We start from the raw sequence: 57,671 nt of genomic DNA, 5'->3' as shown, positions 1-57,671 counted from the left end.
ATCATTAAATGCTGTACAGAACTGTGGCATATTGATTCCGGCAGATGCCAATGCTGGTCCCGGTCTAGCCCCTCCTGCAGGGAACTGAAGTTTACATACTTTTGCAACTTTCTTACTCACAAGACACACCTCCTATAATTGTTGTCTTATGCAGTGGTTTGACTGAAGGCGTTGCTCCTTCTCCCACGCATGAAAAACACCGCAATAATGCAGTTCTTATATAGAATAATACTTTTTAAACAGAAATGCAATACTTTTTTAATATTTTTTACATACCAAATGCAGCAGGGTAAAACCTGCTTCATCCATTTATCTTTTCCAACGTAAATATTTTCCCGTAGAGAAGAAACTTCCAATCAAGCCGACAAGCATTCCAAACAAAGTCAAAGCACCACATACCTGTGCCACAAATGGAACTGCTTCTTTTAAACTAAACATAGAGGTTACAAGCTGTCCACCCATCACTTCGTATAAATACGGATATCCAAAATACACAAACAAACATGGAAGAATGGAACCAAGAAGTCCAATTATCATACCTTCCAGCATAAAAGGAACTTTGATATACCAATTGGCTGCCCCAACATTTCGCATAATGGAAATCTCTGTATTTCTTGCATAAATGGTCATTTTTATCGTATTGGAAATCAGAAAGAGCGCCAGCAAAGTCAACAACAAAACACCAATGCTTCCACCTGTTCGAACCATATTTATGATTTGAACCATTTGTTTAACACTACTGCCCCCATATACCGCATCACTCACAAAGTCTAGTTTCTTAATCTCTTCTGTCACTTTTTCAACATTATCCGCATTATTTACATACACAAAGAAAGCATTGCTTAAAGGATTTTCTTTCCCTCTGTACATTTCAAGTTCTTCCCCGCGTTCTTTGATCATCAATTCCAATTCCGCATCTTTATCTGAAAATTTTACTCTGCGAACACCATTGATTTGTTTAATTTCCTGTTCTGCCTGCTCAATATCTTTTTGTTTTTCAATGTTTTCCTTCAATACAACATGTATGCTTACATCATTTTCAATGTTATTCGCAAAAAGCGATACATTACCTGCAATAATCAAAAATACCGCAAACAGCACCAAAGTTACCGTTACTGCACTAATGGCTGATAAAGACATTGCCAAGTGTCGAAATATACTTAAAAAAGCTGTTTTAATATGCTTAGGAAGAGCTCTGAAAAAACTAATCATGTTTTAAATAGCCTCCCTTCATAATATCTGCGACAACATATCCTTCTTCCAGACATATCGTACGTTTTTTATAACGATCAACAATCGTGCTGTCATGTGTAACCATAACAATCGTTGTATTTTCTACTTCATTGATTTTTTCCAGCAGTTCCATAATTTCCTTTGATTTCTGCGGGTCAAGATTTCCTGTTGGTTCATCCGCAATCAAAACTTTTGGATGATTCGCAATCGCACGTCCAATAGCTGCTCTTTGCTGCTGTCCACCACTTAATTCACTAGGAAATGATTTTGCTTTATCTTCCAGCGATACAAGTTCTAAAACTTCTCTTACACGACGTCGTATATCTACTTTTTTCATACCGATAACTTCCAAAGCAAATGCAATATTTTCAAATACTGTTAATCTTGGCAGCAAACGATAATCCTGAAAAACAACACCGATATTTCTTCGATAAATAGGGACTTTGGAATGTTTCAGTTTTCCAACATCTGTATTCTCCACCAGCACTCTTCCAGAAGTTGGAATTTCTTCCCCATCCAGCAATTTTATCATCGTAGATTTTCCACTTCCTGTAGGACCAATGATATATACAAACTCTCCATCTTCAATTGTTAAAGTTACATCCCTTAACGCATGCACGCCATTTTTATATTCTTTTGATATATTTTCTAAAACGATCATATTATTTCTCCTATTTGTTATCCCTAATACCCATAAATTTTTTCTGGATGCTCTCTGCAAGGAGCTCCTTTTACATCACAGATACCAGATAAACCTGTATTCCCCCAGCCATTTCCCCAGGAAAAATCAGCTGTAGCCTGAAATTGAGATACCGCCTGTGCAATGCTCATCTTTCCAAGATTAATAACTTCCAAATGGCAATGTGGTCCTGTTGTATTCCCTGTATTTCCACTTAACCCTAATAGCTGGCCTTTTTTTACACTCTGTCCTGCACGAACAGCAAAATTTTCCTGTGCCATATGGAAAAATGATAATGCATATGTAGTACCATTTGCCTGTGTCAGCATATGAATAGAATTTCCAGTACCCGAAGGATAGCCGGTCGTATTTCCGATATACCCGCTGTTTGTTGAAACTGGATTGTTGGCATATAAAATAATACCATTTCCAGGTGCATATATAGGAGTAAGCAGTGGAACTGCCACATCAAGTCCTAAATGAACAGAGCCATCTGGATAATAGAAACTATGTGCAGAAATAGAACCATTTACCGGTTTTGCCAATGTTGCATTGCCAGAAAAATCAAACCCGCTAGAAATAGAAATTATGTTATCCTGAATCGTCGATAAGTCTACTTTAACAGAACGCATTTTTTCATCCAGTGCTGCTTCCTGTTCCCTAAACTTTTTTATAAGTTCCTGTTTCTGTTTCTTTACCTGTTCTGCCTGTTTTTTCTGTTTTACATTATCTTCTTTTGTTTTTTCCTGTTCCTCTTTTAAACGTACCTGCTCTTTTTTCTGCAGATCCTGTTTTTCCTTTTCTTCTAAAATAATCTTAATTTCTTTTTGATCTGCTTCATCAATTCGTCTTAGTCCATCCATTTTACGAACCATATCTGTTAGATCTTGTGCCCCCATCACAATCTCCAAACTCATATTTGTACCAATATATGCCTGATCATCTTTCATACGGTCTTTGATGATCTTGTTTCTTTCATCAATTGATTTTTGCAGTTTTAAAATTTTTTCATCTAAGATTTTAATTTCACTATTGATTTTATTTATATTCGCTTCATTAATTTCAATTTTTTTATTAATGGATGCAATTAATTTTTCCTGTGTTTTTAGTGCACCATTTAACTTTTCAATATCATTTCCAATTTTATCAATTTGCCTATCTAAAGAACTGATTTCTTTTTTCAGCTCTTTTTCCTGTCCCGCATAATATTTTTTAAACGCTTCACAGGCTTGTGCACCTGACTGCGATGACTGTGCCGTTGAACAGCGATTGAGCCATTCTTCTTCATTTCCTTCAAAATCATATGCTTGAAGGATTGAAGCAGAAGGTGATACTGCAAACATAAAAACCAGAAACATCAATGCACCTAATTTCCATTTTTTCATCTTCGCCACCTCAAATATTTACTTGCTGCCAAAAAACTCCCAAACATTCCTACCAATGTTCCTGCTAAAAGCAATATTCCACCAATACCATAAGCAAAAGCAACTGGTTTTAATACAAACATATCTGATACAAAATAGCCATTTAACATTTGAAAAATCGAACTGTATGCAGCAATGCATATTGCTGCAGGAATCATAGAACCTATAAACCCGATCATCATTCCTTCAAATACAAAAGGCATACGAATATACCAGTTTTCTGCACCTACATTGCGCATAATGGAAATTTCATTCATACGTGTATAAATAGACATGCGAATCGTATGAGTTATTAGAAATAACGTTAATACACCTAAAGCCGCAATTACTGCCATAGCGCCATTTCTTACGATTTCAAATACAGAAATCAAATTTTCAATTGAAGCTCCTCCATAGTCCGCTTTCTCAATTCCATCCAAAGATTCAATTTTCTTTGCAATCATTTTTACATCTTCTGCCTTATATACTTCTACATCAAAAACATTTGGCATTGGATTTCTATCCTTATAACGTGAAAAAACCGCTCCATTATTTTCTATCAAAGCATTTAATTCATCTTCACTGCTGGAAAAAACAACTTGTTTTACCTGAGGAAAAGATGAAATTTCTTTTTCTAACTTTTCAATCTGCTCATCTTTTGTTAAAGAATCGATAGACACATGAATCTTTACTTCTTTTTCCACATTCTCTGTAAATGCATCGATATTCCCTCCAGCCAGCAGGAGTACTCCCATCAAAAGCATCGTAACCAAAATTGCAGAAATGCTGGAAATTGTCATAGCCATGTGACGATGTAAAGAAATACATGCTGTAACAAAATGTTTTGGAAGACTTTCGATAAACCTAATCATGTTTCAAATAACCGCCTTCCATCAAATCGGATACAATACAGCCTTCCTCCAAAGCAATCGTTCTTTTTTTATAAGTGTTTACTAAATCAGAATCATGTGTAACCATGACAATTGTTGTATTTTCTACTTCATTGATTTTTTCCAGCAGCTCAACAATTTCCTTTGATTTTTCCGGATCTAAATTTCCAGTAGGTTCATCCGCAATCAATACTTTTGGATGATTGGCAATTGCTCTTCCAATCGTTGCTCTTTGCTGCTGTCCTCCACTTAACTCACTAGGAAATGCTTTTGCTTTGTCTCGCAGATCCACAAGATCAAGCACTTCACGAACACGACGTCGAATTTCAATCTTACCCATTGCCAATATTTCCAAGGCAAAAGCGATATTTTCAAACACTGTCATTTTTGGAAGCAGGCGAAAATCCTGGAACACAACTCCTATATTTCTTCGATAAACAGGAACACGAGAATGTCGAAGCTTTCCTACATTAATATCATTCACAATTACCTGTCCTTCATTAGGCACTTCTTCTCCATCCAGCAGTTTGATCAGGGTAGATTTTCCACTTCCCGTAGGACCAATGACATAAACAAACTCTCCATCTTCTATTTGTAAATCTATATTACGAAGTGCATGGACTCCATTTTTATATGTTTTGCTTACATTTTTCAAGTGAATCATAAACGCACTCCTTCCTTGTTTTTACTTTTCCCATTATAGCATAAAAAAACCTGAACTCAAAAAAATTCAGGTTAGTAAATTCTTACAATTATATTATAAATGTTCTTTGTAGGTAAATCCTTCTCCATGCACTTCATTTACATCACTCATGATTACAAACGCTTCTGGATCCACCTGCAGAATAACTTTATTTAAAGCAGAAAGCTGCTTTTTTGCCACCACCATCATAATGACTGGTTTTTGTTCTCTTGTATAGCCGCCTTTTGCCTGCAAAATCGTTGCCCCGCGATTTACATTACTGTAAAGTTCCTGCAGCATTTCTTCATGCTTATCTGAAATGATCATAATGTTTTTTGCTTCCTGTATACCAAATGTCAAAACTTTATTGATAACCTGTCCACAAACAAACACCGATACAAGTCCAATCATCGCTGCCTCAATTCCATAGGTACTAGCCCCAAGAATAACCGTCATTCCATCAATGCACATAACCAATACTGGAAGTGGAATTTTTGTAAACTTATTAATAACCAGTGGAGGAATATCCATCCCTCCTGTACTTGCACCTACACGATATACAAGTCCTATTCCAACACCTGTACATACCCCTGCATAAATAGATCCAAGCAATGGATTCTGCGTAATCTGTACATCCCCAAGCACATTTGTAAGTAAAGTAATAAAAACTGGATAAATCAGTGTACTGATGATCGTTTTAAAGGCAAATTGTTTCCCTAAAAAACAAGCACCTACGACAAATAGCGCTACAGTTAAAAAGTTAATGACAAAAGTAGGCGGCAAATGGAAAATAGGCTGTACTGCCACCGAAATACCTGCAACTCCACCAGATAAAATATTTAATGGCAGAATAAACAAAGATACCCCAAGGGCTATCACAAAATTCCCTGCAACAACAAAGGCAAGAGATGAAACAAATTCTTTTGATTTTGACATACGTATCCTCCACACTTCCACAAAACATACGTATCGTATTATAACATTCCAAACGCAAAATGAAAAGATTCCATATATTTAAGAAATATATAAAAAAGAGGGTGAATTTCACCCCCAATTAGCGTTATTTTATCATTGATTTTAAATATGCATAGATAAAGTTATCTAAATCTCCATCCATGACACCTTGAATATCGCTTGTTTCCACATTGGTGCGATGATCTTTCACCATACTGTATGGATGAAATACATAACTTCGAATCTGAGAACCCCACTCGATCAGTTTCTGTTCTCCTTTAATTTCCGCAAGTTTTGCTTCCTGTTCTTCAATCATCTTCTGATACAAACGACTTTTCAATATACGCAAAGCCTCCTCGCGATTTTCATGCTGGCTTCTTCCGTTTTGACAAGTCGCAACAAGTCCTGTAGGTTTATGTACCATACGCACTGCAGAGTCTGTTTTGTTGATGTGCTGCCCTCCAGCTCCACTTGCTCGCTTTGTTTCCACAAGCAAATCTTCCGGTTTGATTTCAATTTCTATTTCGTTATTGAATTGTGGCATAACATCCAAAGACGCAAAAGAAGTATGTCTTCTTCCACCAGAATCAAAAGGTGATATGCGCACCAGACGATGTACGCCTTTTTCAGCTTTTAAATAACCGTATGCCATATCTCCCTCAACCATAAACGTAACCGATTTAATACCGGCTTCTTCTCCTGGAAGATAATCCAAAACGCTGACTTTAAAGCCTTTTTTCTCTGCCCATCTGGAATACATGCGATACAACATATCTGCCCAGTCACAAGATTCTGTTCCTCCTGCTCCTGGATGCAGTTCAAGAATCGCATTGGAATGATCATATTCATGAGATAAAAGAATTTGAATTTCAAAATCATCAAATGCCTTTGTCAATTCCTGATATTCTTCTTCCACCAGCATAAACAATTCTTCATCAAAATCATCTTTCAACATTTCTTCACTATCTTTTAAAGAATCCAGTGTTTTCTCTAAATGATCATAACTTTCCACAACTTCTTTTATGCTGTTTAGTTTTCGAATCGTATGCTGTGCAGCTTCTGGATCACTCCAGAAACTTTCTTCCATCGTTTTTGCGTTTAACTCTTCAATTTTATGTCTTTTTTCAGCTAAGTCAAAGAGACTCACCAAGAGAAGCTAGCTTCTCCTGATAAGTATTCACTCCTTGTCTAATTTCATAAAGTTCCATATTTTAAGCCTCAGTTTCTGTTCTTTGAATTTCTAATTTCATCGCAAAGAATACAACTTCACGTGCAATACGCTGCTGCATTTCTTCAAACATTTCATACCCTTCTTCAATATATGCCTGAAGTGGATTGTTTTGTGCATAAGCACGTAAATGAATTCCATTACGAAGTTTATCCATCATGTCAATATGTTCAATCCAGTTTCTATCCATGTTTCGAAGAACGATATTCTTTTCGAATCGTTTAAACTCTTCACGGAAATCTTTAATTTTATCATCATACAGCTGGAATAACTTTTCTGCACAGTAAGATGCTGTTTCATCACTGGATTTTCCACGAATTTCTTCCACTTTGATATTTTGTTCAGGTGTAACACCAAGCATTTCCAATCCCTGGATAACAGATTCATAGTCTACTTCATTATGTTTTGATGCATCAACATTAGCCATTACAACACTTTCCACAACACGATCCATCATATCACGAACGATACCATGTACATCTTCATTTTCCAACACATAGTTACGCTGTTCATACATAATTTCACGCTGTTTACGCAATACATCATCATAATCAAGCAGCTGTTTACGAACGTCATAGTTATATCCTTCTACACGTTTTTGTGCCTGTGTAATGGATTTTGTTACCATTTTAGATTCAATCTGTGCATCTCCCAAAGTTTCAAACAAGTTTTTAAATTTATCTCCACCAAAACGAATCATCAATTCATCCTGCAAAGAAACATAGAAACGAGAGAATCCAGGATCTCCCTGACGTCCACTACGTCCTCGTAACTGGTTGTCAATACGACGAGATTCATGACGTTCACTACCAAGCACTGCAAGCCCTCCAAGTGCCCTTGATTCTTCACTTAATTTAATGTCGGTACCACGCCCTGCCATATTGGTCGCAACTGTAACAGCTTTTACCTGTCCAGCTTTCGCAATGATTTCTGCTTCACGAGCATGGTTTTTCGCATTCAATACTTCATGAGGAATTTTTGCTTTCACAAGAAGATTATGCACAAGTTCACTAGCTTCTACCGAAATTGTACCAACCAATACCGGCTGCCCTTTATCATATAAACGTTTTACTTCTTCAATCAGCGCATTAAATTTTAAAGCTGGTTTTGCAAATATTGCATCTGGCAAATCCTGACGCTGCACAGGACGGTTTGTTGGAATTTCAATAACACGCATATTATAAATATCCAAGAATTCTTCTTCCTCTGTTTTTGCGGTACCTGTCATACCAGCCAGCTTGTCATATAAACGGAAGAAATTCTGATATGTAATTGTAGCCAATGTAGAAGTTTCTTCTTTGATAGGAACTCCTTCTTTTGCTTCAATCGCCTGATGCAAACCATCAGAATACGCACGTCCAGGCATTGTACGACCCGTGAAGGTATCAACGATAACGATTTCATCATCCTGCACAACATATTCTACTTCATTTTTCATAATATAATTTGCTTTTAAAGCCTGTGTAATATGATGTACAAGCTGTGTATGATCAACATCATACAAGTTATCCAATTTAAAGTAACGCTCTGCTTTTTCCACACCGGATTCTGTCAACATAATCTGTTTTGTCTTTTCATCAATTTCATATCCATCGCTTTTTAAACGTTTCGCAAAAGCATCTGCCTGCAAATACAGATTTGCTGTTTTCTTAGCTCCTCCACTAATAATTAATGGCGTTCTGGATTCATCGATCAAAATAGAGTCAACCTCATCGACAATTGCCACATGAAGTCCTCTCATAACACGATCTTTTACATCGGTTACCATGTTGTCACGTAAATAATCAAACCCTAATTCAGAGTTTGTCGTATACGTAATATCACATGCATAAGCTTCTCTTTTCTGGAAAGCAGACATTGCTCTTGCATTAAATCCAACACTTAAGCCAAGAAAGCGATAAATCTGCCCCATCCATTCAGCATCACGCTGAGCCAAATATTCATTGACTGTAACAACATGAACACCTTCTCCACTTAACGCATTCAAATATACACACATTGTAGATGTCAGGGTTTTTCCTTCCCCTGTTTTCATTTCCGCAATATCCCCTTCATGCATTGCCGCAGCACCCATGATCTGTACTTTATATGGATATTCTCCAATCGTACGTTTCGCTGCTTCTCTGGCAACCGCAAAAGCTTCTACTTTCAAATCATCTAAGCTTTCACCATTCTGATAGCGCTTTTTAAATTCATCTGTTTTTCCACGTAATTCATCATCACTTAAAGAAGCCATAGAATCAGCCAATGCCATAACTTCATCTGCTGTTTTCTCCAATCGATTTAAAATACGTTTTTCTCCACTGAACATACGTTCTAATAATCCAGCCATAAAGACCCTCCAATTTCTATATATGTATTACTATTCTTTTTACCCAGATAAGTGCATTATAACACATTCTTCCCCCATAAGCATATCCTAAATCATAAAAAAAGTCTGTCCCCCTTATTTGACAGACTTTCTTCTTTTCTCGGGAGTTTGACACATATAAAATTTCATAAATTTACTATGGCGCTTTAAACAGGCGCTTTTCTTTTACTTTTTTTGTCAAATTTTATGTTCTATTATGTGCTATATTGTGCTATATGTGTTATTATTATATTGGGTGATGAATATGTACGTTGCAATCAATGGCACTGGCAATTCCAAAAGCATTTATATTATGAGTTCTTATCGCAAAAACAATGGTAAAACTTCTAGTCGCATTTTTAGAAAGCTTGGTCGATTAAATGACCTGCTTCCTCAATTTGATAATAATGAAGAAAAATTATTGGAATGGGCTCGTTCTGAAGCTAAAAAGGACACTTTATCCCATCAACAGGATACTGCACCTGTTCTCATACCTTTCTCTAGCGACAAAAAAATCAAAAAAAATGAAGTTTTGTTATTTAATGTTGGCTACCTATTCCTTCAATCCATCTGTTCCAATCTTCATTTTGACAATATTTGTCGTAATATTAAGAATCATCATAAATTCGAATATGATATCCATCGCATCCTCTGCGATCTTGTCTACGCTCGTGTTCTATATCCTTCCAGTAAACGCTCTTCTTTCTCTTTCGCTCATTCTCTGCTGGAACAGCCAAAGTATAAATTACAGGATATCTATCGTTCCTTATCTATATTGGCCGAGGAATCTGATTACATACAGGCGGAAGTTTATCGAAATTCTAACTTTCTTCATAAAAGAAACACAAAAGTTCTTTATTATGACTGTACGAACTATTACTTTGAAATCGAACAAGAAGATGAACTTAAAAAATACGGAAAAAGCAAAGAACATCGTCCAAATCCTATCGTAGGCATGGGGTTATTCATGGATGGAGATGGTTTCCCTTTAGCTTTTGATATCTTTCCCGGAAATCAAAACGAACAGAAATCCTTGAAACCATTAGAACATAAAGTTATTCAGGATTTCGACTGTTCCGAATTCATCTACTGCTCAGACAGTGGACTGGCATCACAGAATAACAAACTGTTCAATGATATAGGAGGAAGATCCTATGTCATTACACAGTCATTAAAAAAATTAAAGAAAGAAGATAGAGATATCGCTTTAAATACGAAACAATATCGAAAAGTAGGAAGCAGCACATTCATTGATTTGAAAGATCTTGATGAAAATGACCCAGAGGTATATGAATCCATCTATTATAAAGAAGTACCTATAGAATCTAAAAAGATATCGGAAACTCTTATCGTTACCTATTCTCCAAAATATAAAGCTTATCAGGAAAAGATAAGACAAGGGCAGATAGACAGAGCAAAAAACATGATAAGTAAAAATGGAAAAATCAAAAAGAATAGAAAAAATCCGAATGATCCAAGCAGATTTACAAAGAGGACTTCCATCACAGCGAATGGAGAAGTAGCAGAAGAAGAAATCTACGAAATCGATCAGGAGGCTATAGATAAAGAAGCAATGTATGATGGTTTCTATGCGGTAAGCACAGATATGGAAGGTGATGTAGCGGAGATCATCGCTATCAACAAACGCAGATGGCAGATCGAAGAGTGCTTTAGAATAATGAAAACGGATTTTGATGCACGACCAATCTATCTGCAAAGAGAAGACAGGATCAAAGCGCATTTCCTGATTTGTTTCTTGTCCCTTCTGATATATCGAATATTAGAATATAAATTAGAGAAAAAATATACATCTGAACAAATAATAGATACATTGAGAAAGATGAACGTAACAAAATTAAAAGAAGGATTAGGATATATACCTTCTTACACACGAACAGATTTAACAGATTTACTGCATGAGTTGTTTGGTTTTGAAACAGACAGAGAAATAATAAAACGATCCACAATGAGAAATATTATCAAATACACAAAAGAACATCATATATAGCACAATTCGTTACAAAGACAAAAAGTGCAAAAAAGCTTAATTCTAAAGTCTTTAATGCACTTTTTTCGCTTTCTAACTGTCAAAGACGAGATTATAACACATTCTTCCCCCATAAGCATATCCTAAATCATAAAAAAAGTCTGTCCCCCTTATTTGACAGACTTTCTTCTTTTCTCTCCATTGGTTTTGCCTGTATATACAAATTTGTATACTCTCCCTTTTTGTTCTTAGAAAGTTTCCTGCAACAGAGTGAAATATAGGGTTTCCCTACGTATTTTATTATAAAATCTTTTTTAAGACATTACAAGAAGTTGTTTAAAAATACAAGACATTTCGTTTTAAAAACGAGTTAATTTATTTTCTCTACATTTCTTGCCTGTATACCTTTTTCAGATTCTACAACATCAAAATTCACTTCTTCACCTTCTGTTAAAGTTTTATAACCATCTTGCAAGATATGAGAATAATGTACAAAGACATCCTTTCCATTTTCATCACTAATAAATCCATATCCTTTTTCTGTGTTAAACCATTTTACTTTACCTTTCATACGATAACCACCTTCCTAAAGTACACATCAAAGTATAGAGAAGCTTCCCTTTCTAAGCAAACCTTTTTCATCGCAGGATTCGACAAACAAAGGGTGTGCACAAAGCACTAAGGCTTCTACTTTCAACTTATGCTCTTTCAGTAAATGATATGCACTTAAAAGTGTAGAACCACTCGTGCATACATCATCTACCAAAAGAAGCTTTCTGCCTGGCAGAGTTTCATTTTCTTTTCTTTTTATTACCTGGGAAATAAATTGGCGATTTTCAAATGACTGCATCGATTGTTTCGTATTGTTTACCTTATAAAAAGGCTCCCATATGGCAAGAGGACAATTCTTCAACATTTCCCTTACTGGAAGAAATCCTCTTTCCAGCATCTTCTCTTTGCTGGAGGGCATTAAAACAATTACATGATGTCGAAATTTGCTGGAAAGTTTTGTTAGAAACGGCTGGAAAAATACGTTTGCCAGCGCGATATCTCTTCCTTCTTTGTATTGAAACAGCATACTTTCTAAAAAATCATTGTACTCATACAAAATATGTAATGGCATATCTTCCAGTTTGGTCTTCACATTTAAAAACTTCAACTGTTCTTTACACCCTCCACACAATGCCTCACTTTCTTGAAAATACTGAAAGAAATTTTGTTTATAGTCAAGTTCCTTATGACACAGCAAACAATACTTCATCCTGTTTCGTTCATTTTCTGAATGGCAGAAACACACTGTTCGATGTCTTTTGTTTTCTTTGCGCATAAAAACCACCCCTCTCCTGTTGGCATTTCTATGTTTCTTCCCACTCTTCCTACCATTTGTATAAGACTTGCCTGTGAAAACACGGCATGATCTGCCTGCAAGATGACGATATAGATTCCTTTAATTGTAATTCCTCTTTCTAAAATGGTTGTACTTATCAAAAAGGAATATTTCTTCTCATGAAACTCATCAATTACCTTTTCTTTATCCTTTGTCTTTGAAGTAAATACTGCACATTTAAAAAGCAAGCGCAAGCCTAGATACAATTTATTTGCCAATGCAATCGTTGGCACAAACACCAATGTCTGTATTCCTCTTTTTCTTTGTTTTTGTAAGAAATGAATCAGAAAACAAAGCTGCAATGCAAATGACAAACATACAACCTGTGGCACAATCAAAGGATATCCATGCGGTCTTTGAAACAATTCCACTAATCCTAATGTTCCTTCTTCCACTTTCTTCAACATGTTTTCATCTGGTGTAGCCGTTAACATCAGCTTTTCTCCTACACACGCCTGCATCGCAATGGCCTCTAACAACTCGTTATCTCGATAAGGAAACGCATCCACCTCATCCATAATCAACAAATCAAAACAGTAAGGATAACGGTATAGCTGGTGCATCGTACATACGATCAAATCCCCATCGGTAACATCTGTAAATCCTTCACAAACCGCAACAACATGCAAACTGGAAAATGCCTGCTGCATACGTTCTTTAATTTCCAGTACCACCTGTCTTCTCGATATCGCAAAACCAACCTTCTTTCCCTGACGCAAATAATACTGAATCGCATCCATCGTTAATTCTGTTTTCCCAGCACCACATGCGGCATACACAAGCACATCTTTTTTCTGTTTCAAAAAGGACATAATCTTGGAAACTGCCTGTTTCTGTAAAGGAGTTAAAGGATATTTTAAAGAATACGAACAATCGATTTTCCTTTTTCTATACGTTTTCGCTTCTACACCCTTTCCCACATCCACTCTTCCAAACGCAATACACTTTCGACAATACCATGTCGTTCCATCCAAATAAAAATAAGCCAGATCTTCATTTCCGCAGCGAGAACATCGCACTTTACCACCTTCCACTATCTATATACGATAGAAAAAGGTAAAAATACAAAAAACATCCGCATTTTTTCAAATATTTTCTATACATTCCCCATAATCACTTTCTTGAAAAGAAATCTGCGTCAAAAAAACACCAGTCCTTCCTTTAAATCATGAACGCATTTGGATTTTTACCAGATAATCTGTATAATAAAAGAAAGGATGTGAAGATAACATGAATATAGATCTTATCGATCAAATAAACAATTGGGGTAAAAATTCCTTTTTGAAATACGGACTCATTGAAACGATTATCAATATTGGTCTCATACTGATTCTTGCCTTTATCGTAAGTAAACTTTTAAAAAAATTCATCCATCGCCATTACAAAGGAAATAAGCTTTTTATACTTCGTTTAAAAAACATTCTCGTATACAGTTTTGCGATTTATGGATGTTTAAATCAGTTTCTGCCTTTTTCTGATATTACAAAAATACTGGCGGCAAGTACCGGAATCGTTACCTTGGCTCTTGGGTTAGCTGCACAGGATGCGGTTGGAAATTTTGTCAATGGTATGATGATTGCCATGTTTAAACCCTTTAAAATTGGAGATTTAATACGTATTGATTCAGAAAATATCATTGGAACAGTTGTGGATATTTCTTTACGGCATACGATCATTCAAACGTATGAGAATACACGTGTCATCATCCCAAACTCTACCATGAACAAAGCTATTCTTGAAAATATCAGTACAACAAACAATCGCAAAGCAAATTTCCTGGAACTTGATATTAGTTATGAAAGCGACGTAGATAAAGCTATGGATATCATTAAAGAAGAAATCTTGCGGCATCCAAATTTTTTAGATGTTCGTACACAAGAAGAAAAAAACAACCATATCCCTCCTGTAATTACGCGTATTACCGGTTTTTTGGATAGTTCTGTACACCTAAAAACAACGATTTATTCAAAAAATAATGCGGAAGGTTTTGCCATGCTATGCGACTTGCGATACGCAATAAAAAAACGATTTGATAAAGAAGGCATTGAATTTCCTTACCCACATCGAACGATTACATACAAAGAAGAAGTTACAAAAAGCGATGCAGAATAATGCATCGTCTCCCTTATCTGTATACCTTTCTCCCACAAAAAAACCTGTAGAATTTCTTCCACAGGCTACTCTTATTTTTGTTTTTCCATCTGTAAGAAATGCCAGCTGTCTTTGCACATTTCTTCCAGATTTTTTTCTGCTTTCCACCCAAGTTCCTTTTCTGCTTTTTCTGTACTTGCATAACATGTCGCAATATCTCCAGGTCTTCTTGGATCGATTTGATAAGGCACTTCGATATCATTTACTCTCGCAAATGTATTTACAACATCCAATACACTGCTTCCTTTTCCAGTACCAAGATTATATGCTTCAACACCGATATGTTCTACTGTCTTCTGCACAGCATTTACATGTCCTTTAGCCAAATCTACCACATGGATATAATCACGTACCCCTGTTCCATCTGGTGTATCATAATCATTTCCATAAACATGCAGGATCGGCAATTCTTTGTTCGCAACTTTTACGATATACGGCATTAAGTTGTTTGGAATATCATTTGGACTTTCTCCCAGCAATCCACTTTCATGTGCTCCAATTGGGTTGAAATAACGCAACAATACAATATCCCATTCTTCATCTGCTGTATGCAAATCTGTTAAGATCTGTTCAATCATCAGTTTTGTAGAACCATAAGGGTTTGTTGTTGGTCCAAGTGGCATATCTTCTGTATAAGGAGCCACATTATTACCTCCATACACTGTCGCACTAGATGAAAATACCAGCTTTTTACAGTTATGTGCTGCCATCACCTTACATAAAGCAAGTGTACTCATCAGGTTATTTTCATAATATTTTAAAGGCAGTTTTACAGATTCTCCTACTGCTTTGTAACCTGCAAAATGAATGACCGCATCGATTTTATGATGGCTGAAAATTTCTTCTAAAGCATCTTCATCACAGCAGTCTTTTTTATAAAAAGCGACTTCTTTACCAGTAATTTTTCTAATCTTTTCAACAACATCTGCTTTTGAATTATATAAATTATCAATAATTACAACTTCATGTCCAGCATTTAACAGCTCTACTACCGTATGACTTCCGATAAAACCTGTTCCACCAGTAACCAAAATTTTCATTCTGTCTTCCTCCTAAAGTTTTTTCAACGCTTTCATTATATCACAGCAGACATACGAAAACTATTTCTTTTACAGGAAAGCACATGAAATATAAAAAATATTTGTTTATTTCTCAAAAATTTATAAAATTTTATGAGCATATCATTTGTGTAAGCGTTTTCTAAAGAGTACAATGGTCTTAGATATAAGCCATAATGTATACAATACAACAACTGGCAAGGAGGGAATCATGAAGTTTACTACAACAAAAGAACAAGAAGAGTTTCGAATGAAAGTCCGTCATTTTGCGGAAGAAGAAGTAAAACCAATCGCTTTTTTGCTGGATAAGGAAAATCAATTTCCACAAGAAGCCGTTAAGAAAATGGGAGAGCTTGGTTTTATGGGAATCCCCTATCCAAAAGAATATGGCGGAGCTGGGATGGATGTCATCAGCTATGCAATTGCGGTAGAAGAATTATCTCGTGTAGATGGTGGTACCGGCGTTATCTTATCTGCCCATGTATCTTTGGGAAGCTGGCCTATTTTTGCGTATGGTACAGAAGAACAGAAACAAAAATATCTCATACCTCTTGCGAAAGGGGAAAAAATCGGTGCGTTTGGATTAACGGAACCAAATGCTGGAAGCGATGCTGGTGGAACTGAAACAACCGCTGTTTTAGAAGGTGATCATTATGTATTAAACGGCGGCAAGATATTTATAACAAACGCTCCTTATGCGGATACCTATGTGGTTTTCGCATCAACAAATCCAGAGGAAGGAACTCGTGGTATCAGTGCCTTTATTGTGGAAAAAGGAATGGAAGGATTTACATATGGAGATCATTATGACAAACTGGGAATTCGATCTTCTTCCACAGCAGAACTAATTTTCAATAATGTACGTGTACCAAAAGAAAATCTGCTTGGAAAAGAAGGTCAGGGATTTAAGATTGCGATGGCTACTTTAGATGGTGGCCGTATCGGTATCGCATCTCAGGCCCTGGGAATTGCACAGGGTGCTTATGAACATGCTTTGGAATATGCAAAAGAGCGTGTACAGTTTGGAAAACCAATTGCCCAGCAGCAAGTCATCAGCTTTAAACTTGCAGATATGGCAACCAAACTTCGCTGTGCAAGATTTTTGATTTACAGTGCAGCGGAATTAAAGGAACACCATGAACCTTATGGAATGGAATCTGCCATGGCAAAACAATATGCAAGTGATATTGGATTGGAAGTTGTCAACGATGCATTGCAGATTTTTGGTGGAAGCGGCTATTTGAAAGGTATGGAAGTAGAACGTGCTTATCGTGATATGAAAATTTGTACGATTTATGAAGGCACAAATGAAATTCAGCGTGTTGTTATTGCCTCTCATATTATTGGAAAAGCACCTAAAAAAGCATCCGCAAAGAAAAAACCAAAAGCAATTACCGGTGAGCGCAAGAAAATGATTTTTAGAGATGGAACTGCAAAAGAACAGGTAGATAAACTTGTAGAAGCTTTAAAGAAAGATGGTTATGATTTCAGTGTTGGTATTCCAATGGATACACCAATTGCGAATGCAGAACGTGTTGTCAGTGCTGGAAAAGGAATTGGCGAAAAAGAAAATATGAAGTTAATTGAAGAGCTGGCAAAACAGGCAGGGGCTGCGATCGGTTCTTCTCGTCCAGTTGCGGAAACTTTAAAATATGTACCAATCAATCGCTATGTTGGTATGAGCGGACAAAAATTCACAGGAAACTTATATATCGCATGTGGAATTTCTGGTGCAGGTCAGCACTTAAAAGGCATCAAAGATGCAACGACAATTGTTGCCATCAACAACAACCCAAATGCGCCAATCTTTAAAAATGCAGATTATGGAATCGTTGGCGATGTCCTAGAAATCTTGCCATTATTAGCTGCTGCCTTAGACAATGGAAAACCGAAAAAACCGGCACCTCCTATGAAGAAAATGAAACGTCCATTTATTTTAAAAGATGCACCTGGTTATCCACGCTATGTATGCAGCGGATGCGGTTATGAATATGATAAAGACTTTGGTGATGAAGCAAGTGATGTTGCACCAGGTACCCCATTTGAAAAACTGCCGGAAGATTGGATTTGTCCGGATTGCGGTGAAGAAAAAGAACACTTCATCGAAATTGAATAAGGAGGAAACACTATGCACTGTGTAAGAAATGTATGTGATGATTTATATTGGATTGGTGGAAATGATCATCGCTTGGCTTTATTTGAAAATATCCACCCAATTCCAAGAGGAGTTTCCTATAATTCCTATCTTCTAATGGATGAAAAAACCGTTTTATTTGATACGGTAGATTGGGATGTATGCCGTCAGTTTTTAGAAAATATGGAGTATGTCCTAAATGGAAGAACACTTGATTATATGATTATTAACCACATGGAACCCGATCATGGTGCCAGCATTGAAGAAGTACTGTTACGCTATCCAGATGTAAAAATCATCAGTACCGAAAAATCCTTTTTACTGATGCATCAGTTTGGATTTGATGTTGATGGACGCATGATCGAAGTAAAAGAAGGCGATACAATGAATTTTGGTAAACATACCATTGCCTTTGTGGAAGCTCCAATGGTGCATTGGCCAGAAGCTATGGTTAGCTTTGACACAACAAATGGTGTTTTATTCTCCGCAGACGCCTTTGGTTCTTTTGGGGCATTAGATGGAAAACTGTTTAATGATGAAGTAAACTTTGATCGTGACTGGCTAGATGATGCTCGCCGCTATTATACAAACATTGTTGGAAAATACGGACCTCATGTACAGCACCTGTTAAAGAAAGCCGCAACCTTGGATATTAAGATGATCTGTCCTTTACATGGACCCGTTTGGAGAACAGATTTAGGCTATATTTTAGACAAATATCATAAATGGAGCACGTATGAGCCTGAAGAACAAGGGGTTATGATTGCCTATGCTTCCATGTATGGAAATACAGAATCGGCAGCACAGGTACTTGCGGCAAAACTGGTGGAAAAAGGAGTCCATAATGTCGTTGTACACGATGTATCCAATACCCATGTTTCCCAACTCATTGCGGATACATTTAAATACAGTCATATCGTTCTTGCATCGGTAACCTATAATTTAGGAATTTATCCAGTTATGCATGATTATTTACTGCATGCGAAAGCATTAAATGTACAAAAACGAATTGTCGGACTAATTGAAAATGGTTCCTGGGCACCAAAATCTGGTTCTTTAATGAAAGCCTTCCTTGATGATGAAATGAAACAGATGAGTGTTTTAAACAGTGAAGTCTCTATGGTATCCGCCTTACGTGATACAAATGAAAATGAAATGGATGGACTTGTAGAAGGAATTCTTGATTCATTAAAAAAGAATAATTAACAAATACGAAAACACCTATAGATCATTCTCATAGGTGTTTTATCATATGAAAACTGTATACAATACGGAGGTAATTATGAAGCCAAAACGTATATGGAAGATTTGGTTTTCTCCAACAGGAGGAACAAAAACAATTGTTTCTACAATTGCAGATACCTTATCCCAGCAATTTCAATCCCCTCTTGAAAGCTATGACTTTACATTATTAAAAAATCGTCACACCTTTCCAGAACTAAATGAAAATGATTTAGTTATCTTTGGCACCAGCGTAATTGCGGGCAGAATCCCTAATGTTTTATTGCCATATTTAAAAACCATAAAGGGAAATCATTCCCTTGCAGTTCCTGTAGTTTCATTTGGAAATCGAAATTATGATGATGCCTTAATTGAACTTCGAAATCTATTAGAAAATGCTTCTTTTCAATGCATTGGTGCAGGTGCTTTTATTAGCGAACATGCTTTTTCTACGACCCTTGCGAAACATCGTCCTGATGAAGAGGATATAAAGACATTAAAAGAATTTGCGTATCTTTTGTATCAAAAAATAGAAGGCACAGAGGAATTCCTGCACCCTGTCTATGTAAATGGTCAAACACCTTTACGACCTTATTATATGCCACAAGATCGAAACCACAATCCGATCAACATTCTTAAGGTAAAACCTGTAACAAGTGATACTTGTGTACAATGTGGAATTTGTGCCAATGTATGCCCTATGGAAACAATTAGCTTTAAAGATGCTAGAGTATGTCAGGGTATCTGCATTAAATGCAATGCATGTGTAAAAGCATGTCCTTATCATGCGAAATCATTTATTGATGAAGGATATCTTTATCATAAGGAAGAATTAGAAATTGAATACGCGAATCGAAAACAGCCAGAATATTTCCTATAGATGGCTTTACATACGATTCGTACTTCAAGGATCAAATAACCAAAATAAAAATGCATTTTATTTCTTAAAGAGATAAGATGCATTTTTTAGAATGAAAAAGACGATTAAACGACCATCTTCTTCCCGTATAGCTTATTTTTTTCTTGCGAAATATATTGCTGCTCCTGCAGCTGCAATCGTTGTGATGATGGTAACAATTCCAATTGTCATCCATGTTGTTTTTGACTTTTCAATTCTTTGATTTCATTATCATAAGCTTCTTTTGTTAATGCGACCGCACCTGAATACAGCTGAAGAATATTTTCAGATTTTTCATACTGGTAATAATGCATTTCTCCATCCATTCCCATCACATAAATCAAAGAATAGTTTTCAAACGCTTTATCTTTAAAAGTCCAGCCCATCAGTTTTGTTTTATCAATCGTAACTTCTTTATATTCCAAACCTTCTAATGTTTGTTTATCTTTTGGAACATCTACAAGAAAGAACTTTCTGCCCATAATTTCTTTATACGTCATCTTTGTGCTTACTTTTCCATCTTCAAACAAATAGAAAGATTTATTATTTTTATCATCACTTAAATATACAAGTGTCTTATTGATCTTATCATTTGTCCATGCAGGAATTTCTTTTCCTTCTAATTGAACTTTTGTCTGTTTGAAACCTTCTGGTGCTTTTACTCCGCGTACATTACGTACAACACCTAATTCACTTCCATTATATTTTGTATATACTAATGGTTTTTCATCTACATATACGCTAATTGTATACGTTTTTGTAGTTCCATATTCCGATGTAACAACAATATTGATTTTATTTTCCCCAGGTTCAACTTTCTTTTTCCCTGTACCAGAAACGCTTGCCTTAGAATCATTTGCAGAGGCATTTACTTCAATAGAAGTCGCATTTGCTGGCAAATTTACTTTATAAGATGTTGTACCTGCAGAAAACTTTGGAGATAACGTTCCTGCACTTACACTTAAACTTTTCAAATTATTGTCTTTTGATCTAGGATCTTCCTGTGGTTCTGGATTTGGTGCCGGTCTTACTGTTGTATTAGAAGAGCTGCCAGAATTCGAAGTGTTGTTTGATGGATTGGCAACCGTTACACTTGTTCCACCAATGGTAACATTACCTGCAAGTTTTGGATTTGCAGGATCGCTAACATCTGTCGCATCGATTACAGTAATCGTAATCGAAGCACTTCCTACTCCACCAGCAGTTGCTGTTGCGTTAATCTGACCACCTCGATCACACCAGTTTCCTCCACCTGTTATTGTCGCATTGCTTCCTGTAATACTTACTGCACCTTCGTATACACCACAGCTGGCACTTGCACTAAAACTTCCTCCTGGTCGAACACTTGCCGCTTTTACAAGCATTGGACTTATACATGCTCCTGCAATCAAAGCACTCATTAATACTTTTATCTTCTTCATAGTTTTCTCCCTTTTTACTGTGTTATTTTTCTAATATTCAAAATGTCATTTTTAATTAATGAATAATCAATGGAACGAATCTTTCCATCACCATCAACATCACCTGCCAAGAAAAATGCGGAAGACAATTTTCTAATATTTAATATATCGTTCTTAACCAAAGAATAATCAATAGAGCGAATTCTTCCATCCCCATCTACATCACCCTTCAAAACAATCATCATCGTATACGTTTGTGTTTTTGCCAGTGTTGGTGTTTCCCCTGCTTCCACACTAGATGATTCTTCTGGAAGGCTTATTGTTACATCTATCGTTGTTCCTGTTGTAATACTTCCACCATTTACAATAGCACCATTTTTATCAAAACATGTTACACTACCTACACTAGATAATTCTTTTATTAAAGTATCAAGATTTGTACCTACCTGCATTCCTGATAAGTATCCTCCAGAAAATCTTACTCCTGCTCTTGTTAATGCATCACTAACAGCTACAGGAACATTTTCAGATACTGGTTTATTATAAAACTTACTACTAAAACAGTTTAAGTCAACTCTTCCTTTGATACCATTTACACTTCCACTAGAAGTATATTGCCATCCCTGCTCTCCTGCATAATGTTTATTTTTAAAATTCAATTTAGGTCCATATTCTGCAACCCAGGATAAATTAGAATGAATAGCTGGACTATTCAATACCCCATTTGCATAGCTGCGATAAGAATACACATGCACTTTCCCTGCATAACCATTTTTATTCATATAATCTAAGTATGTACCAATGACTTTTTCATACTCAGCAACAGTAGTTGGATGTCTTCTTGTTACTCCGCCATCATTCCATGAATCAAACGCTTCAATATCATAAAAGATTGGATAAGAAAGATTTACATGATATTTCGAAAGCATTTCTACTGTTCCTTCTGCTTCTGCATAAGCGAAATTTTCATCATACGCATAACTATACAAGTAGATGCCATACGGAATTCCTAATCGATTGCATTCCTCAATGTTTCTTTTGAAATATTTATCTTCCATTCTATTTCCATACCCTACACGAAGAATCGCACCATCTATTCCTGACTGTTTAACTTTTTCCCAGTCAATCTTTCCATTATGTTCAGAAACATCAATAACTTTTTGGGTACCCTGATGATACATCAATTCCCCATAACCATTATAAAAATTCTTATTCCCATTTTCTAACTTCCATTCAGGATCCTTTGCCTTTGCTTCCACTGCATAAGTTTGCGGTTCTTTTTCCAATGCACTTCCCAAAACAGCATTATCATTCATTTCCTTTGGAACTTTTGTATCTACTGGAACATAAGTATCTTCCGTTACAATTTCAACATCATCAAAGTCATGATTTACATACTGCTGTTTTTCTACATTATCTGCGGATTCCTGTGCAAACATTGGTATTGAAATACAGCTGGCAATTAACAATATCACAACAATCGCAATGATAATTCTTCTTATTTTCATCTACTTCACTCCCTTATCCCCTTCTACATGCAGGTAAAATTATAGCACTACGAATGCACCTTGTAAATTCATTGAGGTAAAAGTAAATTGTTAATATTTCATATATATTCACTAAAGCACAAAATTGTAACTCACATGCTTCGTTCTTAATAAATTAATATTCTGTTATGGTTCCTGCCAACCTTCTAAGCTACATACATATTTATGTTTTTTTATTTGCGTTTTTACTCTACTTACTCTATTCCACACTAAAAATGAAACCTCTTCATGTGAATATACACAAAGAGGCTTCTGTATGTAATTCTAATGTAGAAGGATTCCTGTTAGTTTTTCAATCAAAGCATTGTCAAATCCTTCTGCCTTCATTTTCTCTGCTATTTCTATTTTTTCTTCAGCTTTTCCTTTTGCTTCTCCTTCTATTTTTTCTTTTAGTTTTAATCTTTCAATTGCTTCTTCAGGTGCAAGGTTTTCTTCTCCTTCTTTTCTTACTCCCATCATGTTGATGATATTGTTTGTATTTCTTCTTCCAATTTCCTCTTCCCACTGTTTCGTTGCTTCACACATATTTAGTACCTCCTCTTCTTTGTGCTCTTCCGCATACTTTATGATTTCTTCATTTTCTGTTATGACTCCTGCCAACTTTATGACATCTTTTTTTACATACACATCTGCACATTCTTTTTTCATCTCTTCTATCTGTTTTCTATAGATGTGCTGGATCATATAGACAAGCCTGCTTACATCTTCGTTTTGAAATGCATGTTCACTTGACCGTATTTCCAGCAGGTTCATTGAATAGTCGCTGAAGCTTTTCTCCATCCATTTTGGCATATCCACCATCATATCCTTCAGTCTTCTTGGTCCATCCCATGGTTTTTCTCCATAGTATACCACCAGAGTAAATACAGGATGGATTCTCTCTTCTTTTCGCATTCCTGACAGGAATTCATCCCTGTTTGCATAAACTGCATTTCCTTTATTTTCTCTTTTCTTCTTTGCACATTCTTCACGATACCCTAAGGCATCATACATCATTACCCGCAAAGGCATCCCATAGTGGATATGGCTTTGGTTTTCCAGCAGGAAGATGGCATATTCACTGTCCTCTGCAAACTTTCTGATAAGATCTGCCCTTCTTTCAACAAAGACATCTTCCTTCTTTTTTGTCTGAATGCTTCCTGACAGATTGCTGTCTGCCTCCATCAGTTTTTCAGGAAGAATGACCTGTTTTCCATCGTATAAGACCGTGTTGAATAAATCCGCAAAACGCCTGTTGTCCTTCCAGAAATCTCTGGATAAAATATCCAGATTTGACATACGCATCACCTATTTCCTTTCTTTTTTTTACGGATATCGGAAGATGATACATATTCATCTTCATTATAAAAATATGAATATTGTTTGTCTATACCGATATCGTGATATACAGGGCATACATTTACCCTGTTCACTAACTTATACGAAACAAATAGGTGAAAATACAAAAAAAACATAGAAAATTATCATAAAAAAATTTCAGAATCTTATAAATGTATGAACTATATCCGTCTGTAAAAAAGAAGGTGCTCCAAAAATAGTTGGGGTTAGCTGAATTTGATCTTCGAGATTACTTGGGGGCGGCATATACCCTATTTCGTTGAGAGGGTCTAAAGGGCTCATCACCTGTCCTAGGTGGTGGGCTCCTTTTTTTCGACCATCTTTACGCTTTTGTCTTTCTCGTCGATTGCAAATTCTATGCCTTTTTCAAGGACCAACATGCATCGGTTACGGAATCGTTCCCAATTGGTATATCCGTTGGCTGCCTTGGTAATCAGCTTGACGGTTCCGTTGAGTCGTTCCATCAGTGCGTTGTTGAGCCTTTTATATCCGACAGTGATTTGTCCTGTCTTTCTCGAGAGCTTGTATTCGGTTTTGGCTATGTAGAAAGAATTGATGATCTCGGTTTGCCAGTTGGCTAATGTGTAACTAAACTTGACCATTTCTTCTACATTGCTTTCTCTGAAATCAGTGATGACTTTTTTCAAAGCAGCAGGTGCCGTTTCAAGTGTGTTCGAGACATAGAAATCCGTAAGTTCATCCTTTAATTCCCAGGCCGTGTTTATATCCGGATGAATAGATACAAGCGCATTGGCATAATCGTATGGGTTCATATATCGTTTTAGAACCTTATTATATTCTTTTGGTCTTAAAATATCGAAAAGTGGTTTTCCATCGGCGCCTTTAGATCTTGTAAAGTGCTTGAACAGGAGTCCGTTCTTGTGTTTTAACAGATAATAGTTTTCTTCTTGTTCCTGGGTGCGTTTCGATGTGTTGATGCATCGCAGGGGGTTCATGATCCTTAAGCGAACCCTGTCCACTCTGCGGTGCAGTTCCTGTGAAACATGATAATGGTCGACCACATGAATCGCATTTTTGAAATGTTTTTTAATGATCCTGCGGTATGGTTCGTACATATCCGTAATCATGATATGGACCTGATCTATTTCATATTTTGGTATATTTGAGAAGTACTTATCCAAATATTCATATCGTCGACTAGGCAAGATATCGATTGGCCGCCCATTGGTCTGATCGATCAAAAGACAGATGTACTTACTGTTTTGTGTTTTGGAATGAAAGGCATAGTTTTCATCTGTGCACATGATTTCTGGCAGTTTTGCCCTTGGAATCGAAACAACCGAATCGAAGATCGATGAAACAGAAGTTGGAGAAATATGATATCTCTTAGCTGCGTGGGTAAAGGTTTCGCCAGGTTCTTGTAAGTCCTTGAGGATCTGAAGCATCAGATCTGAAGAAATCTTCATGTTCTGGAAGACGAAAGGATTGTATTCATAGAACGTTTTGTGGCATATTGGGCAGATATATCGCCTGGCATGGTATTGAAGAACACATTTTTTATCGGCCAGTAATGAATGCTGGATGGTCTTGGTCACATATCCCTTGATCTTCGTGATGGGATTTCCACATTCAGGACAAGCTGGTCGAGAATCCAAAAGCTTTACATCGATGATCGTCTGTTCATTTCGTCTAATACAGGAACAGGATTCTAAAATCGATGAATCCAGATTGAAGATTGTGCAAATAGAAGCTTCGCAATTGGTAAAGTCTTGCATATTGTGTCACCTCCTGATAAAGCAAGTCTTCGTACACCTTAACTATAAGCGAAGCAGGCATATCTGGATATACATATCAGGTTGGTCGCTGTTTTTATCGACTTAAAAATGCATAAGAACCGAATTTTCGAAAAAGCGGGCTCCGGCGTAAGAAGGCAAGATAATCCGAATCTTTTGAAGATTTTGGAAAAGGTGGGAAAAAACTTTTGATGAATCTGTAGAAATAAGAATCTTCTAATGATCGGTCAGGCTCTTTATTCAAAACCTTTCGGATGGATAAATAGACATGATTGAATCCTGGAACTACAAAAGAAGGAAGAATGATATGAATAGCACCACATTCTTTACACCGACATCGCTGGGCATTGATCAAAACAGTGCGAGTCACAAAGATAAATTTACGAACACGATGTCCATAAAAAATCAAAGAACCCTTCGCATGACAACGAGGACATTCCATGGTATGGATCGTAATATTAAATTTATTGATTAAATTGTTCATTGTGATTACAATATAGATGTAACGTGAGTGGTACCGAACAGGGCCACAGAAAAGCGGTTGCCGGGGTGAGAAAATATGGTAACTGCTTTTTTTAATGCCTGTTATTATCCTTTCAATCATAGTATAATACGAAACCCCAAAAAGTTTGGAACAAAAAAAGGGCAGGTAAGTTCCTTGCCCCAAGTAATCTTGGGTAACCCCCTAACCCTAACTATTCTTGGATAACCAAAAAGAAAAGGTCGTACAGCTCAATGACACATTTCATTCAATAGCTGTTACGACCACTCTACTATGTTATTTCAAAAATCTAAATTCACCAAATGAAGAATCTACATGATAATCAGGTGCAGGAGTTTTTGGATCTACCCAAGATATCCATTCCATGACAGGATCTTCTCCTTCTTTTTTCGGCGTCGAGAATTCTGCACGATATACACCTGTACGCATTACATCCTTCTCATTAACTAGTTTTAATTTACGTAAAGAGTCTAGTGAAACCTTGCCTTCCACTATATATCCATCATCTGTTTTAGTTGCTTTAGTTTCCAATGTATCTAAATTCCACTTACTATCAAAATCACGATAATAAACTATAGAATAATCATGTACACGTCCTTGTGGATCTATTTCTACTCCATAATATTTAGGCATACCTTCACTACCTGGCTTATCAATACTTCCACCAGCAAAGAATAGTTCTACACGATCTTCATTATCAACAGTACTTTCGTCTTCTTTCCATTTTTCATCCACTAATACATCTTTATCTTTTACTGTAAAACTAAAGTAAAAATCCGTACCATCATTATATCCTTTAAACTCTGTATATGGAGCCTCTTTCACATCCCATGGAAAATGAAATCCACCAGCAATTGCAGGAATATCTATCCACACTTTTTCATCTAACTTACCATCAACAACGGCTTTGTCTTCTCTTTTTACAACATCATAATGTGGAGTTGTTGCCTGATTATATGCTACTGCCGATGACTGTGAATCTGTATTAGCCTCTTCTTTACAACCTCCTAAAACAAGTATACTTCCTAACAACATCAATGATACCATGCAATTTCTCTTTTTCATTATTACCCTCCTCTCATTGATATGTTTCTTTATGTTCATTATATCAACCTAATATACGAAATACAATGTACAATGTAACCGTTTACTTAAATTTAATAAAGAGTTGGCATGATTTCTCGTCATAAATAAATGATGTTGTTATAGTGACTCGATATTCAGATGAATATATTTCTAATATTATTTATTACTTCTATATAAAAAGTATCAGTTCAAAACAATTCCAGTAAGTTTTTTGATCATTTCTTTACTAAAACCTTCCAGTTTCATTTTCTTTGCGATATCCATTTTTTCTTCAACTTTCCCTTTTTCAATTCCTTCTATGCGTCCTTCTTTTCGTCCCTGCAGGATTCCTTCTTCTTTAATATACTGACTTAAATTACACATTTCTTCCAGCTCCTTTCCAAGTTCTTTTGTCATTGAAACCTCTTCGTATATAGGCAAACAAAGAGGTTTTCTGTATGTAATTCTAATGTAGAAGGATTCCTGTTAGTTTTTCAATCAAAGCATTGTCAAATCCTTCTGCCTTCATTTTCTTTGCGATATCTAGTTTTTCTTCTTCCTTTCCTTCCTTACGTCCCTGTAGGATTCCTTCTTCTTTAATATACTGACTTAAATTACACATTTCTTCCAGCTCCTTTCCCAGTTCTTTTGTCATCGGTATTCCATAGTTTTTTGTAAGCAGTTCCTTTTTCTTCGTTGAATCCATCCCTGATGTAAACAGTATGTACAAAAGTGTCATGAATGTCCCATCATGGATATCCTCTACTTCTTTTGGGGGATAGATCATGACAATGTTCATCAAATCATAATGTCTCTTTGGAAATGCATAAGCTGTTCCCAAATGTTCTTCATGCAGGGAATAGCGATTCATTACACCACTTTTCTTTTTACTGTGTTTCATGCATATCCAGATGGAATACACTTTCTTTAGATCCTCATAGTTTGTCTTTTGAAATCCATTGGGTGTATTCTTCTGCCTTACCAGCAAACGACTTCCATAATATATGCTTCTTTTCAATAATGGATATCCCATATTGTCTTTTCCCTGTGCTTCAATATTCATGAACATATCTACTTTTCCTTCATGATTTGGCAAGCCCAGACCACATAGTACATCATAGCGAACAAGTCCACCCTTTCCTGTTATATCCTCTGTATTCATGCCGTTAATCTTTTCGCTTTGTTTGATACCTTCCTTTGTATCTGGTTCAAGACAGGTCAAAACTTCCTTTATGCTCATTCCTTTAAACTCCGTAATGACATGTCTTGAAATATGGGAAAGTACATATTTGTTCATAAGAACCTTCTTGCAGTATTCATCATAGCTTATTTCTTTGTTTGACAGCTGATCAATAGCCGCTGCAGCTTCTATCTGCATCGTATTTCACCTCCTAAAACTCTCTACATAACTTAATACGAGAAAAAGAAGGAAAAATACAAAAAATAATGCAAGAATCTTAATTTTTTAAGATAAGATCATTTACAATAGAATGATAATATCTATCATAATCATAATACGCTAACTTTTCATAACTTACCATATACATATTGGTATAAACAAGAGTATATGATAAATGGAAATTAAAAACCTGTCAGTATTTCTAAACTATACCCTGTAAATGGACAGCAAAATATTCTAGTAAATTTTTCTTTTATAGTGATAATGAATAGAGTTAATAATTATGAGAATTCATTATTTTACTGATAAATAAGTTAAAGAACTGAAAAGAAATCCTTCCATTAGATGAATCAGGATTTCTTTTTTACTGTATTCATTTATCATTAATTATTACAGAACAAATATAACATCAGCAGTGTGAGGTCTAAACCTTTAATCCAAAGGTTAATTCCATCAACTCAGAAGCAATACTTTTCTCTTTGATTCGCATCATACTATCCTCTATTTTCTCTTTACCCAGCAAATTCATATTTCCATACCACACCAATTCCTCATCTATAATGGCAAAATGTTCACAAGTTTCCTTTACCAATTTTAAATAAAATCCTGCTCTTCTCATATCTTCATGTAATTTCATCCATAATGCACTATCACCATATCCATACAAATCAGATTCCCAAGTAACAACTGTTACTTCTACACCTAAAGATTGTTTTTCTTTTAAGAAATCAATAAATTCATACACCTTTGAAGTACTGATTGCTGGACTAGATATTACAATTTTTTTATTTGCTTCTAATAAATCTTTTTTAAAAACTTCATAATAAGTATCCCCATCATAGATTGCATTTACATCCTGCTTATCATTTACAAACAATCCTGTACATACGGCATATCCTATTTGTTTATATGCTCGTAATCTTTTCGCATACATTTTATCAAAGATAGGTATATGGCTATCTATATAATCATAGACTATAACATTGTTTTTTCCTTCATAATCACGATTTAACCTTCCTACATATTGTTCAACTACACTTCGAAAAGAGATAGGGGTGGCCATAACTAAAGTATCTAACCTTGGAAAATCAAATCCTTCTCCAATCAAGCTCCCTGTGGCTACCAACACCAAAGAACTATCTGCATCTACTTTATTCATTCGTTCAATAATTTGCTTATGTTCTTTCTTTGAATTGTTCCCTGTTAAAAGAAATACATTATCTGCATACTCTTTAATTCTCTTATACAGCTTTTCCGCATGATCTTTGTACTTTGTTAATACAACAGGGGTTCTTCCGGCTTCCAGACACTCTTTTACATCAGATAAAATCTGTTCATCTCTTACATCGTTATATCGTATGAGATCATATGCTTCATTTGGATGTAGTGTATTGGCATCTCCTCTGGGACAAACTGCCCTGGTAAATCTAGGATATACCAAATGTTCTATTCCTTGTGTCAATGCTTTTTCTTTCGATGTATAACTATATCGAATTTCTCCAAGCAGCATAGTATTTATTTTTTCTGATCCATCTGAACGCTTTGGTGTAGCACTAACTCCATATACCTATTTTGCTTTTACCTCTTTTAATACATTCGCAATCGTATCAGATGCTGCATGATGACATTCATCTACAATAATCATCCCATATTTCTCTAACATGGGGTGCCAATTATCTTTCTTGCATAAAGAACCTGCCATAGCAATATCAACAATGCCATTCATAGAATCTTGTGATCCTTGTAATTTCCCTATCAGTTTCTTCCTTTTTTTAATTCTGCCGCTCTTTGTTTCATATTGTGGCATATCTTCTTGTATATCAAGAAATGTCTCTAGTGAGGTTTCCCATTGTGTAAGCAATGTAGAGGATTGTACCAGGATTAAAGTATTTACTTTTTTTTCAGAAATTAGTGCACTGCATACAACCGTTTTTCCAAAAGCCGTAGCAGCATGAAGAATACCATTATCATATTTTTGTAATTCCGATAATGCTGATTCTTGCTCTTTGCGCAATTTTCCTTTAAAAGAGACATTGATAAATCTACCTTTCTGCCGTTCATCTTCAAGAGTATATTTTATTCCTGCTTCCTCTAATTTTTTAATTAAGATATCATATAATCCTCTAGGAATTTCAATATACCCACTTAGATGATCTTTTCCTAAATATATCCACTTTGAAATAGCGAAATTTGAAACTTTGATTGCCTTATTTTTATAGTAAATTGGATTATAAAACGCTGCTAATCTTCGAATCTTGTTTTGAATTGAAGGCTTTAAATTTAAACTATCTACATATATTCCATTAGACAGTATAAGATGCATTTCACCATATACCTCATCCTTGCGAAAACTTTGTTGTTTCCAAGGTTCATCCCTATGTTCTTCTATAGAAATATCCCCCATAACATATCCTGTCCATTCTGTTACCTTTGCCTCTATAAATTCTTTAGAAAGTTTGGGCTTCTTCCATAGAACTTCCCATTGATTGGGATATGCATTCCAATTACTGTCAATAAATGCACTATTTCCTTTATGTAACGCTTGTCCCTGCAATGGAAGCGCAATAAAATTTCCTAATCCATTATCTTCTAATTCATCCTGTGCTGGAAGCATACGATCGTAATATTTAAAAGATTTTAAATTTACCTGTTCTGCCCCTTTTTCTAATAAAGCAGAACCAAATTTTCTTGCCAAAGAGGCAGGAATCGGTTTATCAAAGAATATCCATATATGTGCACCTTTTCCAGATCTCGATCGTTCTACCAAAGGATCGATTCCATTTAAGATACAAATGCTACGCATAGCATTTACTTCTTCTTTCCACATATCATCCGTATTAGCAAAATCATATTTCTCTGCATCTTTTTCATGATTATCAAAATCAAAAACCAAAAAACGGCATTGATTATCTTTTAGAAGAGGATATATTCCAATTACATCAGAGCCATTATAAGACTTACCAAGAAGATGATTAAGAATGTCGTTCTTAGTTAGTTGTTTATAAGCTTGGTGTAAACAATCTTTGCATTTTATTTTATGACCATATTTTTTCGGACAAACATCTTTCCAAAAATTGTAACATTGTGGATAATACCCTGCTTCTTTTGTATCTTTTTTCTCATACCTTTTGGCATAAACATCCATTCTTCCCCAAAATCTTGCATAAAATAAATTTGCCATTTTATCGCTAATACAACTTGGATGAACAATCCTTTTTCCCTGATTTTCTTCATATTCTTCGCAATTATCATCTTCTCTCATTTTATGAATACGTTCATTATAAGAAATTCCTGAATCATCCAATATACGTTTTAATAATTCATTTTCTAACTGCAATTCATTTATTTGCTTCTGTAGTGCACTAATATTTTCTATATAGCTTCTCATAATAATCTCCTTAACATATAACAATGTTTTGTTTTAGATAGAAAGCGAAAAAATACTGCCACAATAAATCCATTTCTAATGGTTATTTTATCATTTATTAAAATGCAAAGATATAGCCAGGTTTTTATTTCAAATTAAAAAGAACCAAAGCAGTAAAAAAGGAGCTATGTAAATAATATAATTACGAGCTCCAAACCATGTTTCAAACTGTTTTAAGACATATAGCCTCTTGAATTTTTAAAGTTTCAATTTCATTTACCAAACTACTCTTAATACACTTTAAATTACATAAATAATTTCATATGTAATTCTAATGTAGAAGGATTCCTGTTAGTTTTTCGATCAAAGCATTGTCAAATCCTTCTGCCTTCATTTTCTCTGCTATTTCCATTTTTTCTTCAGCCTTTCCTTTTACCTTGCCCTCAAGAATACCTTCAGCTTTTCCTTTTGCTTCTCCCTCTATTTTTTCTTTTAGTTTTAATCTTTCAATTGCTTCTTCAGGTGCAAGGTTTTCTTCTCCTTCTTTTCTTACTCCCATCATGTTGATGACATCATTTCTTATTTTTTCTTCCCACTGTTTCGTTGCTTCACACATATTTAGTACCTCCTCTTCTTTATGTTCTTCCGCATACCTTATGATTTCTTCATTTTCTGTTATGACTCCTGCCAGTTTTATGACATCTTTTTTTACATACACATCTGCACATTCTTTTTTCATCTCTTCTATCTGTTTTCTGTAAATGTGCTGGATCATATAAACAAGCCTGCTTACATCCTCGTTTCGAAATGCATGTTCACTTGACCGTATTTCCAGCAGATTCATAGAATAGTCGCTGAAGCTTTTCTCCATCCATTTTGGCATATCCACCATCATATCCTTCAGTCTTCTTGGTCCATCCCATGGTTTTTCTCCATAATATACTACTAAGGTAAATACAGGATGGATCCTTTCTTCTTTTCGCATTCCTGACAGAAATTCATCCCTGTTTGCATAAACTGCATTCTTTTTGTTTTCTCTTTTCTTCTTTGCACATTCTTCACGATACCCTAAGGCATCATACATCATTACCCGCAAAGGCATCCCATAGTGGATATGGCTTTGATTTTCCAGCAGGAAGATGGCATATTCACTGTTCCCTGCAAACTTTCTAATTAGATCTGCCCTTCTTTCAACAAAGACATCTTCCTTCTTTTTTGTCTGAATGCTTCCTGACAGATTGCTGTCTGCCTCCATCAGTTTTTCAGGAAGAATGACCTGTTTTCCATCGTATAAGACCGTGTTGAATAAATCCGCAAAACGTTTGTTGTCCTTCCAGAAATCCCTGGATAAAATATCCAGATTTGACATACGCATCACCTATTTCCTTTCTTTTTTTACGGATATCGGAAAGATGATACATATTCATCTTCATTATAAAAATATGAATATTGTTTGTCTATACCGATATCGTGATATACAAGGCATACATTACCCTGTTCACTAACTTATACGAAATAAATAGGTAAAAATACAAAAAAAAAATAGAAAAATTAAAAAAAAGACTATGAAAATAAGAGAACATTAGTTTTACTCTAAAAATCATAGTCTTTTTACATAATCTTGTTTTTTGAATAGAAAAATAAATTTTTATGTTTTTTTCTTTCCTAATTATATTCTTTTTATCGTATCTGCAGAAAAGATAATTCCACCATCTTTTCGTAAAGTTTCATAAGTTTCCATAACTACTCTGGAATATTCCAGTTTTCTATAACAAGTTTCTAAATCATTTGCATTATAAATACGTACAAATTCTTTTGTTTCTTAATATAATGCGTCATCATTTTGTTCAACACTTAAATCTTCACTTGTATTTTGAATGTTTACACTGAATTTTGAACATTTGCTTGTTTCTGATTCTAAAGTAATATATCCTTTTTCTCCTTGAATCTGAGAGATGCATTTGCTTCTTGTATCTTTACATCCCACACAGACAGCTTTAAAAGTTGGATATTCTAAAATAGCAACTCCACTTGTATCAATACCATTTTCATGTTTATTAGGATAATAGTGTACATTTTCAGGTTTTCCAAATAAGCCAATGACAAAGTGAAGATTATAAATATTAATATCTGCCAAAGCTCCTCCAGAAAAAGCTGGTGAGAAAACATTTGGTGTTTCACCGTTTAAAAATTTATCATAGCGGCTGGAATATTGTGAGAAATTGCATTGTACCATACGTATGGTACCTAAACGAGAAATCTGTTCTTTGATTTTTAAATAATTTGGCATATGTGCAGTTACAATTGCTTCAAAAAGGAATAAAGAATGTTCTCTTGCATAGTTTGATAATATATCAAATTCTTCTAAAGTAGATGTAAATGGTTTTCACTCTCCAAAAGTTGATAAAACCTTTCATTCATCATAGGAATCATTCTTTTATTATTACCAGTAATAATCATAATCATCTTTTGAACATAATTATCCAATTTAAGCAATATAGAATCATTATCAAAAGCTACATTATGTATTAGCCATCTGAGGAAAGGAAGTTGCATTTCTATAGCTTCCTCCATTTCATCACTTTCCAAAGATTGCACGTATCTTTGTGTATTTGCTGTTTCTGCATTTATAAAATTCAAATTCTCAAAATTAAAATTTTTATCATCAAATTCACAAATAAAGATAGTTACATTGTCAATTATCAACTCTTCTCTTTTTAATTTATCCACGCTGTATCTTTCATACTTATAAATTAACTCTTTATCATCAAACTCAAACGTATAGGAAAAAGATGCAAAAGATTCATCCGAATCTGCATTCATAAAATTTTCATTTGCTTGCATTCGAAAACCAGGATAAAGGGTTGTATTTATATCCATAAGCGCTCTTCCCAAATTTGTTTTCCCGGTCGCATTTTTCCCATAAATTAACATTTTAGAAAGAATGCCATTTGTAATACACTCAGTATTAAACTGATATCCTGCTATATCTTCAAAATTTATCATTATTTCATCTTTAAAATTCCTGTAATTTTTTAAAGAAAATCGTTTTAACATATAACCTACCTTCCTCTTTTTTGTTTTCTATCCAAAGTATAACGAATATACAAAATTTAAGCAGCTATATCCCGTAAAAAAATTACGACATCTTTCATCCTTTTACCTTCACTTCTATAAACCCTTTAGAAATTCTAGGTTTTTTATTGATTTGGAATAACTCCTTTCCAGAAAGTGTTATTTTTTCATATATCGTGTCCCCTTAATACAGCTATAAATTTATTCGTTTTTTATGATAAAAGCTTTCTCTTTCTTTCTATACTTTTAAGTGATACACTTATATTGAAAAAGTATTATAAATATTCGACATATATATAAAGTGAGGGAAATCATTATGAATAAAAAAGATAAAATTTCTGAAAAGTGTAATTCGATCGGTAGTAGGTTTACTGGATTAGATATGAAAGATTTAATTGGTGGACCTTTATCGGAGGCAGCGAAAGCACAGGAACAATTAGCTAAAAGCACAGCAGATTTTATCAATAAAGTTGCCTTTGACAATCAAAATCGTATTCGAAATTCAACTTTTGATTGTCATAAAAAAAAGCGAAGAGGCCGATGACACTTTAAAAAATGATGAAATGAACGTAAATGTACAAGCAAACAACCATGAGCTTCCTGAACGTTTGGAAAGAGTTCTTGATGTGCTGGAAACTAGTATTTCACCACAACCTCTTTTTCCTCAACTGTAATAAGAGATGAAAAAGAAATTGATGAAAACTATTTGACGCTTACCGTAATTTGAGAATCTGCTTTTCTACTTGCATAAAAAACACCTCCTGTCGTGCAAGTTGTAGGAATTTATCCTACAAAATAATCTTACACCAAGAGGTGGCCCTATTTATGGATTAATGTATTTTTTATGTATTGGCTCTCTTACCGGATTAGGTGGCTCTCAATTGCGGACAAAGTGGCTCTGAGTGAGCGGAATACTCAAGGAATATTATGAAGAGTTTTTACCATAGCATCCAGATATACAAAGAGCGTGTAAGAAGACTATATAGTAAGATGTAGTCTTTTTTTAATACTCTAATTACTATTAATAGTAAACTGAGTCACTCAAAATACTATTTAATTTATTAACACTGACAATTATGAACCAGAATCAAGCTAGATTCAATACACGGATTACTTTGCGGTTACCTTGAATGTATCCTGTATGATATGTGCGTAGCCATCAATTCCTTTACGCAAATCGGTAGGGCCACAAGCTATGTAGAGCTTTGGAATCTTTTCAAAACTAATCATGATGACTTCAGTGCATTGATGACACGACAAAGAGCATCATCATTGATGGATGAATCTACTTCTATTATATGACCATCAAAAGAGAAGGAAATCTTATCAGATGGAACACTTATGACAACAGGAAGAAAAGAACTAGAATTCTTTTTTATTTGTTTTCTCTTATTTATAAAAGAATGATAGTTTAAATTCCTTTCAAGACAAAACTGCTTTGCGGCTAAACCACTTGAAGCAAAGTCATTAAAGATAGATTCCCAGTCATATCGTTTACGCATAAAATGCCACCTCCCTGGTGGCATAATTATCTCATAAGGATACCAACTAAAAATAGGTGTATTCTATTTGACGCTTACGGTACTTCGCTGAGTTTTCCGTAACAAAAAACCTGTCAGTATTTTTTCTGACAGGCTTTATTTAGATATTCTGATAAATCTTCCCATTGTTTTTTAGAAAATTGTTCATAATCTATAGTTTTTATAAGAGACTCAACTTTTTCTATATTTTCATTTAAAGTTAAATCAGAAATATAATCCAAATTTAATTGAACTCTTAAATATTCGAATAAATCTTTCATTTTAGTTCCAAAATTTCTAGATGATAAGAGTCAATATGCAATCCATTTTCAAGATCAAGCTTCATAAATCCATACTTAATATAAAGTTCATTCCACTTTTTTATTTCATTTCCTGCAATCGTTATTTTTTGTGAAATATCTACAATATAATTTTTTAATTCTATAAGAAGTTGAACCGTTTTATTATTAGTATCCTCACTTTTTATTACTCGCTCATGAATATTTTTAATTTTCTGCAATATGGTCTTTCTTTCATCTTCTCTTTGATCAATTTTTTTCTTAAGCTGTACAAGTCGATTGTTGTTAGCATTGATACTTGCATCAATTGCTAAATATAGATTATAACCTGGAATAATTAGATAATACCATTTGCTAGCTTTTTCTCTTTTCTTATTAACTTCCTTTATTTCTTCTTGAATTGATTCAATTTCTTGATCTATTTTCTGTGTCTGCATATTAAATTCATTTAAAGCCGTTTCCAAATATGCTAATTCTTGTTTCCATTCATTTAGAGATTGATTGCTGAAATCTATTTCATCCATAATTTTAGAATTCATTTTAAGCAGTTCTTTTTTCATTTCTGAAAATTCTTCATACTGTGTATTTGCTAATTTTTTCATATGCAAAGCTTCAATTTGAAGAGTTTCAATTTTTAATTCAATAGCTTTATTGGGTTCCACTGACTTTGCAGCACAAAGCATTCGCGATTGTGGTGCTTGTATATAAGAATTAAGTTCGCTAAAACAATTTGTTAAATAACTTTTAAATTCTTGGCCTTCTGTATAGCCTTGTCCCATTGTAGTTCCGGTTCTCCTTCTGCTTGGGCAATAGTATCACTCAGTTTAGTACGAACTTCATTCATAGAATCCACATAATCTAAACAAACAAGATAAAGTGCTTCCCATTGAATATGATAGTCAGCGAATGGTTGTACAAACATTCTTTTTTCATAAAACTTCTGTTGATTTTCGTCAATAGATATTTCATTCCAAAATTTCGTATTAGCCAATGCTTCACAACATGCTTCAATACTCTTCCAAAAAAGAATTACTTCATTTAATATTGTTACGATACGTCGCATACTACTAATCGATACAGTCAGTGCCTGTAAAGGAATTTCTAAATTAGCACGGTTGTTCACTGATGCTGCCAATGTTTCCTTATATTTAGTGATTGATGCTTTATTCGTAGCATCTTTTGATTTAACTTCCTGTTGTAATCTATAAAGTTCTTCAAGACGCTTATTATAAGATTCCAACGTAGCATTTTGATGTTCAGCAGCAGTTGTAAAACTATTTCCTATGTTTTTTAAAGCAGTAGAGACTTTTTCAATAGTTTTTTCTTGTGCAATAATTTCCTGTTCAGTTTTATCGTACTCCTCTTGTTTTTTCTTAAGAAGCTCTCGTTTTTGTTCCATATCGGATGGATGGGCCTTAATTTCTTCTGTTAAGGAATTAATTTCTCTTGTTAATGCATCTTTTTTCGATTTTAAGTCTTGAACTTCTTTTTCTACTGACTGGATTTTGGAATTATCTGCTGGATTTACATCATCTGTATTAAAAGAATCAGTTTCAGAAGTTTGGGGAGTTTCTGATACGGAAGATACTAAATCTTTAATTGGAAAAATATTAGATATCAAACCACCTAATCCTCCCATGATTGCACCCGTAAGTTCTAAAGAATATGCACGTTTTTCAGCTGATTCCGCTTTCTTAGATAATTCAATGTATTCATGATTCATATTTTCAATTTGTTCTTGAAGGATTTGTTGGAGAATTTCCATAGAAGCAAGTTCCGCTTTTACCTCTGCTATTTGATTTTGGATTTCGTCTTTTTTTTCTAAAAGTTTTTGGTTATTGCTATATGTATTATGCAATACTGTTTCAGTTTGATCTAAGCATTTTAAAAAAGTGTTTTTCATTTCTATAGATTTATCTGTCATTTTACGGGCTATATCGGCAGTTTTAGCCAATAACTGTATTCCTGTCTTAATATCATTCTCACTAAAACAAGGATAAACATTATTTAAAGAATTTATAACAATTTCTGATTCATTGCTAAAAGATTTCATTGTCAACTCACTGTCAGAAATTGCTTTTAATAAATCTGATTGCAAAGTATGTGCAATTTCCGGTAAATTACTAATGCCTGATACAGAACAGTATACGATATCTAACAAGCTTGAATATTTCAATTAGAGAACGACACCATGTTAATGGAGTGACGACAGTGTGTTAATCATATGACGTCAATGTCACATCTCAATGACGACACTATCAAAATAAAATTTTAATGCTCTGCAACGTCCTTCTGGACTTAGAATGTAAACGTAGACAGATATCTACAGATTCTAAGGAAAGGAGGATTTTTTATGTCCAAAGACAAGAATATCGTTCGTCTTAACCATCAGGGCATGTCGCAAAGAAATATTTGTAAAACACTTAAGGTTTCAGATCGACGTGTGCGAAACACTATTAAAAAAATGAAAGATCTAAATCTTACCTATGATGATATAAAAGATATGGACGATGATGCATTTGATGAACTGTTTACAAAGAAACCGGAGGAGGTGATTTTAAAGAGACGACCTGATTGTAAATATATTCATGAAGAATTGAAACGCAAAGGTGTTACGTTAATGCTGTTGTGGGAAGAGTATGTAGAAGAGTGCATTGCCCTAAATGAATCTTATCTTAAATATACGCAGTTTTGTAATGTTTATAAATCTTATGTTGATATAAACAAACTTACTATGCATATAGAACGTAAACCTGGCGAAAGGTGTGAGGTGGACTGGGCCGGGACAACGATTCCAATCTATGACAGAACACTTACCAATGTAATAAGAAAAGCATATTTATTTGTTGGGGTATTGCCGTTTAGTCAGTATATGTTTGCTCAGGCTACCATGGATATGAAAGAAGAATCATGGATAAATCATCATATTGATATGTATAACTTTTTTGGTGGCGTTCCTTTGATGTGCATCTGCGATAACTGTAAGACCGCGGTGATTTCCCATAAAAAGTATGAAGAAATCATCTTAAATCCAGCCTATTATGAAATGGCTGAATATTATGAAACCGCCATTGTCCCAGCTAGAGTACGTCATCCAAAGGATAAAAACTCTACTGAAGGATCTGTTGGCTATATGACACGTCAAATTATTGCACGTTTAAGAGATGTAAAATTCTGTACATTGGAAGAACTCAATGAGCGTATCACTGATGAAGTAAATAAATTAAATGATAAGCCATTCCAAAAAAGAGACTATTCAAGAAGTTATGTGTTTGAAAACGAAGAAAAAGAGTATCTGTCTGCACTTCCTGAATTGCCATATGAATATGCTATCTGGAAAAAAGCTACAGTATCTTTCAACTACCACATTCAGTTTGAGAGAAATTATTATTCAGTTCCTTATCAGTATTTTAAGAAAGAAGTACAAATAAGAATCACATCCAGAGTTATAGAAATCTATGACAGGCATGTTCGTATCGCAACACATCCAAGGATTTTAAGCGGTGTAAACAAATATGTTACGAATAAAGAACATATGCCTGAAAACCATAGAGCCTATGGTGAATGGAACCAGGAGAGAATCCTCAACTGGGCAAAAACGATAGGCCCTAATACGTATAAGGTGATATCTAGTATCTTCATAAATGCCAGAGTCGAACAGCAGGTATACAATCAGTGTATAACGATTCTTAAATTAAAAGATAAATATTCCTCACAAATACTGGAACAGGCGTCAGGAATAATTATCGAAAAGAATATCACACCTATACATAGGAATTTTAAGGCAGTAATTGAAAACATTCAAGAAATGAAAGAAGAAAATAAATCGAATGATTATGCGCTTGTAAGAGGTGCTTCATACTACGGAGGATACAGACATGATTAATCAAAATTATGAGAAACTAATGAAAATGAACTTAACCAAGATGGCTGAACTTTATAAGAATCAGTCTACAAACAAAGCATATCTTGAACTTTCTTTTGATGAAAGATTTGCTCTTTTGATTGATGGAGAAGCTGACGATAAACATAATAAACTGATCTATGGAATCAAAAAAAGATCAAACATACGAATGCCTGAAGCTAGTGTCAGTGATATACGATTTTATCCAGATAGAGAAATCGATAAGGTATTAACTCTAAAACTTGCAGAATGCGATTACATAGATGAACATCTTAATGTAATTGTAGTAGGTGCTACAGGAGCTGGAAAAACGTTTTACATATCTGCTTTAGGAAATGAAGCCTGCAAGAAAGCGAAAAATGTCAAATACATCAGACTTCCAGATTTGCTTTATGAACTAGATCAAGCCAGAAACAAGGAGTCATATAAGAAGAAACTAAAATACTATGCAAGAGCTGAATTGTTGATTATTGATGAATGGCTGTTGAACCCAACAACTTCACAGCAGCAGTCTGATATTCTTGAATTGCTGGAATTAAGATATGGATGCAAATCGACAGTTTTCGCATCACAGTTTCTTCCAGAAGGATGGCATGCAAATCTTGGAGGAGGTGCTGTTGCGGACGCAATTTTAGACCGAGTCGTAGCTAATTCTTACCTCATTCATATAAAAGGTGAAAAATCCATGAGAACACGAGAAAATAAATCTTAACATTATAAAATGACCTGCCCGTTAAGAGCAGGTTTTCACTGTCGTCGTTTAGTGAGATGGTGTCGTCATTAGGTTAACACACTGTCATCGATTAATTATTATGATGTCGTTATTGCGATGTAATACTCATAGAATACTATATTTAACTTACCTTATTTATTATAGCGGTAAAAAATGATTTAATTATATGTTTATTATAAATTATAGAGTATAATAAAACTGTTATTAAACCAATTATGCTCAACAAAAATGAATTAATATAATATATTACAACAATTTCTAAAAGTACTACAAAACTTACGGACATAAATTTAAAATCTAATGATATCTGTACATAGTTTTGCACATCTACCAATCTATAAATTGCCATCGTAAAATAAGAAACCAATGTAGAGAATGAAGCAGCATATAAACCTATGTATTTAATTAACAATAAATTAATGGCAATATTAAAGATTGCTGCAAAAAAAGAAGTTTTTGCAATCTCTCCAGATTTTTTTAAAGCTATATATATTGATCCTACTAAAGATGCAACCACATTAAAAATTACAGATATAATTAAAATAGGTATTTGAAAATAAGCTTCAGAAAATGACTCTCCAGTTATAACATATTTGAACACAAAAGGCATGATTGCAATGATACCGAAACATAATGAGTAACAAAATTTCATTGACTGATTTATAACTTTACTATAAAAATGGGCCTTATCTTTATCTTTGATTGCAAGTGAAGCAGATTCGGACCACGTCAAATTAAAAATGTTAAAAATAGAAATTACTATTGCTGAAAATTTGTTTGCTGCCGAATAGATCCCATTAGCGTTTACACCTATAAAATATAGTATTAATGTTCTGTCTGATGCATTAACAACCCACCATGATAATTGATTAGGTATCAAAGGGATAGAATATTTTAACATTTTTTTTATAATAGCAGTATCAAATGAAAATGATAAGATATATTTCCATAATCTCTTTTTGAAAAAAACATATAAAAAGCACATTATATTAGAAATTATTGATGCCAAAAGCATTCCAATTGCTCCTAAATTAAAGTAGCAAATAAAAATTACATTCATTATAACATGACCTGCTCCTGATATCAAACTACCTACAGAGTAAGTAAAATTATCATCGATTCCTCTTGTAATTTGTAAGCTAATATTTGAAAACATTGAAACAATTAACAAACAAACTAAATACAATTTATATTCATTAACAATATATTTTGCAAAGAAAAAATAGAAAAATAGTAGAAAAAAAGTTAAAATCGTAACAAATATGAATGTAGAACAAATAATTTTCCTTGTATTGTCTCTATTTTCTCTTGCATCTATTAAAAATCTAAATACAGCTTGTTCTATTTGCAAATATATTATTGGCATCAATAAAGAAACAAAAGTGTTTACCAAATCAACGACTCCATATTCACTAGCCGTTAATACTGCAGTATATAATGGAAGTAAGAAGAAGCTAATAAATTGAGTACATATTTTTCCAACTGCCACTATCATTGTGTTTTTTATTAATTTATTTTCTCTCTCCATCAATATGTCCTCTCAATGCTAAATCTAATTTAGAAAAATGATTTTCAGCTTCTTTAGTTATTCTAGAAACATCTATTTTATTACATAAATACTCATCATCTATACTTGTAAGATTCCATTCATCAATTTTTCTTATATCAAATATATATTTATCAAATCCTAAATTATTGAGCGCATCGATTGTTTTATCACTATATGCGATTGGTATTATTGACTTATTTAACTTAATACCTAAAATATTTGCGTGAAAACGAGATCCTACAATTATTGAAGAATTGTTGATATAATCAATTGCCTCATTTATGTTTCCTTCATAATAAAAACAATCTACTTGCTGACTATTAATTTCTTCATATAACCTCTTAACGACTATATGATCATTTTCTTGCTTACAAAATGACATTAGACCAACTGAGAATCCTTTTTCAATATACAAACAAATAATTTGTTTAAGAAAACTTTCATATTTCTCTCTAACTTTTTTACCAAAACGATTTGTACAATCAATTGGTGAAATAATGATTCTTTTGCTACAATAATCATCATTTTTATTATCTAGTGAAAATACAATATCTGGAGCTATTCTAGCAGTTTCAATTTTATTAAACAAATCATATGATTTTTGATCTCTAAAACAAACATCCTTAGCATCACTAAAATAGTTAAAGCAGTAATTATAATATTGTTCGCTACTGTAAGGCCCAAAATTTATCCCTAAAATAAATGTTTTTTTCTTATTTAGGTATTCATAAGGATTTAATTCTTTCTCTATAAACATCGAACCTCCAAGTATAACATTAAAATCACATCTCTTAGAAAAAAACGTTTCAATATTTATTTTTCCATTTGTTAACATCATAAGTATTTTATTCACCAATTTAGTAAATAAATTTCGATTTATAATTTTGATATTATTTTTGTTCATGTAATTATCGTCACCATAAATGTTAAAAATAATATTTGGATATCTTTTAGATATAATATCTATAAAAATATCATCACCAAGATTTTTACAATAATAACATTTTAAATAAACTTTTTTTAAATTTCGTTCCATTCTCAAACCTAGAATTTATATATATATTCAAAATCCTTTTTCCTTTCTGTATTTATAAGAAATAAATCCATATTACAAAAGAGCATCAAAGTAGAAAATAAATGGGAATGTTTCATTTATAACTAAACATATTTAATTCAGAATTAACATCATAATCAATTATTTCACATTCAAAGCCTAAATTATTAATTGTTTGAAACAATCCAAATTGTTGCAATACTCCGCCATAATTAAAACTTTTTGAACCCAGTGTTAATAAACCAATTTTTTTCATTTTACTCTCCTATCATTAATTAGATATTGATATAAACGGAACGGTAGCATCCATTCCCATATATGCATAATAAAACCACCAATAAAAAAGATAATATGCAATAATGCCTATATTCAATATCACCATATTTATTTGATTTCTTCCTATTGTCTTGCATAATTGAATACATAAAACTATTTGAAATACTGCAAAGTAAATAGCAATTCTTGCACCAAATTGACTCGAACCAGCTAATTGTGCAAATAATATAGTAAATATTAGCATACAAAAATAGAAATGGAAGTATTCTGATTTTTTACACATCTTATTCCAATTTATTAACGAAAGAATAAGCAATGGTAACCGTATAATTATTTGATTTGGCATAAAAGTTAATTCTCCTTTTATGTAAAGAGAATAAGAGTTCAATCCAATCTGCGCTAAAAATTTCGATATCAATGTTGGAGATAACAACAATAGTAATCCAAGAATGGATATATACATTACTCTTTTATTTAAAACAGTTATGCTATTGACTTCATTTCTATATAAGAATTTGTAAATAAAAAATATTCCTAATCCAATTAATGAACTACTATGAAATGTTAATGCTATTAATTGAAATATGACATAATGTTTAAAATCATTTGTTTTTATAAAACCAACTATCGCTAAAAAGACAAATGACATAGAAATATACTGTCTCATTATGTTTAAGGATTGATTAAAAAACAATAAAAAATATATTAACATTCCTATCCAAATTAATGTCTTTTCACCATACTTTTTTAATGCAAAATATATCGGATATATTATTAAAAATTGTATAAAAAATTTAACTACAAAGATACTGTGAAACATTTTTACAAGTACATAAATTACAGTGATAAATCCAATTTCATATTCTTTGACACTATTATAGCGATAAATATTAAACCAGCTTGTATTTAAGTATTCATTGAAATTTCCTGCTTTCTCAGCCGCATTGTAGATTGGCATAAGATATACGTTTACATCCGTTCCAATTATTTCTGATCTTATGCCCGCTAAGAAACATGGAATAAATAAAGCAATAAAAAATAATATCCACCTCTGATTTCTTTTTATATATTTAGATATATAGATAAAAATACTTGATATACTGAAAGTGAGTAAATATTGAATCATATAATTTTATACCTCCAAAAATATAGAAATTAATCCTTATATTGACTTTAAAAATTTCTAATTTTTATAACAAAACTCTTCACACATTCCTTTATGGTATAAAAGAAAATCAATAGAAGTGGGTTATAACTTATAATTATTTTTCTTTTCAAATTAGTGACTAAACTTTCACTTTTATCATTTAATAATCTTTGACAATACTTATTATTTTTAATTATCTGAACATACGAGAATTCCTTATTTTTATAAGCTAGAGCCATATAATCGAATAATACTTGAATATACTTATTTTGAATAAACAAACTTATATTTGCTTTTGTATTTTCGTGAAAGTTTAAATCTAATAATTGATATCTATATTGAAGAGTCTTCACTGCATCATCTATTTTCGAAAGTGTGAAATTTTGAGTAATTCCATTTTCATTTATTCTATAATTATAAAGAGGTTTTTTTAGATGAATCACTTCATCACAATGTTTAAAGTATTCTATCATGAAAATAAAATCCTCTCCATTGCGCATATCTGAGGGAAAAGATACATTGTTCTCTCTTATAATATCTAACGAAAAGGCACATCTCCATATATTGTTTAACTCTGTACTTCCAACAAGAAGCTCTTGTATTTCTGACTTGGAAATATATTGATCAGAATTACTTAAGGATTTCATTTTAACAGTATTTCCAGCTACTATATTATAGTCAAATATTATTGCATTTGGATTATTATTAATCAGTGTTGAATTAACAATTTTAATTGCCCCTTGTGAATAAAAATCATCCGCATCAGCAAACATACACCAATTACCATTAGCATTTTCAATTCCAATATTTCTAGCAACTCCTGGTCCTGAGTTTTTACCAGTTGAGATAACTTTACAATGAGGCTGATTTTCTATATAAGATTCAAAATTTAATAAATCTATATTCGTCGAACAATCATCCACAATGATAATTTCAAATTCAAAATCACTCTTCAGTGTAATGCTTTCCAACAAACATTTCAATAATGCTACATCTACATTAAAGACTGGTATAATTAAACTTATCATCTATTCACTCCTATCTCCTATTTTAATACTATCCATTAATTTTTCGAATAACCCCTATTCTTATTAATAGATTTTTTACATCTTGTTTGATAGATTGTCTTGGATAAATTATGAAAATCAAAAAATTAATCCTTTTATGTTTTTTTACTCCGTTAAAAAAGTTATTTCTTTGACTAGGAGTAGTTGATGGTGCTTTCAATTGATGATTATTATTAATAGCCTCATTTAAATCAACATCCTTTAAACATAAATTTGATTCACCTAATAATTCTATTCCCTTTTTTGTTTGACATAAAGCAAGTGAAATACCTTTTTTTCTTTCATCTTCCGACAGTGTAGAACCCCATGAATCACCAATTGTTATATCAGATACTCTCTCTAACTTTGCATACTTACATTTATAACAATTATCTGTATATGTAAGACCATTTAAAAATGCAATTGTATATTTATCGCTAACTCCCTTAGTAACAATGCCTTCATTGTTGCCATGGATTTGCATTTTTGCTTTAACTCTAAAGATAATTGAATTAAACATTTTTAAAGATTTATTATACTGATTTAAGAACATCTCTAAAAAATTTGGTGATGGTGTACCATGACATATTAGGTCAACCGTATACAAGTTTTGTTGAAATTCTTGTTTAATATATTGTTTTAAAGCACCAATTTGACAAGGCAGAGCAATAACTAAAACCTTTTTACCGCTTTTTAAATCATTTAAGACATTTTTATAAAGATTGATTGGATTGCTCTTAACGTATTTAGAGCCTGTAAATTTATCAACTTCATTTTCATTTTTTGCGCTTTCAAATATAAATTCGCCATTTTTGAAAACACAACTATATACTATTCCTTTATTTTTAATAAATGACTTTGCTATTGCGGTTGCAAAACCTCCTGAGGAAGCTTTTAGGCGATCTTGTTCATCATTAGTCCAACCTTGATACCATTTTGTAGGTTGGCAAGATTGAATTTTGTAATTGTTCTGACATACCTTTGTACATAAGCCACAATTAACGCATTTATTTTGATCAATTACTGCATTATAACTTTTTAAATTGTCTTGTATTGAAATAGCATGTTTACCACAAATATCAATACAGGCCATACATCCAGTACAATCGTCTAAGTCACATACTGTCTTCACATTTACACCTCTAATCTTCAATCATATTTTTTAAAATTTTCATCGATTCAATTTGCTTTTCTTTTAATATTTTATTTACTTTTGTATAATCAATTTTATTTTTTGCCAAACCAACATCATTAATATCGGTTAAGATTCTATCTTCCAAATGTGTTAACCTTAAAATGCTTAAATTTCTAGTCCCTGTTTTATTATTAGGCAATACTTCAACAAAAGTTGTGTTTAAATTAATTGCAAATGCCGTTCCGTGAAATGAATCAGTAATTAAACATTCAGCGTTATCAATATAAGACAAGAATTCGTTTATAGTTGGTAAATATTGAAATTTACCTCCTCTTAACAACTGATGAAAAGATGCTGAAATTCTAATTAAAGGCATACCTGTTTTTTCACTGACTTTTTTGGCATAAGTAGATAATTTTTCATCATTATGCAGTTGGTAAACAAGAATGTATTTACCTTTATTAAAATCTTTATCTAAAAACTCTTTCCACTCATCTCTTCCCAACATTAATGTTGGGTCTAAAACTTGATCAGCTTGAATACCGAGTGAATCTAATATTTCGACAGCGCTATCCTCCCTCACAGCAATTTTGGTATATCGTGATAACCAATGTTTGAAATAACTTCTTAAGTCATCATTCATATCCGTTCTACCTAAACTAGCAGCATAAGCTATTTTCTTTTTATTATTACCAACAAAAGATAAGCAGTAAGCATCATCATATTCACCATTTTCCATAGGACCCCAAACTTGATCGCTTCCAGTCATAAAAACATCGACATCTGTACATTCATTTTCTATTTCATTCTTATTTGTACATAAATCTGTTAACTTAAGATAATCTTTTTGATATTTTTCAAATCTTTTTCCCGAGTATACACTGAAAGGTTGGCGCAATATTAAATAAATTGTTCTTTTAAAAAAATTATTGTTCCATGAGCTTTTTCTATTAAGTAAAGTTTTTTCATGATTTTTGTAATTTTCATCTTCTCGGATATAATTAATGATTACACTTGAATGTCCAAGCTTAGATATCATTTTTTGAGTTGCTATTGATTGAAGAATAGAACCATAATTAGTAATAGCATGCCTAGTGATAACCGCAACTTTCATTTATCTTCTCCTTTCAAATTTACTTAACATTCATCTGACTAGCAATATCAGCATCTACAATCTCTTCACCAGTCTTATTCTTTAATTGTTCCATTGATGCAGCACTTAAACCATTATTAACTGTAGCACACATGTCACATGTACTACATTTATCTAATTCTTCTTTTGTAACTTTCCCATCTCTATAGTCTCTTACTACCTTTAATTCATACATAGAATACGGTTTCTTAGTAAATAAAGATTTAAACTTATGCCATACTACCCAGAACCCAGGTTTCCAAATATATTTATGCATAGCAGGTGATACAGATCCAATCATCCAACAATCTCTATCACAACATCTAACTTTACTCCTTACTTTTTCAGCTTCTTTACTGTTCCATAATTCATCCCAAGAACTTTTGTTTAAATTTCCCATTACTTCTTTATCTTTAGTACCATTACATGGCATAACATCCCCATATGGGTCAATAAAGAAAGTATCAAAACTCATATCACATGGTAATAGTCTCTTTTGTCCATAAATATAATTAATTAATCCATGATTAAAGTAAGCTCTCATCCATTTTTTAGGTGAATTACTTCTTAATAACTCATTAACTAAATTTTCAAAATTTTGTGCAACCATTGGTCTATCTTTAATAATATTTTTTGCTTCTACAAAATAAAATGAATTATGTAATGAAGCTGTTGCAAATTCCATGCCCATTTCATTAGAAATCTTATATAAAGGAACTAAGTCATGAGCATTTTTATCTTGGACTGTCATACCAAATCCAACATCCTTCATACCCATTTCTCTTAATTTCTTTAATGTACTATATCCTCTATTGTATCCATCATTTAATCCACGAATTTCATTATTTGTTTGTTCTAAACCTTCGATAGAAATACGAATTCCAATTTGAGGAAATTCTTTACATAAATCAACGATTCGATCAGTAAAGAATCCATTTGTACTAATTACAATACGATCACTCTTTTTATACAATTCTCTAACAATATCTTTTAAGTCAGTACGAATAAAAGGTTCTCCACCTGTAATATTTGTAAAATACATCTTTGGTAATTTTCGAATAGTTTCAATACTAATTTCTTCATCAGGCTTACTTGGTGCCTTATATCTATTACACATTGAACAACGTGCATTGCAACGATAAGTAACTATTACTGTTCCGTTTAATTTCTTTTCTGCCATAAAAAACCTAACCTTTCTAAAAATTTCTTACTAATAAAAGCAAAAATAATTGCTCCTATAAATACTAAACATGACGCGAATAAATAAGAAATTAACTCACTTGAGCTAATATGTATTAGATGTAGTTTTTCAACTACTCTATAAATCACCATGTGACATAAGTATATTTCCATACTTATATTACTAATAAAGGAGACAATGGAATTGACTCCCCCCCGATCAAAAATACACATAATGATTAAAGAAATCGAAATCAGTAAAATCAATATTGATTTCATATCTATAAGGTAATATCCAATCAAACATATTAATAAAATAACTATAATATACAACTTCTTTTTCTTTAGTAAACTAGAAATGTCATCTTTATATAAATAAAGTAGACCTCCGGCAATAAAGTACATTGCTGAATAAATGATATTTGTTCTAGTTGCTTCAAAATAATATATACTTAATAGATTAAAGATAATTGATACTCCAAATGTAAACCACGCTCTTCTCTTTGTTCCTATTAAGAAACAAAAGAATGGAAATATTGCATAGAACACAAATACTAATCCTAAAAACCATCCAACACCTATTACAGAAATATTTGCATTTGGGAGAAATCCAAAACACAAAGTTGAATTTGCAAAGATTTCATATAACGAATTTAGACTTGGTGAAAAAATAAAATCTATCAAACATAGGAATGTAAAATATGGCCACATTCTTTTAAATCGTTTTATATAAAAATCATCAATATTAATTTCATTACTTCTTATTTTTTTATAATATCCACAACACATTGAAAACCCACTAATAACCATGAATAAGAATACTAAATCAGTAAATGATGGGATTAATTTATCAAATACAAATCCAGATAATTCATAATTGCCATTTGTTAAAACATGCATTAATAAAATTCCTAGTGCTGAGAATGCCCTTAAATAATCTAAACTCTCATATCTTCTATGCATAAATATCCCTTAGTTTTTCATAATATTCATTAATCGTATCAAATTGAATATTTTTACAATCCTCTACATAATCTTGAATATTAGATTCGTTCAATTGAATAATTTTATTCTTAAGATCTTCTTTATTTCCACTTTCAAATAACTCTCCAGTTTTACCAACTTGAATTAGTTCAGGAATTCCACCAATGTTAGCTCCTAATACTGGAGTTCCATACATTTGACTTTCCATTACACTAAATGGGCAATTTTCAAACCATTCGCTTGGATAAATACTAAATTTAGCTTCACGAATTAGTTTTTCTAAATGAACTCCTGTTTGAAACCCTACATTTTTGATATTAGGAATATCTTTTATTTTATCTTCTAAGGGACCGGTTCCTGCAAAAATAAATTGAATGTCTTTTAATTCTTTGCAAACATCAATTAATGTTCCAATTCCTTTTTCTTCTGAAAAACGTCCAAAATATAAAACATAATCTTTCTTTTCAGTATCTTTCCATTCAACTTTGTCTATAAAGTTATGAAGAGCTACTGTCTTATCTTTAAACACTGGATTCGTATCCATCTTTGTTTTCATAAATTCAGAACAACAAATGACTTTATCAATATATTTATATGTACCTTTTGTATTCCAAAAAATAGCTTCCATCGTTCCAATTAACGATTTAGCACCAGAACCATGAATACATTTATTCTTAGTACAATTTATATAATGACCACCTAGACATTTTTCACAATTTTTATGTGTGTTTGGATTATTCAACATATGATTAGGACATACTAGGTTATAATCATGTGCTGTAAACACAATTTTACATTTAGGGTTCCACTTTTTAATTTCTAGAATAACTGATGGTGTAATTTGATAAGTAAAGTTATTTAAATGACAAACATCAGGTTTAAAATCTTCTAAAACTTTTCTTATTTGTTTTCTAGCTTCAATTGAATAAATGGTTTTTAATGGGTAAGTTAATTTAGATAACTTAGATCCTCCATGAAAATCCATATCAGAAGTATAAGCTTCTACATTATTTCCAACACATCTACCTTTATGTTCCATACCAAAATATTGAACTTCATGACCTTGTAATTTCAAATAATCACCTAATTTGAATATATATGTTTCAGAACCGCCATTAGGATAAAGAAACTTGTTTATCATCAATATCTTCATACTCGATACAACTCCACTGTTTTCTCTACTATTTCATCCCAATTATATTTTTCACAAATATAATCAGATGCTATGCTCTTATATTTATCTGCAATATCACTGTTATCAACTAAGTATTGCAGCTTTTCTCTTAATTCGTTGATATCTGATTTTCTAAAAATTACTGCTCTATCACTTACTACTTCTGTGCATTCAGCTATATCACTTGTTAGACAACAATTTCCATAACTCATACCTTCAAGTAATGACAAAGGCATACCTTCTAAATCACTTGGTAATGTATAAACATAAGCATTAGAATATAATTCTTCTAATACTTGTCCTTGTACAAAACCAGTAAAAACAATTCTTTGATCATCCTTAGCCAATTCTCTCATTTCATTGAAGAATGAATCAGTATCACTAGCACCACCAGCAATTACTAATTTCTTATCTGTCCTCACATCTTTGAATGCTTTGATCAAATATCTAAGTCCTTTTTCAGGAACAATTCTTCCTAGATAAAGAATGTAACTATCTTTTTCTAGTTTATATTTTTGCTTAATTAAACTTGCTTCTTTAATTTCTGGCTTATTGACTCCATTTGGAATAAATACTGTTTCTCTATTATAAGTATTTTTGAAATAATCCTGCACTCCTTTAGATAGAACAATAATTTCGTCAGCATACTTAACTGCTACTTTTTCACCGAATAAAATGTATTTAGAACCAAATCCATTTTTCCATTTAGCCCTCCTGTGATCCAAACCATGGACAGTCACAATGCATTTTTTACCAAATAATTTAGGTATCCATAACATCGCACATGGCCCTTCCGCATGAAAATGAACTATATCGTATTTACCAAAAGCACAATATAGTGCTGCAAAAAATGATGACGTCATTGCCGCTAACCCTTTTTTATCAATAGTTGGAACAGCTTTGATCTTTACCCCTTGGTAATTATCTTTAATATCAGAATCAAACTCTTTACCAGATACATGATGTCCTCTTCTATTATAGCAAACAACATTGTGACCAAGTTTTACCATTCTTGTTGAAAGTTCTGTCACAACGACTTCTATTCCACCACTGCGATCGAGATTTTTTTGACCTAGCATTGCTATTCTTAATTTATTATTTAATGTCATCATATTCCCCCTTTCATTTTGGGTTGAATTTGTTTTGATTGAATTTCAAATGCAATAAAGCTAATTATAAGTCATGTTTATACTACTTTTATCTAAAAGCCATGCTTCGCCTATCCGCACACAATTTATCATATGCAGACAGTTACATCTGTCCTTGATAATATGATAAAGTGACAAAGCAACTATTATCATAATTTATCAGATCTTTTTAATTCCTTACTTTCTCGAAATCAATCACAATATTCAAATAACCAACATTTCCATAGGTATCTGTAACATTTAACTTATAAATAGTTTCACCATATTCTGCTGGTAATTTTTCAGGCCAGCCTACGATATCTTTTGTAATATCATTTCCATCTTTATCAACCGCTGTAACATTAGCAATTTCTTTTACTTCATCAATTGTACTGTATGGACCAATAATATATTTAAAAGAATCCTTTTCAGCGCTAATTGTTGGATTATCGCTTTTTTCAATCTTAATAGTGAAATCATAAGATTTCTTTTTGTACGTAGCACTAGCTTTATATGTACCAGGTTTTGCCATATCAACATCATCTAGATTTAGTTCTATCTGTTTTAAATCTTCTACGCTTCCATCAAAATAAGCAGAAGGATCTAAATCTAAAGATGCATTTTGCTGAAGTGTGAATTCTTTTTTCTTTAAACTAATTTCATCACTTTTTTGTGAAGTATCTGTTTCTTTCCATACGGATACATAATTTTCTTTTTTCTGAGTATTAGCCTTAAATACACCAACACCTGTTACTATTGGAATTAAAAGAGCACTAATTCCAAGTATTGCTTTCTCTAGTCCGTCTAAAGAACTTTTCCCTTTCATAAAGCAACACCCCTATTCTTCGTTTCCGTAATAACTGTAATAAGAACGTGTACTCTTATCTACTTTTGTTAAAACACAGCCAAGTACATTAGCTCCGTTTCTTTGTAACATTGTTAAAGCATCTTTTGCATCACGTTTATCTGTATCTCTTGCTGATGTTACAAATACAGTTCCATCTGTAATGCGTGAAACCGGAATTGCATCGGCAACTGCATTTAAAGGCGGGCAGTCAATAATAATAAAATCAAATTTTTCTTTGAATTTTTCAATTAAATCTTTAAATTTTTCACTTGCTAAAAGTTCTTGTGGATTTGGAACTGATTTTCCACTGGTTAGCACATATAGCTTTCCATCAGATTCTTTATCTTTAAATTTGTGAAAATATCTTTCATCATCAATATCGATGTCATGAACATCTTTCATCAAATTACTAACACCGATTTTATTAGAGACTTTAAAAATTTTATGCTGTACTGGTTTTCGCAAATCACAGTCAATTAATAGAACTTTTGAATATTTGGCAATCGAAACCATTGCAAGATTGCTTGTAACAGAGCTTTTCCCCTCTGTAGGATTTGAGCTGGTAATATTGACAACTTTAACATCTTTATTGAAGGATGAATATTCGATATTTGTTCTTAACTGACGATATACTTCCATATAGTCAAATTGAGAACTTTTATGTTTTCGCTTTGTATCATTTCTTTTAGGAGCAACTTTTCTTTCCATTTTCTTATCTCCTCCTTAATCTATCAAAAAAAGATTTCTTTTTTACTACAGAAATATCTTCTAATTCTTCATTTCTAATTATATGAAGCGGATTTTCATAGAATAGAATATTGGCATTCTTTTCTCCAATTTCATCTGCCACCAACTTGTATGCATCACTTAACTTGCAAATGCGATTTCCACTTGCCCTGTGTGCATCACTTGCTACCACATGAGCCAATCCTGCATGTAATAATTTCCATGCATTCTTCTTTGCGGTTTCTCCATGCATTCCTAGAAGACTAGTACGATTAATTTGAATAATATAGCCGTTTTCTACCCATTCTCTAACTTTTTCTAACGATACCCCTTTATGAAAATATCTTTCCACATGTGCAATAACTGGAATCATATTGCGAACTGTAAATTCATATAATTTATCATCTGGTTCATCACCAAAATCTATAATATTCTTTCTAACATCAAATTCACATAATGCATATCCAGAACCGGCAAGTGTATAAAACCATTCATTATCCAGCATTTCCAGATAATCATCATTTAGAAATATTTCACTTCCAAAATATATTTCAATTCCATAATCTCTAGCTAAGTTCTTTAACTCTTCCATTCTGCTGCTCATTGCTTCTACATCTTTTCTATCTTGTTTTCCTGGAATAAAATGCGGTGTAGACATAATTGCTTGTACTCCATCTTTTTTTGCGCCTTCAAGAGCTAACATAGCCTGCTCTTTACTTTCCATTCCATCATCAATGTCCCAAGCAAAATGATTATGTATATCAATAAACTTCATGATTAATCCTCAAAGTATGGAATTTCTGCAAGTACAGGAATTTCCAAATAAGATTCCACATCATCTTTATTGTGTAATCTCTTATCTAGCATAAATCGTAAAATAACAATTCCCCCAGAAAGCATAGTTCCTAAAAATGCTCCAAGCAAAGTATTCAACTTTTTATTAGGAGATACTGGTATATCTTCCACTTTTGCAGGATCTGTAATCATTAAGTTTTTTACATCTAGTTTTGCTTTTACATCTGTAAAAAACTGATCAACAGTTGCACTAACAATATCCTTTGATAACTGTGGATCATCCGTTTTTGCAGTTACTTTAATAATCTCACTCTCTGCTTCATTTGTAATAGATAGAGAATCTTTTACAAAGTCTTCGCCTTTATCTTCTAGCTTTAAAGTTTTTGTTACTTTATCCAGCACACTATCTCCCTGCATGATCAACATATAGTTATTGACCATCTTAGAGTTAGCATTTATTGCATTATAATCAATAGTACCAGTCTCTGTAGTATTTGGTTTTAAATACACTCTAGCAGTACTTTCATATTTTTTTGTTATAAAGAACGTTGTGAATAAAAATGCAATAATCGCACCTATAATTGCCATGAAAATAATAAATTTAGCTTTCTTTTTAATTTCTTGAAATAATCTGCTTAAATCAATCTCAATTTCATCACTATTTTCTACATTCTTTTTGAAATCTTCCACGCATAATCCCCTTTCTTAATTGTTTCAACAATTATAATGCTTAATTTTATGAATAATATTCTATATACAAGCATAAGAATTTCATAATATCAAACATTACTTCCCCGATACAGATGACGTATCATGTTGATTTTACTACAATATTTTAAATAACGCAAAATTTTTTCTTAATTATGATTTTCATGATATTTTAAAAGCAAGCATAATATACAACATAGGTATAATTTGCTTGCTTTTTTTCAAATAATTTTTCTTATCCAGCCTGTGCAACTAACTCATTTTGATAAGCTATATCTTCGTCAGTTATCATTTCACCAGAATCGATTTTTTTAATTAGTTTTTTTGCATTTTCTACACATGCATCATTAGGAACCATTACATATGCATTAAATCCATTTGCAGGTGTCCACATGGTTGCACCTTGTCCACTAACTTGAATCTGCTTTATATCCCATTTAGACATATCATCTAGCTGCATTTTTATTAAACTTGTAATTTCACTTTGACTCATATTGGTTTGGAAACTTCCACTCACTGCATCCATGATACTTGTATAGTTTGTAATAATAGCTGGAGAAATTGCTTTATTGATCATTGCTTCTACAACTCGCATTTGATTACGGCTTCTTTCTCTATCTCCATCTGATAAGCC

56 protein-coding genes (2 of these 56 cut by a window edge) are annotated in these 57,671 nt (G+C 33.1%); 10 read left to right on the top strand and 46 right to left on the bottom strand.

The features are described from left to right. From rplK to secA, 9 genes are all read right to left on the bottom strand, one after another. Positions 1–120: the beginning of a 50S ribosomal protein L11 gene (gene rplK, locus A9CBEGH2_RS11455; protein ID WP_118276574.1), read on the bottom strand. 297 nt of this gene lie to the left of the window's left edge; the window shows 120 of its 417 coding nt (coding positions 1–120); the start codon lies at positions 118–120; its stop codon lies off the left edge, out of view. A gap of 189 nt (positions 121–309) precedes the next feature. Further along, positions 310–1,212 carry a permease-like cell division protein FtsX gene (gene ftsX, locus A9CBEGH2_RS11450; protein WP_118276575.1) on the bottom strand — a complete coding sequence of 301 codons (903 nt, stop codon included), beginning with the start codon at positions 1,210–1,212 and terminating at the stop codon, positions 310–312. Further along, positions 1,205–1,894, bottom strand: coding sequence for a cell division ATP-binding protein FtsE (gene ftsE, locus A9CBEGH2_RS11445; RefSeq protein ID WP_118276576.1), 690 nt, complete (start codon positions 1,892–1,894; stop codon positions 1,205–1,207). The genes ftsX (A9CBEGH2_RS11450) and ftsE (A9CBEGH2_RS11445) overlap by 8 nt, the downstream gene beginning before the upstream one ends. 23 nt (positions 1,895–1,917) lie before the next feature. After that, complete coding sequence (locus A9CBEGH2_RS11440; RefSeq protein WP_118276577.1) at positions 1,918–3,297, bottom strand: murein hydrolase activator EnvC family protein; 1,380 nt, start codon at positions 3,295–3,297, stop codon at positions 1,918–1,920. Next, a complete protein-coding gene (gene ftsX / locus A9CBEGH2_RS11435; protein ID WP_115715810.1) occupies positions 3,294–4,187 on the bottom strand; it encodes a permease-like cell division protein FtsX in 894 nt (297 codons plus the stop codon). Before ftsX (A9CBEGH2_RS11435) ends, A9CBEGH2_RS11440 begins: the two co-directional genes overlap by 4 nt. Beyond that, positions 4,180–4,869 (bottom strand): cell division ATP-binding protein FtsE, encoded by a 690-nt coding sequence (ftsE, locus tag A9CBEGH2_RS11430; RefSeq protein WP_115715811.1) that lies wholly within the window; start codon positions 4,867–4,869, stop codon positions 4,180–4,182. Before ftsE (A9CBEGH2_RS11430) ends, ftsX (A9CBEGH2_RS11435) begins: the two co-directional genes overlap by 8 nt. Positions 4,870–4,962: 93 nt before the next feature. Next, positions 4,963–5,823, bottom strand: a complete 861-nt coding sequence (locus tag A9CBEGH2_RS11425) for a YitT family protein (RefSeq protein ID WP_115715812.1) — start codon at positions 5,821–5,823, stop codon at positions 4,963–4,965. Positions 5,824–5,947: 124 nt separating this feature from the next. After that, a protein-coding gene (gene prfB / locus A9CBEGH2_RS11420) for a peptide chain release factor 2 (protein WP_115715813.1) occupies positions 5,948–7,049 on the bottom strand; the annotation gives its coding sequence in 2 pieces (ribosomal slippage) (positions 5,948–6,976 and positions 6,978–7,049; 1,101 coding nt in all). A gap of 3 nt (positions 7,050–7,052) precedes the next feature. Next, positions 7,053–9,401, bottom strand: a complete 2,349-nt coding sequence (secA, locus tag A9CBEGH2_RS11415) for a preprotein translocase subunit SecA (RefSeq protein WP_115715814.1) — start codon at positions 9,399–9,401, stop codon at positions 7,053–7,055. 283 nt (positions 9,402–9,684) lie between these two features. On the opposite strand from secA, the gene A9CBEGH2_RS11410 reads away from it, so the two are divergent. Next, a complete protein-coding gene (locus tag A9CBEGH2_RS11410) occupies positions 9,685–11,427 on the top strand; it encodes an IS1634 family transposase (RefSeq protein WP_118277053.1) in 1,743 nt (580 codons plus the stop codon). A gap of 349 nt (positions 11,428–11,776) precedes the next feature. On the opposite strand, the gene A9CBEGH2_RS11405 is transcribed toward A9CBEGH2_RS11410, so the two are convergent. Genes A9CBEGH2_RS11405 through A9CBEGH2_RS11395 form a run of 3 tightly spaced genes read right to left on the bottom strand, consistent with a single transcriptional unit; the run spans position 11,777 to position 13,812 of the window. Next, positions 11,777–11,977, bottom strand: a complete 201-nt coding sequence (locus A9CBEGH2_RS11405; protein WP_115715815.1) for a cold-shock protein — start codon at positions 11,975–11,977, stop codon at positions 11,777–11,779. Between the two features lie 27 nt (positions 11,978–12,004). Then, on the bottom strand, positions 12,005–12,655 hold the full coding sequence (locus tag A9CBEGH2_RS11400; RefSeq protein WP_232057285.1) for a ComF family protein: 651 nt from the start codon (positions 12,653–12,655) through the stop codon (positions 12,005–12,007). 8 nt (positions 12,656–12,663) lie between these two features. After that, positions 12,664–13,812 carry a helicase-related protein gene (locus A9CBEGH2_RS11395; RefSeq protein ID WP_115715816.1) on the bottom strand — a complete coding sequence of 383 codons (1,149 nt, stop codon included), beginning with the start codon at positions 13,810–13,812 and terminating at the stop codon, positions 12,664–12,666. Between the two features lie 211 nt (positions 13,813–14,023). Between A9CBEGH2_RS11395 and A9CBEGH2_RS11390 the strand changes: the two genes are divergently transcribed. Then, positions 14,024–14,905 (top strand): mechanosensitive ion channel family protein, encoded by an 882-nt coding sequence (locus A9CBEGH2_RS11390; RefSeq protein ID WP_174766928.1) that lies wholly within the window; start codon positions 14,024–14,026, stop codon positions 14,903–14,905. Positions 14,906–14,976: 71 nt separating this feature from the next. Here the strand turns inward: A9CBEGH2_RS11390 and galE are convergent, their stop codons facing one another. Beyond that, positions 14,977–15,984: a UDP-glucose 4-epimerase GalE gene (gene galE / locus A9CBEGH2_RS11385; protein ID WP_163104871.1), complete on the bottom strand. Its 1,008-nt coding sequence runs from the start codon at positions 15,982–15,984 to the stop codon at positions 14,977–14,979. A 229-nt stretch (positions 15,985–16,213) separates the two neighbouring features. Here galE and A9CBEGH2_RS12775 point away from each other — a divergent pair, with 229 nt between their 5' ends. The 4 genes from A9CBEGH2_RS12775 to A9CBEGH2_RS11365 all read left to right on the top strand — a co-directional run bounded on the left by A9CBEGH2_RS12775 (position 16,214) and on the right by A9CBEGH2_RS11365 (position 20,478). After that, positions 16,214–18,118, top strand: coding sequence for an acyl-CoA dehydrogenase family protein (locus tag A9CBEGH2_RS12775; RefSeq protein WP_115715818.1), 1,905 nt, complete (start codon positions 16,214–16,216; stop codon positions 18,116–18,118). A 12-nt stretch (positions 18,119–18,130) separates the two neighbouring features. After that, positions 18,131–19,342, top strand: coding sequence for an FprA family A-type flavoprotein (locus tag A9CBEGH2_RS11375; RefSeq protein ID WP_115715819.1), 1,212 nt, complete (start codon positions 18,131–18,133; stop codon positions 19,340–19,342). Between the two features lie 76 nt (positions 19,343–19,418). Next, entirely contained in the window at positions 19,419–20,237 is an 819-nt protein-coding gene (locus A9CBEGH2_RS11370; protein WP_163104870.1) for an EFR1 family ferrodoxin, read from the top strand. Positions 20,238–20,328: 91 nt separating this feature from the next. Next, the gene (locus A9CBEGH2_RS11365) at positions 20,329–20,478 is read left to right on the top strand and encodes a hypothetical protein (RefSeq protein ID WP_157964963.1); all 150 of its coding nucleotides are present in this window, start codon (positions 20,329–20,331) and stop codon (positions 20,476–20,478) included. On the opposite strand, the gene A9CBEGH2_RS11360 is transcribed toward A9CBEGH2_RS11365, so the two are convergent. From A9CBEGH2_RS11360 to A9CBEGH2_RS12740, 5 genes are all read right to left on the bottom strand, one after another. Beyond that, on the bottom strand, positions 20,444–21,676 hold the full coding sequence (locus A9CBEGH2_RS11360) for a cadherin-like beta sandwich domain-containing protein (RefSeq protein WP_115715820.1): 1,233 nt from the start codon (positions 21,674–21,676) through the stop codon (positions 20,444–20,446). The genes A9CBEGH2_RS11365 and A9CBEGH2_RS11360 overlap by 35 nt on opposite strands. Before the next feature lie 14 nt (positions 21,677–21,690). Then, positions 21,691–23,163 carry a GH25 family lysozyme gene (locus tag A9CBEGH2_RS11355; protein WP_115715821.1) on the bottom strand — a complete coding sequence of 491 codons (1,473 nt, stop codon included), beginning with the start codon at positions 23,161–23,163 and terminating at the stop codon, positions 21,691–21,693. A gap of 303 nt (positions 23,164–23,466) precedes the next feature. Then, positions 23,467–24,480: an Rpn family recombination-promoting nuclease/putative transposase gene (locus A9CBEGH2_RS11350; RefSeq protein ID WP_157964964.1), complete on the bottom strand. Its 1,014-nt coding sequence runs from the start codon at positions 24,478–24,480 to the stop codon at positions 23,467–23,469. A 350-nt stretch (positions 24,481–24,830) separates the two neighbouring features. Further along, positions 24,831–26,276, bottom strand: a complete 1,446-nt coding sequence (locus A9CBEGH2_RS11345) for an ISL3 family transposase (RefSeq protein WP_163104599.1) — start codon at positions 26,274–26,276, stop codon at positions 24,831–24,833. Positions 26,277–26,370: 94 nt separating this feature from the next. Next, on the bottom strand, positions 26,371–26,670 hold the full coding sequence (locus A9CBEGH2_RS12740) for a DUF6431 domain-containing protein (protein ID WP_353511647.1): 300 nt from the start codon (positions 26,668–26,670) through the stop codon (positions 26,371–26,373). Between A9CBEGH2_RS12740 and A9CBEGH2_RS11340 the strand changes: the two genes are divergently transcribed. Further along, positions 26,602–26,769 (top strand): hypothetical protein, encoded by a 168-nt coding sequence (locus A9CBEGH2_RS11340; RefSeq protein ID WP_157964931.1) that lies wholly within the window; start codon positions 26,602–26,604, stop codon positions 26,767–26,769. The genes A9CBEGH2_RS12740 and A9CBEGH2_RS11340 overlap by 69 nt on opposite strands. A 303-nt stretch (positions 26,770–27,072) precedes the next feature. Here A9CBEGH2_RS11340 and A9CBEGH2_RS11335 read toward each other — a convergent pair whose 3' ends face one another. The 8 genes from A9CBEGH2_RS11335 to A9CBEGH2_RS11305 all read right to left on the bottom strand — a co-directional run bounded on the left by A9CBEGH2_RS11335 (position 27,073) and on the right by A9CBEGH2_RS11305 (position 35,684). Then, on the bottom strand, positions 27,073–27,861 hold the full coding sequence (locus A9CBEGH2_RS11335; protein ID WP_115715823.1) for a sugar-binding protein: 789 nt from the start codon (positions 27,859–27,861) through the stop codon (positions 27,073–27,075). Positions 27,862–28,065: 204 nt separating this feature from the next. After that, positions 28,066–28,278 (bottom strand): RpnC/YadD family protein, encoded by a 213-nt coding sequence (locus A9CBEGH2_RS11330; protein WP_115715824.1) that lies wholly within the window; start codon positions 28,276–28,278, stop codon positions 28,066–28,068. A gap of 49 nt (positions 28,279–28,327) precedes the next feature. Continuing rightward, positions 28,328–29,239 (bottom strand): PD-(D/E)XK nuclease family transposase, encoded by a 912-nt coding sequence (locus A9CBEGH2_RS11325; RefSeq protein ID WP_115715825.1) that lies wholly within the window; start codon positions 29,237–29,239, stop codon positions 28,328–28,330. Between the two features lie 445 nt (positions 29,240–29,684). Then, positions 29,685–30,770, bottom strand: a complete 1,086-nt coding sequence (locus A9CBEGH2_RS12455; RefSeq protein ID WP_197739433.1) for a helicase-related protein — start codon at positions 30,768–30,770, stop codon at positions 29,685–29,687. A gap of 57 nt (positions 30,771–30,827) precedes the next feature. Then, positions 30,828–32,648, bottom strand: a complete 1,821-nt coding sequence (locus tag A9CBEGH2_RS12450; RefSeq protein ID WP_197739432.1) for a TOTE conflict system archaeo-eukaryotic primase domain-containing protein — start codon at positions 32,646–32,648, stop codon at positions 30,828–30,830. 310 nt (positions 32,649–32,958) lie between these two features. Then, a complete protein-coding gene (locus A9CBEGH2_RS11315; RefSeq protein ID WP_163104869.1) occupies positions 32,959–33,996 on the bottom strand; it encodes an Rpn family recombination-promoting nuclease/putative transposase in 1,038 nt (345 codons plus the stop codon). Positions 33,997–34,449: 453 nt separating this feature from the next. Further along, entirely contained in the window at positions 34,450–34,917 is a 468-nt protein-coding gene (locus tag A9CBEGH2_RS11310; RefSeq protein WP_408609163.1) for a Gfo/Idh/MocA family protein, read from the bottom strand. 74 nt (positions 34,918–34,991) lie between these two features. Beyond that, positions 34,992–35,684, bottom strand: a complete 693-nt coding sequence (locus A9CBEGH2_RS11305) for an ATP-binding protein (protein ID WP_163104868.1) — start codon at positions 35,682–35,684, stop codon at positions 34,992–34,994. Between the two features lie 334 nt (positions 35,685–36,018). Between A9CBEGH2_RS11305 and A9CBEGH2_RS11300 the strand changes: the two genes are divergently transcribed. After that, the gene (locus A9CBEGH2_RS11300) at positions 36,019–36,246 is read left to right on the top strand and encodes a DUF2589 domain-containing protein (protein WP_163104867.1); all 228 of its coding nucleotides are present in this window, start codon (positions 36,019–36,021) and stop codon (positions 36,244–36,246) included. 682 nt (positions 36,247–36,928) lie between these two features. Here A9CBEGH2_RS11300 and tnpA read toward each other — a convergent pair. The 4 genes from tnpA to A9CBEGH2_RS11275 all read right to left on the bottom strand — a co-directional run bounded on the left by tnpA (position 36,929) and on the right by A9CBEGH2_RS11275 (position 39,697). Then, positions 36,929–37,204, bottom strand: a complete 276-nt coding sequence (gene tnpA, locus A9CBEGH2_RS11290; RefSeq protein WP_163104086.1) for an IS66 family insertion sequence element accessory protein TnpA — start codon at positions 37,202–37,204, stop codon at positions 36,929–36,931. Positions 37,205–37,317: 113 nt separating this feature from the next. Next, complete coding sequence (locus tag A9CBEGH2_RS11285; protein WP_118277810.1) at positions 37,318–37,503, bottom strand: hypothetical protein; 186 nt, start codon at positions 37,501–37,503, stop codon at positions 37,318–37,320. After that, a complete protein-coding gene (locus A9CBEGH2_RS11280) occupies positions 37,500–38,300 on the bottom strand; it encodes a coiled-coil domain-containing 22 family protein (protein WP_118277809.1) in 801 nt (266 codons plus the stop codon). Before A9CBEGH2_RS11280 ends, A9CBEGH2_RS11285 begins: the two co-directional genes overlap by 4 nt. Further along, entirely contained in the window at positions 38,255–39,697 is a 1,443-nt protein-coding gene (locus tag A9CBEGH2_RS11275; protein ID WP_163104864.1) for a coiled-coil domain-containing protein, read from the bottom strand. The genes A9CBEGH2_RS11280 and A9CBEGH2_RS11275 overlap by 46 nt, the downstream gene beginning before the upstream one ends. A 177-nt stretch (positions 39,698–39,874) precedes the next feature. Here A9CBEGH2_RS11275 and istA point away from each other — a divergent pair, with 177 nt between their 5' ends. Both istA and A9CBEGH2_RS11265 read left to right on the top strand, forming a co-directional pair. After that, positions 39,875–41,407, top strand: coding sequence for an IS21 family transposase (gene istA, locus A9CBEGH2_RS11270; protein WP_115715827.1), 1,533 nt, complete (start codon positions 39,875–39,877; stop codon positions 41,405–41,407). After that, positions 41,400–42,137, top strand: coding sequence for an ATP-binding protein (locus A9CBEGH2_RS11265; RefSeq protein ID WP_115715828.1), 738 nt, complete (start codon positions 41,400–41,402; stop codon positions 42,135–42,137). Before istA ends, A9CBEGH2_RS11265 begins: the two co-directional genes overlap by 8 nt. Positions 42,138–42,279: 142 nt before the next feature. Here A9CBEGH2_RS11265 and A9CBEGH2_RS11260 read toward each other — a convergent pair whose 3' ends face one another. The 16 genes from A9CBEGH2_RS11260 to A9CBEGH2_RS11185 form a co-directional block, all read right to left on the bottom strand. Continuing rightward, positions 42,280–43,686, bottom strand: coding sequence for an oligosaccharide flippase family protein (locus A9CBEGH2_RS11260; protein ID WP_163104862.1), 1,407 nt, complete (start codon positions 43,684–43,686; stop codon positions 42,280–42,282). Next, positions 43,670–44,743 (bottom strand): polysaccharide pyruvyl transferase family protein, encoded by a 1,074-nt coding sequence (locus A9CBEGH2_RS11255; protein WP_163104860.1) that lies wholly within the window; start codon positions 44,741–44,743, stop codon positions 43,670–43,672. Before A9CBEGH2_RS11255 ends, A9CBEGH2_RS11260 begins: the two co-directional genes overlap by 17 nt. A 112-nt stretch (positions 44,744–44,855) precedes the next feature. Further along, on the bottom strand, positions 44,856–45,017 hold the full coding sequence (locus A9CBEGH2_RS11250) for a hypothetical protein (protein WP_163104858.1): 162 nt from the start codon (positions 45,015–45,017) through the stop codon (positions 44,856–44,858). Between the two features lie 15 nt (positions 45,018–45,032). Next, complete coding sequence (locus A9CBEGH2_RS11245) at positions 45,033–46,163, bottom strand: EpsG family protein (protein WP_163104856.1); 1,131 nt, start codon at positions 46,161–46,163, stop codon at positions 45,033–45,035. Positions 46,164–46,210: 47 nt separating this feature from the next. After that, positions 46,211–47,212 (bottom strand): glycosyltransferase family 2 protein, encoded by a 1,002-nt coding sequence (locus A9CBEGH2_RS11240; protein WP_163104854.1) that lies wholly within the window; start codon positions 47,210–47,212, stop codon positions 46,211–46,213. A gap of 28 nt (positions 47,213–47,240) precedes the next feature. Then, a complete protein-coding gene (locus A9CBEGH2_RS11235; protein ID WP_163104852.1) occupies positions 47,241–48,362 on the bottom strand; it encodes a Coenzyme F420 hydrogenase/dehydrogenase, beta subunit C-terminal domain in 1,122 nt (373 codons plus the stop codon). Positions 48,363–48,372: 10 nt separating this feature from the next. Continuing rightward, a complete protein-coding gene (locus tag A9CBEGH2_RS11230; RefSeq protein ID WP_163104850.1) occupies positions 48,373–49,479 on the bottom strand; it encodes a polysaccharide pyruvyl transferase family protein in 1,107 nt (368 codons plus the stop codon). A 19-nt stretch (positions 49,480–49,498) separates the two neighbouring features. Next, positions 49,499–50,677 (bottom strand): radical SAM protein, encoded by a 1,179-nt coding sequence (locus A9CBEGH2_RS11225; protein WP_163104849.1) that lies wholly within the window; start codon positions 50,675–50,677, stop codon positions 49,499–49,501. Continuing rightward, positions 50,659–51,639, bottom strand: coding sequence for an acyltransferase family protein (locus tag A9CBEGH2_RS11220; RefSeq protein WP_163104847.1), 981 nt, complete (start codon positions 51,637–51,639; stop codon positions 50,659–50,661). The genes A9CBEGH2_RS11225 and A9CBEGH2_RS11220 overlap by 19 nt, the downstream gene beginning before the upstream one ends. Then, positions 51,632–52,813, bottom strand: coding sequence for a glycosyltransferase (locus A9CBEGH2_RS11215; RefSeq protein ID WP_163104845.1), 1,182 nt, complete (start codon positions 52,811–52,813; stop codon positions 51,632–51,634). Before A9CBEGH2_RS11215 ends, A9CBEGH2_RS11220 begins: the two co-directional genes overlap by 8 nt. Then, complete coding sequence (locus A9CBEGH2_RS11210) at positions 52,810–53,943, bottom strand: glycosyltransferase family 4 protein (protein ID WP_232057284.1); 1,134 nt, start codon at positions 53,941–53,943, stop codon at positions 52,810–52,812. Before A9CBEGH2_RS11210 ends, A9CBEGH2_RS11215 begins: the two co-directional genes overlap by 4 nt. Positions 53,944–54,151: 208 nt before the next feature. Beyond that, entirely contained in the window at positions 54,152–54,787 is a 636-nt protein-coding gene (locus A9CBEGH2_RS11205) for a hypothetical protein (RefSeq protein WP_163104841.1), read from the bottom strand. Positions 54,788–54,799: 12 nt separating this feature from the next. After that, positions 54,800–55,516, bottom strand: coding sequence for a CpsD/CapB family tyrosine-protein kinase (locus A9CBEGH2_RS11200; RefSeq protein WP_163104839.1), 717 nt, complete (start codon positions 55,514–55,516; stop codon positions 54,800–54,802). A gap of 4 nt (positions 55,517–55,520) precedes the next feature. Beyond that, positions 55,521–56,309, bottom strand: coding sequence for a tyrosine-protein phosphatase (locus A9CBEGH2_RS11195; protein ID WP_163104837.1), 789 nt, complete (start codon positions 56,307–56,309; stop codon positions 55,521–55,523). A gap of 2 nt (positions 56,310–56,311) precedes the next feature. Next, positions 56,312–57,019: a YveK family protein gene (locus tag A9CBEGH2_RS11190; protein ID WP_163104835.1), complete on the bottom strand. Its 708-nt coding sequence runs from the start codon at positions 57,017–57,019 to the stop codon at positions 56,312–56,314. Positions 57,020–57,272: 253 nt separating this feature from the next. Next, positions 57,273–57,671, bottom strand: the 3' portion of a protein-coding gene (locus tag A9CBEGH2_RS11185; RefSeq protein WP_163104833.1) for an LCP family protein. Its footprint extends 1,110 nt past the window's final position; only the last 399 of its 1,509 coding nucleotides appear in the window; its start codon lies off the right edge, out of view — the gene reads right to left on this strand; it ends in the stop codon at positions 57,273–57,275.

The sequence above is a fragment of the Amedibacterium intestinale genome, assembly GCF_010537335.1.
GTDB lineage: Bacteria > Bacillota_I > Bacilli_A > Erysipelotrichales > Erysipelotrichaceae > Amedibacterium > Amedibacterium intestinale.
Note: the sequence above shows the minus strand (reverse complement) of the source record. Positions and strands in the feature narration are given on the sequence as shown.

Bases quoted from the DNA above. Each gene is read 5' to 3' on its own strand.
- ftsX (WP_118276575.1), bottom strand. From the start codon at position 1,212: ATGATTAGTTTTTTCAGAGCTCTTCCTAAGCATATTAAAACAGCTTTT.
- ftsE (WP_118276576.1), bottom strand. From the start codon at position 1,894: ATGATCGTTTTAGAAAATATATCAAAAGAATATAAAAATGGCGTGCAT.
- A9CBEGH2_RS11440 (WP_118276577.1), bottom strand. From the start codon at position 3,297: ATGAAAAAATGGAAATTAGGTGCATTGATGTTTCTGGTTTTTATGTTT.
- ftsX (WP_115715810.1), bottom strand. From the start codon at position 4,187: ATGATTAGGTTTATCGAAAGTCTTCCAAAACATTTTGTTACAGCATGT.
- ftsE (WP_115715811.1), bottom strand. From the start codon at position 4,869: ATGATTCACTTGAAAAATGTAAGCAAAACATATAAAAATGGAGTCCAT.
- A9CBEGH2_RS11425 (WP_115715812.1), bottom strand. From the start codon at position 5,823: ATGTCAAAATCAAAAGAATTTGTTTCATCTCTTGCCTTTGTTGTTGCA.
- secA (WP_115715814.1), bottom strand. From the start codon at position 9,401: ATGGCTGGATTATTAGAACGTATGTTCAGTGGAGAAAAACGTATTTTA.
- A9CBEGH2_RS11410 (WP_118277053.1), top strand. From the start codon at position 9,685: ATGTACGTTGCAATCAATGGCACTGGCAATTCCAAAAGCATTTATATT.
- A9CBEGH2_RS11405 (WP_115715815.1), bottom strand. From the start codon at position 11,977: ATGAAAGGTAAAGTAAAATGGTTTAACACAGAAAAAGGATATGGATTT.
- A9CBEGH2_RS11390 (WP_174766928.1), top strand. From the start codon at position 14,024: ATGAATATAGATCTTATCGATCAAATAAACAATTGGGGTAAAAATTCC.
- galE (WP_163104871.1), bottom strand. From the start codon at position 15,984: ATGAAAATTTTGGTTACTGGTGGAACAGGTTTTATCGGAAGTCATACG.
- A9CBEGH2_RS12775 (WP_115715818.1), top strand. From the start codon at position 16,214: ATGAAGTTTACTACAACAAAAGAACAAGAAGAGTTTCGAATGAAAGTC.
- A9CBEGH2_RS11375 (WP_115715819.1), top strand. From the start codon at position 18,131: ATGCACTGTGTAAGAAATGTATGTGATGATTTATATTGGATTGGTGGA.
- A9CBEGH2_RS11370 (WP_163104870.1), top strand. From the start codon at position 19,419: ATGAAGCCAAAACGTATATGGAAGATTTGGTTTTCTCCAACAGGAGGA.
- A9CBEGH2_RS11365 (WP_157964963.1), top strand. From the start codon at position 20,329: ATGAAAAAGACGATTAAACGACCATCTTCTTCCCGTATAGCTTATTTT.
- A9CBEGH2_RS11360 (WP_115715820.1), bottom strand. From the start codon at position 21,676: ATGAAGAAGATAAAAGTATTAATGAGTGCTTTGATTGCAGGAGCATGT.
- A9CBEGH2_RS11355 (WP_115715821.1), bottom strand. From the start codon at position 23,163: ATGAAAATAAGAAGAATTATCATTGCGATTGTTGTGATATTGTTAATT.
- A9CBEGH2_RS11350 (WP_157964964.1), bottom strand. From the start codon at position 24,480: ATGTCAAATCTGGATATTTTATCCAGAGATTTCTGGAAGGACAACAGG.
- A9CBEGH2_RS11345 (WP_163104599.1), bottom strand. From the start codon at position 26,276: ATGCAAGACTTTACCAATTGCGAAGCTTCTATTTGCACAATCTTCAAT.
- A9CBEGH2_RS11340 (WP_157964931.1), top strand. From the start codon at position 26,602: ATGAATAGCACCACATTCTTTACACCGACATCGCTGGGCATTGATCAA.
- A9CBEGH2_RS11335 (WP_115715823.1), bottom strand. From the start codon at position 27,861: ATGAAAAAGAGAAATTGCATGGTATCATTGATGTTGTTAGGAAGTATA.
- A9CBEGH2_RS11330 (WP_115715824.1), bottom strand. From the start codon at position 28,278: ATGACAAAAGAACTTGGAAAGGAGCTGGAAGAAATGTGTAATTTAAGT.
- A9CBEGH2_RS11325 (WP_115715825.1), bottom strand. From the start codon at position 29,239: ATGCAGATAGAAGCTGCAGCGGCTATTGATCAGCTGTCAAACAAAGAA.
- A9CBEGH2_RS12455 (WP_197739433.1), bottom strand. From the start codon at position 30,770: ATGCTGCTTGGAGAAATTCGATATAGTTATACATCGAAAGAAAAAGCA.
- A9CBEGH2_RS12450 (WP_197739432.1), bottom strand. From the start codon at position 32,648: ATGAGAAGCTATATAGAAAATATTAGTGCACTACAGAAGCAAATAAAT.
- A9CBEGH2_RS11315 (WP_163104869.1), bottom strand. From the start codon at position 33,996: ATGTCAAATCTGGATATTTTATCCAGGGATTTCTGGAAGGACAACAAA.
- A9CBEGH2_RS11310 (WP_408609163.1), bottom strand. From the start codon at position 34,917: ATGCCAAATTATTTAAAAATCAAAGAACAGATTTCTCGTTTAGGTACC.
- A9CBEGH2_RS11305 (WP_163104868.1), bottom strand. From the start codon at position 35,684: ATGTTAAAACGATTTTCTTTAAAAAATTACAGGAATTTTAAAGATGAA.
- A9CBEGH2_RS11300 (WP_163104867.1), top strand. From the start codon at position 36,019: ATGAATAAAAAAGATAAAATTTCTGAAAAGTGTAATTCGATCGGTAGT.
- tnpA (WP_163104086.1), bottom strand. From the start codon at position 37,204: ATGCGTAAACGATATGACTGGGAATCTATCTTTAATGACTTTGCTTCA.
- A9CBEGH2_RS11285 (WP_118277810.1), bottom strand. From the start codon at position 37,503: ATGAAAGATTTATTCGAATATTTAAGAGTTCAATTAAATTTGGATTAT.
- A9CBEGH2_RS11280 (WP_118277809.1), bottom strand. From the start codon at position 38,300: ATGGGACAAGGCTATACAGAAGGCCAAGAATTTAAAAGTTATTTAACA.
- istA (WP_115715827.1), top strand. From the start codon at position 39,875: ATGTCCAAAGACAAGAATATCGTTCGTCTTAACCATCAGGGCATGTCG.
- A9CBEGH2_RS11265 (WP_115715828.1), top strand. From the start codon at position 41,400: ATGATTAATCAAAATTATGAGAAACTAATGAAAATGAACTTAACCAAG.
- A9CBEGH2_RS11260 (WP_163104862.1), bottom strand. From the start codon at position 43,686: ATGGAGAGAGAAAATAAATTAATAAAAAACACAATGATAGTGGCAGTT.
- A9CBEGH2_RS11255 (WP_163104860.1), bottom strand. From the start codon at position 44,743: ATGGAACGAAATTTAAAAAAAGTTTATTTAAAATGTTATTATTGTAAA.
- A9CBEGH2_RS11250 (WP_163104858.1), bottom strand. From the start codon at position 45,017: ATGAAAAAAATTGGTTTATTAACACTGGGTTCAAAAAGTTTTAATTAT.
- A9CBEGH2_RS11245 (WP_163104856.1), bottom strand. From the start codon at position 46,163: ATGATTCAATATTTACTCACTTTCAGTATATCAAGTATTTTTATCTAT.
- A9CBEGH2_RS11240 (WP_163104854.1), bottom strand. From the start codon at position 47,212: ATGATAAGTTTAATTATACCAGTCTTTAATGTAGATGTAGCATTATTG.
- A9CBEGH2_RS11230 (WP_163104850.1), bottom strand. From the start codon at position 49,479: ATGAAAGTTGCGGTTATCACTAGGCATGCTATTACTAATTATGGTTCT.
- A9CBEGH2_RS11225 (WP_163104849.1), bottom strand. From the start codon at position 50,677: ATGGCAGAAAAGAAATTAAACGGAACAGTAATAGTTACTTATCGTTGC.
- A9CBEGH2_RS11220 (WP_163104847.1), bottom strand. From the start codon at position 51,639: ATGCATAGAAGATATGAGAGTTTAGATTATTTAAGGGCATTCTCAGCA.
- A9CBEGH2_RS11215 (WP_163104845.1), bottom strand. From the start codon at position 52,813: ATGAAGATATTGATGATAAACAAGTTTCTTTATCCTAATGGCGGTTCT.
- A9CBEGH2_RS11210 (WP_232057284.1), bottom strand. From the start codon at position 53,943: ATGACATTAAATAATAAATTAAGAATAGCAATGCTAGGTCAAAAAAAT.
- A9CBEGH2_RS11205 (WP_163104841.1), bottom strand. From the start codon at position 54,787: ATGAAAGGGAAAAGTTCTTTAGACGGACTAGAGAAAGCAATACTTGGA.
- A9CBEGH2_RS11200 (WP_163104839.1), bottom strand. From the start codon at position 55,516: ATGGAAAGAAAAGTTGCTCCTAAAAGAAATGATACAAAGCGAAAACAT.
- A9CBEGH2_RS11195 (WP_163104837.1), bottom strand. From the start codon at position 56,309: ATGAAGTTTATTGATATACATAATCATTTTGCTTGGGACATTGATGAT.